This window comes from Streptococcus sp. AM43-2AT (genome assembly GCF_003603405.1).
Lineage (GTDB): Bacteria > Bacillota > Bacilli > Lactobacillales > Streptococcaceae > Streptococcus > Streptococcus ilei.
This window is the reverse complement of record NZ_QTND01000002.1, coordinates 173,014-230,684: the sequence shown is the minus strand read 5'-3', so window position 1 is coordinate 230,684 and position 57,671 is coordinate 173,014. Positions and strand designations below refer to the sequence as shown.

Sequence of the window (57,671 nt, the reverse complement as noted above, 5' to 3'; positions counted from 1 at the left end):
GAGGCTATTGGATTATGATGGAGCTAATAGATGTCAAGCGTTCTTTGTAGGGAATGCGGGAAGCGAGGAAAAAAGATGGCAGAGATTTATCTAGCAGGTGGCTGTTTTTGGGGCTTAGAGGAGTATTTCTCACGGATCCCTGGTGTAGAAAAGACAACAGTGGGTTATGCCAATGGTCAGGTGGAAACGACCAATTACCAATTGATCAAGGAAACGGATCACGCAGAGACCGTTCAGGTCGTCTATGATCCAGACAAGATCACCCTCCGAGCGATTCTGCTCTACTATTTCCGTGTAATTGATCCCTTCTCCATTAACAAACAGGGAAATGATCGAGGGCGCCAGTACCGGACGGGTGTCTATTACCTAGACGAGGTAGATCGTGAGGTGATCGCCCAAGTGTTTGCGGAGCAAGAAGAACAACTGGGAACTAAGATCGTAGTTGAGTTGGAACCTTTACGCCACTATATCTTGGCTGAGGACTACCATCAAGACTACCTCAAGAAGAATCCTGGAGGCTATTGCCATATTGATGTGACAGATGCTGACCAACCCTTGATTGATCCGGCAGCCTATCCAAAGCCTAGTCAGGAGGAATTAAAGGCAGGATTGACAGAGGAGCAGTACCAAGTCACCCAAGAAAGTGCGACGGAGCGTCCTTTCCACAATGCCTATGACCAGACCTTTGAAGAGGGCATTTATGTGGATATTACGACCGGGGAACCTCTCTTCTTTGCCAAGGATAAGTTTGCGTCTGGCTGTGGATGGCCGAGCTTCTCTCGTCCTATTGCGAAAGATGTCGTTCACTATTACCAGGATCATAGTCACGGAATGGAGCGAATTGAAGTTCGTTCCCGCTCAGGCAATGCCCACCTCGGCCATGTCTTTACTGATGGGCCAAGAGACCAAGGAGGTCTTCGCTATTGTATCAATTCGGCCTCTCTACGCTTTATTCCTAAAGAGGAAATGGAGGCAGAGGGATACGGGGACCTACTCAGGCAAATGCACTAAAAGAATGATTGAGAAAGGGGGCCCTGAGCCCTCTTTTTTTAATTTCTTTAGTCCCTCCGTTTATCTATTCATGGAAGTTTAGGTCAGTCTGTTTTCTTTTGTCAAAATTGTGTTACAATGAAAAAAAGGCCTGCCAGATGACGGAGTGGCCTTTGATGAGAGCAAGAGAAATGGATAGGAAGAGAAGAAGATGAAAAATTGGAAGGATCTCCTAAAGAGATGGAGTGAGGTCGGGAAAGATATCCTCACGATGCTTAATGACTGGCTTGATATTGGATTGGAAAAGGTGACAGCTTTCCGCTTGACCAACGAACAGTTTGTCTATGGATTGCTGATTACAGTATTTGCGGCTGCAAATCTGGTCTTATGGGTTCAAAAATGGAATGGCTTTCCCATTACAGCACTAGAGATGCCGGAAGTTGTTGAAAAACAAGAAGAAATCCATCCGGATCAGTTACCGCATACCGCTCGGATCATGGCAAATGGGGATCAACTCTACCATGACTTGATTTATATGAGTGCAGCCAAGGAAGATGGAAGCTATGATTTTTCTGAGAATTATCACTATGCTCAGGAATGGTTGAAGCAAGGGGATCTGGTCTTGGGGGATTTTGAAGGTACTATCAATTCGGATTATGGCCTTTCGGGTTATCCAATTTTCAATGCCCCTGGGGAGGTGGTTGCTTCAATCAAGAATGCGGGCTATCAGGTGATGGACCTGGGACATAACCATATCCTCGATTCTGGTTTGGAAGGGCTGTTTTCGACTGCGAAAGCCTTTGAAGATGCGGGGATCCAAACGGTTGGTGTCTATCCGCATGAGACACGCGATCAAGCCCCTATCCTGATCAAGGAAGTAAATGGAATCAAGATTGCGATTTTGGCATATTCCTACGGCTTTAATGGGATGGAGTATAATCTGGAACAAGAGGATTATGACAACCGTCTATCGGATCTCAATGAGGAGCGGATGCGCCAAGAAATCCAAAAAGCTGAGATGGAAGCGGACATTACCCTTGTCATGCCTCAGATGGGAATTGAATATGAATTAGAGCCAACAGAGGAACAAAAGGAGCTATACCATAAGATGATTTCTTGGGGAGCTGATATTGTCTTGGGTGGCCATCCTCATGTCGTCCAACCAGCCGAGATTGTGGATAAGGATGGGCAACAGAAATTGATCATTTATTCGATGGGGAATTTCCTTTCGAATCAGCGAATGGAAACCATGGAAGGGATAGAAAATGCTCAATGGACCGAACGGGGTGTTCTGATGGATATCACAATTGAGAAAGTAGGGCGTAAGACCCGTATCAAAACAGCAACAGCTCATCCTACTTGGGTCAGCCGGACGCCGAAGGACAGTTATTCTCCTGAAGGCTATGAACTCTATCATTTCCAGACCTATATCTTGGAGGACTGGATTGAGGGAGGCAAGTATCGGGATCAATTGGATGACGAAACAAAGGCGCGTGTCGATACAGCCTACCAGGAAGTGAAAGAACGTGTGAATTTGAATTGGCAATAGGAAGGGGCGAATGAAGGAATGGACAAACTTGGATGGTTACCAATTGGATTTGTTGGACTGATCATCGTTATGACTCTAACAAATCAGCTATCAACGATTCTTCTGAGAAAAAAATTAGCCAAGGCTTGGGAGGGTAAACCTTTTTTCATAAAAAAAGATAGTGAAGAAAGTTTAGCGGAAACAATGCTCTTGGCTTCTGCGCTCCAACCGACAGATAGCCAAGTAGACGGTCAGACTTGGCATGATTTGGACCTCTATAGAGTCTTTGATCAGTTGAACTATACACAGTCTAGTATAGGGGCTGAGGCCTTGTATCAGAAGATGCGTTTGATTAAATTTCAACCAGAAGCATCCTTGCAGGAGTTAGAGGATTTTTTTGACCATCACCCTGATCTTCGTCTCAAGGTTCAAGTTGTCATGAACCAATTAGGAAAAAAGAACCACAATATGGCTAGAAGTATTGTGGCTAATCCAGGGAAACAGGATTCGAAGATCTATCTTTCTCTCTATATTTTCTTAGCCTGTTTGCCGGTCTTCTCGCTTTTCTTCCTTCCATTTTTTAAAATTCAAGCGATGATGGTCTTGGTGGCGAGTGCGACCTTCAATATCATTTTTTCGAGCATTCGGAATTGGTCGAATAAAATGCGCTTGGATCGAGTTAGTTACTTGGTTCGTATCTTTGCCTCAACGGAAAAGCTTAGCCATTTAGCGATTCCAAAACAAGAAGCCCTCAAACAGGCTGTCCAACCATTTAAGAAGACGAAAGTTATTTCCGGAATCTTACAAAGTCCAACAGGAAGCTCAGATATGGAAATTATTCTGATTTACCTTAATTTTCTTTTCTTAATTCCGCAGATTGCTCAAGTTTATATCTATCAGCAAGTGAGGATTCATCAGAAAGAAGCTCAGGAAGTGATCAATCTTTTGGGAGAATTAGAAGTAGCCATCAGCCTTCTACGCCATAAGCGTGATGTTGATTTGGTCTGTCATCCCAGCTTTAAACAAGAAGTCGGGATTAAAGGTAAGGGAGTCTACCATCCTTTACTAACGGATCCGGTTGCTAACGACGTTCGTTTTGAAAAAAATATGGTGATTAGTGGGGATAATGCCTCAGGGAAATCTACTTATCTGAAAATGGTAGCTATTAACTGTATTCTAGCTCAGGGCTTGGGCTTCGCCTATGGTGAAAGTTTGGAGCTTTCTTATGGACATGTCATGACCTCTATGGATGTCAGTGATGATATCGAGGTTGGAGATAGTTATTTTATTACAGAGAGCAAAACGATTCTCCGAATGATTGAGAGTCTGGAAAAGTCTGGTTTTCATTATTTCTTTATTGATGAACTCTTTAAGGGAACCAATACCATTGAGCGAATTGGATCTGGCTTGGGGATTGTCCGCTGGCTATCTAGACACGATTGCTTGTATATGATTTCGAGTCATGATATTGAGTTAGTCGCGGCGTCTGGTGCAGTCAATGATAATTATCATTTTGATAGTCGTTATGTTGACGGGGAAATTGTCTTTGATTATCAGATAAAGCAGGGGGCGGCAGTAACGAAGAATGCGGTCAATACATTAAAAAGCCTCCATTTTCCTTCAGAAATCACCCAAACTTCTCAAGAATTAATAAGGCAATATGAAGAAACAGGAAAATGGTCTTTAAATACAATGATTGAGAGCTAAAGATGTAAGTTGCTTCGTTTTATCTGATATTTCTACTGTTAAAAAACTAAAAGCCCCTGGAACATAAGTTTCAATTGTGTTCAGGGGGCTTTTATTATTTGATCCATTGATTAAAGACAAGCTTTTCGGTATTGACTTGGAGTGATCTGATAGTATTTCTTGAATTGGCGATTAAAGTTTGAGAGGTTGTTGAAGCCAGATTGGCTAGCGATATCAATAATTGCCAGATCAGAATGCTGGAGGAAATGGGCGGCTTTTTTTAGCCGATATTGGATGATGTACTCCATACAAGAGATCCCTAATTGTTTCTTAAAGAAATTCATAAAGTGGGTCGGGCTAAAATGACACAATTCTGCTAATTGCTCAATCATGAGCTCCTCTTGGTAATGGTTCGAAATATGGTCGAGGACCAAACGAATTTTTTCTTCTCTTCGATAAGCATCCGTTGAAAACTTCTTCTCGACAATATAGTTGTGAGAAAAGAGGAGATAGAGGAGTTCATTGAGCTGGGATTTGAGTCGAAGTTCATAGAAAGGACCTTGTTCTCTTCCGTTTGCCATACAGTTTAAAAGGCTCTGTTTGATTTCTTCGTAACCGGGTGATTGGGCTTGAATGCGTCGAACAAATTCAAAATCACCATTGTAGAGGGGTTGTAAATATTTTAGAGTGGCAATGTTTTTATGCGTGATTCCGATCAGGTCCAGATTAAAATGGAGGACATCCATGGTATGGGAAGAACTCTGGATGGGATGAATGGAGTGAAGGGCATTCGGGCGGATCAAAATAATATCGCCTGGTTGACTATGAAAATATTCATAGTCGATATGGAATTGAGCAGTCCCTTCGTTGACATAAATAATCTCAATATCAGTGTGCCAATGAAATAAAATATCCGGTTGGCCATTTTGGGTGCGAATCTGTTTGATTGAAAAAGGGAAATCGCTATTGGTAAAGGATGTTTGGCGGTATAAGGTCTTTGTGTTCATGCCTACCTCTTAGATCTTTTTCGGGAGTAGCAGACGCTTTGGCTAGGTGTGAGAGAGGATCTGCTAGTTACTTCATACAGGGAAAATCTATTATCTATATTATAATAAAATTGGACCGAAAATTAAAGAGGATTCGGTGGAATTTCTAAAATTTTAAGGATGGGGAGAAGGGAGCGTTTGTGGCAAAGAAGGCCCAAAATGACTAGGAAATGGTGTATAATAGGGACAAGATAGAAAGAGGTGGCTGGTATGATACAAATGATTGCGACAGACATGGACGGTACTCTGATGGATGCGCAAGGAGAGGTTGACCGTGAGCGTCTGAGCCGCATCTTGGATCAGCTAGACCAAAGAGGGATTCCCTTTGTTATTGCGACGGGGAATGGCTATAGCCGTATGGCTCATGTCTTGGGAGAGCTGAAAGATCGCGTCACCTTGGTTCTAGCCAATGGTGCACGGATATTAGAGAAGGGAAAGCTCATCCGAGAGTGTAGCTGGCCTGAAGAGCTGGTGCAGGAGGTCTTGCGTTATCTAGAAGGTCGAGAAGAAGAACTTCATCTGGTCGTCAGTAGCCTATCTGGAGCCTATGCCAAGAAAGGAACAGAGTTTCCTCTTTTAGAGCAATTGATGACGCCTGAGTTAGCTGCAGCTTTTTACAGACGGATGCGCTTTGTGGATGATCTGGTCCAAGAGCATGGTGAGCAGGTTCTGAAGATAAGTGTCGTCACTGACACTGAAAAAGTCGAAGCCTTTGTGCAAGAGTTGCGCGAAGAGTTTGGGGAGCGCCTGCTTCCAGCAGCTAGTGGTTATGGAACCATCGATATTCTGCAACCGGAGGTCAATAAGGCTACAGCCATTCAATTCTTGGAAGAACACTGGGGCGTTGATGGTGGGCATTTAATAGCATTTGGCGATAGCCAAAACGATGTGGAAATGCTGGAGTTAGCGACCTATTCCTATGCGATGGAAAATGCGGACGTCCATGCTCGACAAGCTGCCCGCTACACAGCGCCATCTCACCAAGAAGGTGGGGTTTATGAAATGATTGAAGCCTATTTGGATGGAAGACTAAGTTTCGACTAGGCGAATATTCTACCACACATAGTTTCTACCATACGAATCGAAAGGAGTCTTTATGGCTGTACAATTATTGGAGACCTGGCTCTTGAAAGAACAGGCAAAAATACAACAGAACTACCGAGAGCTGAATCAAAAACCTTTGAAGGAACCCGATATCCTTTTTATAGGAGACTCTATCATCGAATACTATCCTCTTCAGGAGTTACTTTTGACGAATCAGTATATGGTGAATCGGGGAATCAGAGGCTACAAGACAGACCTCTTAAGAGAGAATCTAGATGCCCATATTTTTGGTCAAGCAGTGGATAAGATTTTCCTACTAATCGGAACCAATGACATTGGCAAGGAAATGCCCCTGTCAGAAACCATCGATAACATGTCCATCATCCTACAGGAGATGGTACGACTCTTGCCCTTGGCGCAAATCAAACTTGTTTCGGTTCTCCCTGTGAATGAGGGAGAAACCTACAAGGGGACAGTCTATATCCGGACCAATCAAAAGATTCAGACCCTGAATCAGGCTTATCATGAGCTGGCTCAAGGAATGATGAATGTCGAATTTATCAATGTTTTTGAGAGCTTGCTCGGTGAAGATGGTCAGCTCAAACCAGCTTATACAACAGATGGTCTTCATTTAACAATTGAAGGATACAGGGTCTTAAGTAAGGCTCTTCAAAAGGAAATTTAACCAATCCTAGCAGGGAAAAACTATTTTCCGCTAGGATTTTTTGATACCTTCTGTGAAACAGTTTGGGAACATGCTCTATTTTGTACTAATTTTATACGATCTAAAAACCTTGCTGTCATGCGGTTTATCCCTTCTGTTATAAAATAGTTAGCGGAAACAGAACAGTTTTCTCTATTGTGTTATGTAATAGTTCCAGGTGTTCAGTGAGCATATTCTTATACAAGGACAATAAAACGTGATAAATTGATATAGTAAAGTTGTTTGAAACGTTTTCACTCTTTGTCGAATTCAGTTCAAAGACTGACAATTATTTTTATTGAAGGAGAGTTATCATTATGACTCAAGGGAAAATTACTGCATCTGCAGCAATGCTCAACGTATTGAAAACATGGGGCGTAGACACTATCTACGGTATCCCATCAGGAACACTTAGCTCACTTATGGACGCTTTGGCTGAAGACAAAGATATCCGTTTCTTGCAAGTTCGCCACGAAGAAACAGGTGCTCTTGCAGCGGTTATGCAAGCTAAATTTGGCGGATCTATCGGTGTTGCAGTTGGTTCAGGTGGACCTGGTGCCACTCACTTGATCAACGGTGTTTACGATGCAGCGATGGATAACACTCCATTCCTTGCGATCCTTGGATCACGTCCAAACAACGAGCTCAACATGGATGCCTTCCAAGAATTGAACCAAAACCCAATGTACAACGGTATCGCTGTTTACAACAAACGTGTCGCTTACGCAGAGCAATTGCCAAAAGTCATTGACGAAGCTTGCCGTGCTGCCGTTTCTAAAAAAGGTCCAGCTGTCGTTGAAATTCCAGTAAACTTTGGTTTCCAAGAAATCGACGAAAACTCATACTACGGTTCAGGTTCTTACGAGCGTTCATTCATCGCTCCTGCTTTGAACGAAGTTGAAATCGACAAAGCTGTTGAAATCTTGAACAACGCTGAACGTCCAGTTATCTATGCTGGTTACGGTGGTGTTAAAGCTGGTGAAGTGATTACTGAATTGTCACGTAAAATCAAAGCACCAATCATCACAACTGGTAAAAACTTTGAAGCTTTCGAATGGAACTATGAAGGTTTGACAGGTTCTGCTTACCGTGTTGGTTGGAAACCAGCCAACGAAGTGGTCTTTGAAGCAGACACAGTTCTTTTCCTTGGTTCAAACTTCCCATTTGCTGAAGTTTACGAAGCATTCAAGAACACTGAAAAATTCATCCAAGTTGATATTGACCCTTACAAACTTGGTAAACGTCACGCCCTTGACGCTTCAATCCTTGGTGATGCAGGTCAAGCAGCTAAAGCGATCCTTGATAAAGTAAACCCAGTTGAGTCTACTCCATGGTGGCGTGCAAACGTGAAGAACAACCAAAACTGGCGCGATTACATGAACAAACTCGAAGGTAAAACTGAGGGTGCGCTTCAATTGTACCAAGTCTACAATGCCATCAACAAATACGCTGATGAAGATGCAATCTACTCAATCGACGTCGGTAACTCAACTCAAACATCTACTCGTCACCTTCACATGACACCTAAGAATATGTGGCGTACATCTCCACTCTTTGCAACAATGGGTATCGCTATCCCTGGTGGTATCGCTGCTAAGAAAGACAATCCAGACCGCCAAGTATGGAATATCATGGGTGACGGAGCCTTCAACATGGTTTACCCAGACGTGATCACGAACGTTCAATACAACCTTCCAGTTATCAACGTTGTCTTCACAAACGATGAGTATGCCTTCATCAAGAACAAATACGAAGATACAAACAAACACTTGTTTGGTGTAGACTTTACAAATGCTGACTACGCGAAAATTGCTGAAGCACAAGGTGCAGTTGGATTTACCGTTAACCGTATTGAAGATATCGATGCTGTGGTTGCTGAAGCTGTTAAACTCAACAAAGAAGGTAAAACTGTTGTCATTGATGCCCGCATCACACAACACCGTCCACTTCCAGTAGAGGTACTTGAGTTGGATCCAAAACTTCACTCAGAAGAAGCGATCAAAGCCTTCAAGGAAAAATACGAAGCAGAAGAACTCGTACCATTCCGCCTCTTCTTGGAAGAAGAAGGGTTGCAATCACGCGCAATCAAATAATTCCTCTCGTCGAATTTATTCTTTGATTTTCACAGAGTGGAACTTAAAAAGATCGGAGTCATCCGGTCTTTTTATGGAGAATAGTAAATGAATTTAAATCAATTAGATATTATCGTTTCAAATGTTCCCAAAGTCTGTGTTGACTTGGAGCGTATTTTGGATAAAAAGGCTGATTATGTTGACGACGGTTTTGTTCAGTTTACAATTGGCAGTCATTGTCTCATGTTATCACAAAATCACCTGATTCCTTTGGAAGATTTTCAGTCAGGAATCATTCTACACATTGAAGTTGAAGATTTGGAACAGAATCAAAAGCGTTTGAAAGAATTAGGGATTGAGATTTTACATGGTCCAGTTGTGACCGGTTGGGGAACAGAATCCCTGTTAGTTGAAGGCCCTGCTGGTCTAGTTATTGATTTTTATCGTATGAAATAGGATGCTTAGTCATTTGAAGTTAACCATAATTATTCTTAAAACAGAATATGAGAATATGAACTATTGAAAGATCGGAGTCATCCGGTCTTTTTATGTTGCGCTTGAATAGAAACAATCTTAGAATAGTATCAGTTTTTCCTAGGATGCTGTAAGACTTTCGGATTAGACAGGGATATAATAGATTTAAGGATGAAAGCGAGGTAGGAATATGACTGACAAACTACAATTTCCAGATGGTTTCCTTTGGGGTGGGGCGACGGCTGCCAACCAATGTGAAGGAGCTTATAATGAAGATGGCCGCGGCTTGGCCAATGTGGATGTGGTACCGATTGGGCCTGATCGTCACGCGATTATTACGGGTCAGAAAAAGATGTTCGACTTTGAAGAGGGCTATTTTTACCCGGCTAAAGATGGTATTGATATGTACCATCGCTACAAGGAAGACATTGCCCTCTTTGGGGAAATGGGCTTTAAAACTTATCGACTTTCTATTGCTTGGTCACGGATCTTCCCACAAGGGGATGAACTGGAGCCAAACGAAGCGGGACTACAGTTCTATGAAGACCTCTTTAAGGAATGTCACAAGTATGGCATTGAGCCCTTGGTGACCATTACCCACTTTGACTGTCCCATGCATTTGATTACCGAGTACGGTGGTTGGCGCAACCGCAAGATGTTGGGCTTTTATGAACGTCTCTGTCGGACCCTCTTTACTCGTTACAAGGGCTTGGTCAACTACTGGCTGACCTTTAATGAAATCAATATGATCCTCCATGCGCCATTTATGGGAGCGGGTCTCTGCTTCGAGGAAGGGGAGAATGAGGAGCAGGTCAAATACCAGGCAGCCCACCATGAGTTGGTCGCTTCAGCCATTGCCACTAAGCTTGCCCATGAGATTGATCCGAACAACAAGGTCGGCTGTATGCTGGCAGCAGGGCAAAATTACCCGCATACTTGTGCTCCGCGTGATGTTTGGGCGGGTCTAGAAGAAGACCGCAAGAACTACTTCTTCATCAATGTGCAGGCGCGTGGGGAATACCCTAACTATGCTAAGAAAGAGTGGGAACGTCAGGGAATCACGGTTGAGATGACCGAGCAGGACCTTCAATTATTAAAAGACTATACAGTGGACTTTATTTCCTTCTCCTACTATGCCAGTCGGGTCGCTTCAGGCGATCCAGCTGAAAGGGAGAAAACAGCGGGCAATATCTTTGCCTCTCTGAAGAACCCCTACCTAGAAAGTTCAGAATGGGGTTGGCAGATTGACCCTCTGGGTCTCCGCATTACCCTCAATACCATCTGGGATCGTTATCAAAAGCCTATGTTTATCGTGGAAAATGGATTAGGGGCAGTTGATACACCTAATGAAGCGGGGGAAATCGAGGATGATTATCGGATTGCCTACCTGGCTGCCCACATCAAGGCTATGCGAGATGCCATCCATGAAGACGGCGTCGTCCTCTGGGGCTATACGACTTGGGGTTGTATTGACCTGGTCTCTGCTGGGACAGGAGAAATGAAGAAGCGCTACGGCTTTATCTATGTTGACCGGGACAACGAAGGCAAGGGAACCTTAGCCCGTTCGCGTAAGAAATCCTTCTATTGGTACAAAGAGGTCATTGCGACCAATGGGGCTTCTGTTGAGTAAAAGTCTCCTCTAGAGCTAAACCATCTTCTGGATGACTCTCTGACAGCAAACTAAAAAGCTTAGAATCCCAACCAAAGCTGGGGTCCTAAGCTTTTTGTATGTCGTTAAGGCAAGTCCTTATTGATTTACTGGTCGTAGTCTAAGACATTGTTTTCGATGACAAACTTAGATTCAGCGGAAATGCTGGCTTCTCCTAGTTGCAACTGAGAACTTCCGTCTGGTTTCATGATGTGCCACTGACCGTCCTTGTGGGCAAAGATAGCCTGAAATGTGACGTTATCACTCTTGTCTCGAATCGGCAGAACAAATGCTTGATCTGTATTCTCTAAGAGAATCTCTTCTTTTTTTTCAAAGTTATAGATATAAAATTGCCCAGTTCTTTGCCCTAAACCATGAAGTTCATCGACTTTTTGCCAATTTTCAAAATTTTTCTGAACTAGGGATTCATTAAAAATCTTGTTGAAGGTTTCGTTCCGTTTCTTGGTTTCTTCCTCGTCTAGTGTTTTCTGAAACTCTGCAACCTTTTTAGTCGTTTGGACGGTTTGTCTGTTTTGCTCCCTGATTTGCTGGCGGTGGATGACTCGCATCATTCTTGCACCAACGCCCAGGATGACGAGAATGGATACAAGGCTGATTTGAGTTTTGGCATTTTTTTTCATAGATGATTCTCCCTATTGTGTCATTGGTCCTATTATACCCTTTGAAAGAAAGGATAGTCAAGTTCATCTTGTGATGACCTACCATGCAGCTCTACCTGGGGACTATAGGATTTTATCAGATTTTCATTGACGAAGGTCCCTTTATTTGATAGGCTAGGGGAATAGAAATGATTTCGTAAGCATAGAAAAGAGGAGTGAGGCAAGTGGCACGCATCTTATTAATTGAAGATAATAATGATATCCAAGAAATTTTGTATAGTCTCTTAAGCGAAGACCATGAGGTGCTTCAGGCTTTTTCAGGTACAGAAGGGCTACGACTCTTCCAGCAAGAAAGCATTGATTTGGTCCTTCTCGATATCATGCTCCCTGGGAAAAATGGGGATCAGGTCCTTGAGGAAATCCGTTTGCAGAGTCAGGTACCGGTCATCATGATGACAGCTCTTGGTGATAAACACCTCATTAGCCAGTATCTCCTTGCAGGTGCCAATGATTATATCGTCAAGCCCTTTAATCTGGATGAGGTGGCGGCTCGGGTGACGGTGCAACTGAGAAATAACCTCACTCCGGCACAGGAAGCTCCATCATCGAAAAAGCTGACTGTTAAAAATCTGGTTCTGAACCCAGAAACCTTTGAACTGGAGTCTGGAGAAAAAACGCTTCGCTTAGGTAAAAAGGAATTTCAAATTTTTGAAACTTTATTGGCGCATCCAAAGAAGATTTTCACCAAAGAAGAATTGTATGAGGCAGTCTGGGAAGAAGTCTATCTGCCTGGAGACAATACGCTCAATGCCCAATTGAGCAATCTCCGAAAGAAAATTGCCCAACTCGATCCTAATGAGGATTACATTGAAACCGTCTGGGGCTTGGGGGTTCGCTTGAAAGGAGACAAGTAATGTGGGGAGTCGTTCTAGTTCTAGTCTTCCTTGTCCTTCTCTTGGGACTGGGCTACGTTCGCCTGCTTTCTGCCTTAAGAGATTTGCAGGAGCAGATTCAAAAGAAGCTCCAAAATGGGAGTGGGGTACGGTTGACGTCACGTGTTTCAAATAAAGAATTGGTCGCCTTGACCAAACAGGTCAGTGAGCTCTTTGACCAGATCGAGCGGACCAATCGGATTGCCTTTCAAGAGAAGAAAACCTTGGATATGGCCATCAGTAATATTGCTCACGATATTCGGACGCCTTTGACCATTGCGTCTGGTTATACCCAACAAATCATCAAGGGTGGGACGCAAGAAGAGGAAAAACTGAAAAAAATTGCTTCCAATCTTCAAGTCGTCTCAAAACGCTTGGAATCACTCTTGGAATACAGACGCTTGATGGAGGGTGCCATTCAGCCTCGGCTTTCAGACGTTAATCTCAGCCAAGTCCTAACCCAGCAGTTGTTCCAGTATTATGATAGTTTGTCTGAGGCGGGGATTGCACTAGAGGTAGAGCTAGAAGAGCATCTCCATTATGCTACCGATCCGGAGCTGTGGGAGCGCCTCTTGCAAAATATGCTCAGCAATGTGCTTAAGCATGGAAAGGAGCAGGCCTGTTTGACCCTGACTTCTGATGAGGAGACGATTCGGGTCGAGCTGCGCAATATCGTGCAACAACCGATTCAGCACTTAGACCAACTGGCTAGTCGATTCTATTCGGAAAATCTATCGGATACAGAGGAGTCTTCTGGTTTGGGCCTCTACATCATTCAAAATTTTGTAGAGATCTTAGGGGGAGACTTGCAACTGGCAACGGAGGCAGACTGGTTTATCTTAACCATTACATTAAAAAAATGAGAGTGGGACAGAAATCGGTCATTCGTTAGAATTCGATTTCGTCGTCCCACCTCCTCACAGCTTCAACAGTCTGGGAGACTGTTGAAGGTTGCAGATAAAGGAAACATAGTTTCCGTCAACATAGGGCATCTTTGAAGCTTAAAAAGCGAACAAAGACTTAGGATACTTGCTTCGCAAGTTCTATCCGCCACCTCAAAGCAGTGCTTTGAGCACTCAACCACTGCGTCTTGCTCGACAATCCAAAGACAATTGAGAGGCTAGGACTTTTGTCCCAGCCTCTTTGTTTTTATAAATCTTTGTGTTTAAAGGTAGCGAGTCCCAGGAAGCCGAAAACAAGGATGAATCCAAGGGCGATAGAGAGGGTATTGTTGGTTGCGATCGTACTTTTGACCATGGAATATTGGAATTCCAAGTTTAGATAGTGCAAAATGTCGATGTCTTTAAAGAAGAGCGCAGGAAGGCTTAAGAAGATATTTCCAACGAAGTAGCCAACGAAAGCCAAGGTGATGGATTGGCTAGCGTAAAGGAGGAAGGAAATGATGCTGACCCAAGCCAAGGTGGAGAGGAACTGAATCAGAAGGGTCAAGCCAAAATGAGCGAAGAAGTGCTCAGGCATGGTGCCAAGTCCATTGTAGAGGGTCGCGATCAAGAAGACGAGACCATAAGAAACAAGAAATTGGAAAAGAGCAATAGTCAAAACAACGGCACTTTTGGCAAAGTAGTAGCTGGTGCGAGAGACGCCATAGGCCAAACTATTCTTGTATAAGTTTTGTGTTAAATCTGTTCCAAGGACCAAGGTGATGACAATAATGGTAAAGAGAATGGTCACACTGATGCTGGAGGAGTAGTTGGTCAAGGCTTTAAATCCTGTCCAAACTTCTGTCGCTTGGGGGAGTTTGGATTCCGTATTGACACCGACGTGGCCGGTAGCTCCGAAGATGACTCCAGACAGGATATTGAGAACGAGAATGGCTTCTGTAATCCAAAAACCTTTGGAGCGAAAAAGTCTATAAAAATCTGCTTGAATAGTATGCAACATGATAAATCTCCTAAATGAAATGTGTAGAATATGTAATACAGGAAGTCAGTGTTTTGACTAGTCTACCAAGTCCGTAAAGAATTTTTCTAGATCTTGGCGGGCATAGTAGATTTCGTCCACGTCAATATCCGCTTGAACAAGGGCTTTGACAATGACTTTAATGTCGTGAGTCTGTCCGAAGATATGGATTTCACCATCCTTATCGATGACCTTGATGCGATGATGGAGTTGATCTTGAATCAGTTGACTCGCAAGGGCTAGCTGGCTGGTCTTGAGAATGATGTAATCTTCTCCCTGCTCTTCGAATTCAGCCTTGCTAATTTCTTTGATCAGGCGGCCTTGGTCGACAATGCCAAAGCGATTGGCAACCAGATAGAGTTCAGAGAGGATGTGACTGGAAATAAGGATGGTCATGCCGAGTTCATCATTGAGGCGCTTGATCATCTGACGGAATTCCTTGATCCCGACAGGATCGAGACCATTGATGGGTTCGTCCAGGATGAGGAAGTCGGGCTTGGCAATGAGCGCGATCGCAATTCCCAACCGTTGTTTCATCCCTAGTGAAAAATCACGGAATTTTTTCTTGCCAGTATTGTTTAGGCCGACATAGTTCAGGGTTTCTTTGATAACCTGGTCAGGATTTGGGATATGGCGTGCCTTGCAGTAGTAGACTAAGTTTTGGTAGGCAGTCATATGCTTGTGAGCCACGGGACTCTCAATGACGGATCCGACACGTTTCAGGGCTTGGGTCCACTGGGAGCGATTGGTAGAAGCAAAGAGAGAGACGCTTCCGTTAGTTTCCTGAATCAGCTGGGTGATGACCTTGATGAGGGTGGTTTTCCCAGCTCCATTCTTACCGATCAGGCCGTAGACGTCGCCTTTGCGAATGCTCAGATTCACATCATTTAAGGCGTATTGTTGACCAAATTTTTTACTCAAATGGGAAATTTCTAATACTTTTTCCATAGTTTTCTCCTTCGTCCAAATGACTAGTTGTTTTCTTTACACTCTTAGTATACAGCTAGCTTTTCAAATAACTATCAAGCAATTCTAAAATATTTCTAAAAAAAACGACTAACCTTTTAAAAGTTAGCCGTGACTTTAAGAATAAGTTTTCTTAGAGGCTTTCCTTAGGTGAGTACGGACGTCAGCGAACTTCGAAGAAGTTCCATGACTTAGTTTTGGACCTAAGGTTCCAAAACTCCCGAGTGCCTGAAACAATTGTGTTTCTGGCACTTTTCTCACGGCGGGAAGCCTCAAGGTATTCATGAGTAACTTTAAAAAATAAACATTTCTTTAAATTTCTTGATTTTTTAAGTTATGTAACATGAAAAAATACTTTATCTACATTAAGAGGAACTATTTTTTAAGCTAGCCTCTTCATTTTTAAATTCACCAACAAACTGCTTGATGGCTTGTGCCAGTTCATTGGGTTTCTGACTATTAAGTAGATGGCCTCCATCTGCGATTTCTTGATAGTGACCTTTGGGCAGGAGATTTGCCAGCTTTTTCGAAGAAGCCTGATTGGCCCTATCTTTGCTGCCACAGATCACTAAGCTGGGGAGCTGACAAGTTTTAGCAGTATCGGTTAGATTAAGACTTTTTAACTCGGTAAGGATTTGCAACATGTGCTGTTTGTTGGCCCCCTGTTTTTCAAAGACAGGTTTGGGAATCAGACGAAAAAGGAGAATTTGGAGCCGATAGAGGAGATTGGTGTTGAGTTTGTATTGTGTCCCTGAGAGCACCAAGCCCTTGAGTTGTGGTAAGTCTTGGCTGGAGAGCTCAAGAGCGAGAACGCCACCCAGTGAGAGTCCAACCAGAATATAGGGCTCGTTTTCTTGTTGGAGATACTCCGTCAGTCTGTCTTTGGCCTCCTGGTAGCTTTCGCTTGGAGAAGAGAAAATAGCAAAAGATTCAGAATGCATGGGGGAAAGTGCATCTTGGACCCCTTGCCAAGAGTGAGCATCCTGGCCTAGGCCGTGTAAAAAAATAAGTTTCATTATGCCCCCTTTCTTGTGAATTCGAGTGGATAGAGGCCACGAAGGGCATTGCAGGCATAGACTCTGTCAGCAACTTCTAAATCCTTCAGTGTTAACAGTTTTTCCTCTACTTGTCCAGTTTCCAATAGATGGCGTCGGTAGATGCCATCTAATAAAGGGAGATGAGCTGGCGGAGTGTAGAGTTGCCCCTTGATCTCTAGGATGAGATTGCCAATGGTCGTCTCAAGCAAGGTCCCGTCTGGCAGATGGAAGATCTGTTCCTGATGTTTAGCAGTTAGATGTGCTCGCTGGCTAGTCTTAAAATAGGTAAATGGACTTGCTAAATCAAGCTTTTGCTCGGTCAGTTGAGCCTGCAGATAGCTAGCTGGTAAGTCTGTTAGCTCCGTGATCATCAGTTGGAAGCTTCCGTCTTTCTGCAAGGCTATGCGACAGCGATAGTCAAGGCTAGGATCCAAATGAGTGAGCTCTTCTTGAAGTTCCTTCAGGAGCTTTTGCTCATTATAAGGATAGGTAAAGTAGCGACTGGCCTCTCTCAGACGGATCAGGTGTTGCTCTTTGAAAGTCAGCTCTCCTTGATGGATGCGCCCTGTTGTCAAGAGGTCAAAATGAGGCGCTTGTCGGTAGAGAACAGCAGACTTTTGCTTAGTTTCCTGGTATTCGGATTTCCATTTGCTGTCCCAAGTGATGCCCCCTCCTACGCCATAGATGGCTTTGGTGCCTTGCATTTGAAGGGTTCGGATAGCCACATTGAAGATCCGTTTCCCTTTTGGAAGAAGGATACCGATCGTTCCACAGTAGACTCCGCGAGGAGCAGCCTCTGTCTTTTGAATAATTTCCATAGTAGAGATTTTCGGTGCCCCTGTAATCGAACCACAAGGAAAGAGGGCTTGGAAGGTTTGAACCAGGTCGATCTCTGGGCGCAAGCGACTTTTAATGGTCGACGTCATCTGCCAAACGGTAGAGTATTGCTCAACTTGGCAGAGACGGGTCACCTGCTCACTTCCAATTTCCGAAATCCGGTTCATATCATTGCGGAGGAGATCTACAATCATCATATTTTCCGCTCGATTTTTGGGGTCTGCTTCTAACCAAGCTGCCTCTTCAAGATCAGCTTGGTTGGTGAGGCCACGACGAGTAGTCCCCTTCATGGGGCGCGTGGTCAATAGCCGATCTTCTTGTTCAAAAAAGAGTTCAGGGCTGATAGAGAGGATGGACACATCATCGTGCTGGATAAAGGCATTGTAATGGGCCTTTTGCTCTACCACTAAGCGATTATAGATGGCCAAAGGATCAGCCTCTAGCTCTTGAGAAAGCTGGACAGTATAGTTGACCTGGTAGGTATCTCCTTGACGGATGTGGTGCTGGATGGTCTCAATGGCTTCTTGATAGGCAGGCGCCTCGACCTCTTCCTTCCAGTTGGCAGGTAGGTCCACAGCCTCATAGTCCTCTGGGAAAGGAAGGGTTTCTACTTTCTCGTGAATGGTGAAGTAGAGGAGATACTCTCCCATGAGAGGTGCAGGATGGACAGCTAATTTTTTCTCAAAAGCAGGAGCAGCCTCATAGCTGACATAGCCTACGGCATAAAAACCAGCTTCTTGGTAAGTTTCCACTTCTTTAAGAAGGTCCTCGACTTGATCTATGTCTCTGGTTTTTAATTCCCTTATGGGCTTGGTGAAAAGCTGTCGCAATCCAAGCTCTTTAAAATCAATAATGGTTTGTTTGTGCATGCTTTGAGTATATCAAAAATAGAGGGAAAAAGGTAGATAAGGATCCAAAGATTCCTTGCTTGGCCTTGCCTTTCATGCTAAAATAACCATAGAATCTGCATTTAGCAAGGAGTCGGACATGAAAAAGAATCCCCTCTATAACACCTCTAGTATCAGCTTTTTTCAATACTTATTTGCGATTGCAGTGATTATGGTGCATAGTGGTCGCTTAACTTCCTATGAGCCGGTGCATTTTGCTCTTAAGAGTATCCTGGGCAGGATGGCAGTACCATTTTTTATTGTCTGTGCTAGCTTTTTCCTCAAGCAATCACTAAGGGATTCGAGGAAAATAAAGGCCTATCTGGTCAAAATCGTTAAAACTTATTTATTTTGGAGTTGTGTCTATCTTCCATATGCCTGGTTCTTTTTTTCTAGTCTCAACCTCCCAGTATCTCTCTTTCCAGCTGGCGTCCTCATCGCTCTGGTCTATCTGGGAATGTGTTACCAACTCTGGTATATCCCTGCCTTTTTGCTGGGCCTGTTTTTGGTCAATCAATTGGTCAAACGCTTAGGTATGGTTTGGACGGGGGTGATCACCTTTCTTCTTTACTGCTGGGGCTTGATCGAGACCTATTCAGCTTATCTGGACACCACGAGTCTTCTCAAGGGTTACAGCTCTACAGCAATTTATTTTTTACAGCTCGAAATGGTCTCTTTTACACGCCCATTTTTATCTTTATGGGTTACTATCTCTATGATCATTTTCATGCACAAACCTTTAGGGTTCACCGTTGGGAAAAGCTATCTCTCGCCTTTGGCTTGTTCTGTATGGAAGGCATCATCATTTTTCAACATGAAGGAATCGATAAGAACTTTTACTTGCTCCTTCCCTTTGTGACGGTCTATTTGGTCAATGCCTGCCTGCGATCGTCCTTTTTGAAAAGCTATGATTTGCAGTACTTAAAGCAGATGAGCATGGCGCTTTACTTTTCGCATCCAATCTTTATCGAATGGGCTCGCTATGGCTTTAGCAATCTCCCACTTTCTTATCCAGACAGGGGCAAGCTGATTTTTGTGGCCGCCTTGTTGGGAAGTCATCTCTTTGGATTGGTCATGCTCTCTTATCACAATTGGCAAAAAGTAAGGAAGAATCGAAGTCTTGAACAGAGGCTGGGACAAAAGCCCTAGCCTCTCAATTGTCTTTGGATTGTCGAGCAAGACGCAGTGGTTGAGTGGGCTCCACTACGCTGATTTCATCAGCTTTTACAGCCCTACTCAACTGTGAGGAGGTGGGACGACGAAATCGAATTCTAACGAATGACCGATTTCTGTCCCACTCTCTTTTTTATCTTAAGGAAGACTGATAAAACAGCTGAGAGTTGAAATTCCTTTCGAGTTTGGTTATGATGAAAGGGATTACAAGTGAAATCAAAAAGGAGAAGGGCATGAAGAAAAAATGGTGGCATGATGCTGTGATTTATCAAATTTATCCCAAGAGTTTTTTAGATAGCAATGGGGATGGGATCGGTGACCTCAAGGGGATTACGAGTAAATTGGATTATTTGGAGAAGTTAGGCATTACGGCTATTTGGCTGTCTCCTGTTTACCAAAGCCCTATGGATGATAATGGCTATGATATTTCAGACTATGAGAATATTGCTGCCATCTTTGGGACCATGGAGGATATGGAGAAGCTGATTGCAGAAGGGCAAAAGCGCGATATTAAGATCATTATGGATTTGGTGGTCAACCATACATCTGATGAACATGCCTGGTTTATCGAAGCGAAAGAAAATCCAAACAGTCCAGAGCGGGACTACTATATTTGGAGGGATCAACCCAATGATCTTCTCTCGAACTTCAGTGGTTCAGCTTGGGAATTGGATCCAGCTTCCCAGCAGTACTATTTGCACTTCTTTAGTAAGAAACAACCAGACCTGAATTGGGAAAATGAGACCCTTCGGCAGAAGATTTACGATATGATGAATTTTTGGATCGACAAGGGGATCGGTGGTTTTCGGATGGATGTCATCGACATGATTGGAAAAATTCCGGATCAGAAAATCGTGGCCAATGGTCCCATGCTCCACCCCTATCTGAAAGAAATGAATCGAGCGACCTTCGGAGATAAGGATTTGTTGACGGTTGGGGAGACTTGGGGAGCTACACCTGAGATTGCCAAGCGATACTCTGGTCCTGACAATGAGGAATTGTCAATGGTCTTTCAATTTGAACACATCGGGCTTCTATTCCAAGAAGGTCAGCCTAAATGGCACTATGCGAAGAAGCTCAATGTTCCTAAGCTGAAAGAAATCTTCAACAAGTGGCAGACGGAACTGGGCATGGACGAAGGCTGGAACTCCCTCTTTTGGAACAACCATGACCTTCCTCGTGTTGTTTCTGCCTGGGGAGATGACCAAGCCTACCGGGTGAAGTCTGCTAAGGCTCTAGCCATTCTTCTTCATTTGATGAGAGGGACGCCTTATATCTACCAGGGAGAAGAGATTGGTATGACCAACTATCCTTTTAAGAGACTAGACGAAATCGAGGATATTGAGTCTATTAACTATGCCAAGGAAAGTCTAGAAAAGGGAGTAGACCTCGACACCATTATGGACCAGATCCGGCATATTGGCCGTGACAATGCTCGGACTCCTATGCAGTGGTCCAACCAGCCACAGGCTGGTTTTACGACCGGTTACCCTTGGCTAGTCGTCAATCCAAACTATCAGGAAATCAATGTAGAAGCGGCTTTGGCCGACCCCTCATCCATTTTTTATACCTATCAGCAATTGATTGCTCTCCGTAAAGACCAATATTGGTTGATTTCTGCGGATTTTGAGCTAGTGGATACAGCAGATCAAGTCTTTGCCTACCAACGGGTCGATGGGGACCAACGCTATTTGATTGTGGTCAATCTGTCTAATCAAACCCAGAGTTTTGAACTGGAGAAAGACTACCAGTCTGTCCTCATTAGCAATACAGAAGTAGAGCAGGTCAAAGAGAAGAAGGTATTGGAGCCTTGGGATGCTTTTTGTGTGCAACTAACTAGAGCATAAATTACTACAAAGAGGCTGGGACAAAAGTCCTAGCCTCTCAATTGTTTTTGGATTGTCGAGCAAGACGCAGTGGTTGAGTGGGCTCTACTAGGCTGATTTCATCAGCTTTTACAGCCCTACTCAACTGTGCGGAGGTGGGACGACGAAATCGAATTCTAACGAATGACAGATTTCTGTCCCACTCTCTTGTTTTAGAGGAGACTAGGGCTGGTCAATGGGAGGATCCTCGGCCTGCCTGGTAGAAAGCTTATAGTTATTTTTTATAAGGACTATTAGTTCTGGTGAATGGCAAGAGGTGAAAACCCTTGATCTATAAGGTTATAGTTTCTGGCTATATCGTAAACCATTGAAAAGCAATTATACAGAAGGTGCTTCTTCTGATAAGATAGACTCAACTTGAATTTTTGGAGGACAAAACATGTCAACAACAATTATCGGATTCCCTCGTTTGGGTGAATTCCGCGAACTAAAATTTACAACTGAAAAATATTTTAGAAACGAAATTACTGCTGAAGATTTGTTAGATGCAGCAAAAGAGTTGCGTGCTAAACACTGGAATATTGTCAAAGAAAAAGGGATTACTGAAATTCCATCAAATGATTTTTCACATTATGACAATTTCCTAGATGCTGCTTTCCTTTTCAACGTGGTTCCTGCATCGGTTCAAAACTTGGACTTGTCTGACCTTGAACGCTACTTCGCTTTGGCGCGTGGTTACCAAGGTGAAAAAGGGGATGTGCGTGCTCTTCCAATGAAGAAATGGTTCAACACCAACTACCACTACATCGTTCCAAAATTTGAAAAAACAACAGAAGTCAAATTGGCTGGTCACAAGATTTTTGATGAGTACCAAGAAGCCAAAGAATTGGGTCTTGACACTCGTCCAGTTGTGGTTGGACCATTCACTTTCCTTCAATTGTCAGACTTTGAAGAAGGCGTAAAAGCAGAAGACTTCGTAGATAGCTTAGTGGCTGCTTACCAAGATGTTTTTGCTAAATTGGCAGAGCTTGGTGCGACTCGTATCCAACTGGATGAAGCAGCTCTTGTCAAAGACTTGACAGCTGAAGAAAAAGCTCTCTTCTTGAACCTCTACAACAAACTCTTGGCTGACAAAAAAGGTCTTGAAGTCTTGATCCAAACTTACTTTGGTGACGTGCGTGACATCTATGCTGACCTTGTAAAATTGCCAGTAGATGCTATCGGTCTTGACTTCGTTGAAGGGAAGAAAACTCTTGAACTCGTTAAAGGTGGCTTCCCAGCAGATAAGACTCTCTATGCAGGGATTGTCAATGGTAAGAATATCTGGCGTAACAACTACGAAGCAAGCTTGGAAATTTTGAAACAAGTTCCAGCTGAAAATGTTGTCTTGACAACTTCTTGCTCACTGCTTCATGTGCCATTTACGACTGCCAACGAAGACTTTGAACCATCTATCTTGAATCACTTTGCTTTTGCAGTTGAAAAATTGGAAGAACTTCGTGACTTGGATGCTATCCGCAACGGTCAAGGTGAACAGGCTCTTGCAGCTAACAAAGAACTCTTTGCGACAGAACGTGTCGGAGCAAATGCGGAACTTCGCGCTCGTATCGCTGGATTGACAGACGCAGACTATACTCGTTTGCCAGCCTTTGCTGAACGTGAAGCTATCCAAGAAGAAGCCTTTAAACTTCCAGCTCTTCCAACAACAACTATCGGTTCATTCCCTCAAACCAAGGAAGTTCGTGCTAAACGTTTGGCCTTCCGTAAGGGTGAATTGACGCAAGAAGAATACGATGCCTTCCTTGCTGAAACCATCGACGAATGGATCAAATGGCAAGAAGAAGTTGGATTTGATGTGCTTGTACACGGTGAATTCGAGCGGAACGACATGGTGGAGTACTTCGGTCAAAACTTGTCAGGTTACCTCTTCTCTAAGAATGGTTGGGTACAATCATACGGTATGCGTGGGGTGAAACCACCAATCATCTGGGGTGATGTCACTCGTCTCAACCCTATTACTGTTAAATGGTCTAGCTATGCACAAAGCCGTACGGACAAACCTGTCAAAGGGATGTTAACTGGACCTGTTACTATCCTTAACTGGTCATTCCCACGTGAAGACATCTCTATCAAGGATTCTACTCTTCAAATCGCTCTTGCTATCAAGGATGAAGTTCTTGACCTTGAAGCTGCAGGCGTGAAGATTATCCAAATCGACGAGGCTGCTCTTCGTGAGAAATTGCCACTTCGTCGTAGTGACTGGTACGAAGACTACCTTGACTGGGCTATTCCAGCCTTCCGTTTGGTACACTCAACAGTAGCGCCTGATACTCAAATCCACACTCACATGTGTTACTCAGAATTTACAGATATTATCCCAGCCATCGACAACATGGATGCAGACGTCATCTCATTTGAGGCAAGCCGTTCAAACCTTGAAATCTTGGACGAACTCAAAGCGAAAAACTTCCAAACAGAAGTTGGACCTGGGGTTTACGATATCCACTCACCTCGTGTGCCTAACGAAGGCGAAATCGATCACACTATCGAAGCTATCCTTGCCAAAGTACCAAGCAGAAAAGTTTGGATCAACCCTGACTGTGGTTTGAAAACACGTGGAATTAAAGAAACAAAAGAAAGCTTGATCCGTCTTGTAGAAGCGGCAAAAGCTGCTCGTAAAGCGCTATAAAGCAAGTAGAAATTCCTAAGCTTGCTCGATAGCAAAAAAAGAATTGCTCAATCAAGAAAGGAATACATTTGATGACTAAGCAAACACCGTCGCTCTCCTTTGAGGTTTTCCCTCCAAATCCTGAAGTAGGCAATGCCAAGCTCTTACGTGCCTTGGAAAATATGCAGGAATTAGCTCCACACTTTATCAGTGTGACAGCTAGCAATAATAAATACAATATCAAAGAGACGACGGTTGCTTTAGCCAATCATATTCAGAATGAATTGTCTATTCCGACCATTGCCCACTTACCTGCCATCTATCTAAGCAAGGAAAAAGTAGCAGATACCCTTCATGAATTAGATCAAGTAGGGGTTCATCGGATTTTGGCCCTTCGTGGTGATATTATTCCTGGTATTGAGCCTTTAAAAGACTTTCGTTATGCAACGGACTTGATTGAATTTATTAAAACAGAAGCTCCTCACTTTGATGTGATCGGTGCTTGTTACCCAGAAGGTCACCCAGATTCGCCAAACCAAATTTCAGATATTCAAAATCTGAAAAAGAAAGTGGATGCTGGATGTTCGAGCCTAGTGACTCAGCTTTTCTTTGACAATGAGCGTTTCTACGATTTTCAAGATAAGTGTACCTTGGCGGGAATTGATGTTCCCATTCATGCAGGGGTGATGCCAATTCTTAACAGAAACCAGGCCCTTCGCTTGTTGAAGACTTGTGAAAATGTTCATATCCCACGGAAGTTCAAAGCCATTCTGGATAAGTATGAACATGATCCAAAATCTCTTCGTGCGGCTGGTTTAGCCTATGCGGTGGATCAAATCGTTGATTTGGTCACACAAGATGTTGCCGGTGTCCATCTCTACACCATGAACAATGAAGATGTAGCCTATCATGTCCACCATGCAACAAAAGCCTTATTTGAACACCAACCAAATTTGGAAGTGATTTAATCAACAGTCTAAGCAGGAATTGTAGAGATTGAGAAAAATTTTTCTCAGTCTCTTTTTTACTTGGGCCAATCGCTTGCTAAAAGACAACTTTTTTTTTATAGTATTAATATGAAGATTTTGGAGGCGCTTGCAATGAAGAGAGAACTCACGTTGAAGTTATTTGGACCCCCTAAGGTTGTTTTCCAACAGAAAGACATCCGTTTTTCCTTCTCGAAGATGGAGGCTTTATTTTATTACTTAGCTGTATCGGGTGAGGTCAACCGTGATGAAATTGCGGGCATTCTCTGGGGGGACAAGGAAAACCAAGTCGCTCGGAAAAATCTACGGAATACTGTTTACCAAGCTAATAAAATCTTTGAAGGAGATGTCATTGTTTCTCCAAGTAGGAGTAGCTTGGCCCTTAATTCTGAGCTGAATCTTTCTTTGGATGTCCAGCTTTTTGAAAGGGATCCGATAAGCAATTTACATCTTTATCAGGGAGATTTTCTGGAAGGCTTCTACGTCAAGGATGATGAGGACTTTGACCAGTGGGCTTCCCGTAAACGGAGCGCTTATAAGCAACTCTATATTGAAAGCTGTTATCAAAAGATTGACAAAGAGGGGCTGGGAGACCCTGGTATAGAGTCCTTACTCCACCATTTAGTAGAGCTGGATGAATTTGAAGAAAAGAACTACCAGCTCTTGATGGAGTATTATAGAGTTCATCACCAGCTGGGGAAATTTTTTGAGACCTATTACAAGCTGGTGGATTTATTGGATCGTGAGCTGAATGTTCGTCCTAGTCGAGTGATAGAAGAACTGTATCATTCTGTTTTGGAAGCTAAGCGAACCCATAAACAGAGCAATCGTGTGAATGTCCGAGAACTCCCTTTCTTTGGTCGCAAACAAGAACTGTCCCAACTGGAAGAATACCTATCCTTAGTAGAGAAGGGGGAAGCGGTTGGCCCTCTCTTGGTCATGGGGCAATCTGGAACAGGCAAAAAACGTTTATTGCGTCAATTGGTCTTGCTGTCCAATCGTAGTTTTAGCTTTGTCAAGCTGGAAGGCAAAGTCGGCAGTCGCCAAGAAGAAGGAGGGATCTGGGACGACCTCAAAGCTTCCCTAGAGAAAGTGAGTGGGGGCTTGGAAGCTCCTCCTCTAGGAAAAGCGGACAATCTCCCTGCTGTCCGGAAGCACCTTCAAAGACTCAGCCAAGAAAAACCTCTCCTGATTCTGCTTGAAAATGCTCAGTGGATGGATGCGGCCTCATTCAATAAAGTAAAGCAATTGGAGGAGAAAAGTAGCGGGGAAAGATGGCAACTGATTGTTACAGCTGAGGGGCCTTTGCCGGAATTCTTGGTCACCTTCTTTGGGAGTTTAAAAGTCGAGAGACGGTTGTCCCAGCTAGAGTTGACCAATTTTGATCCGAGTGAAAGTCGATCACTCTTACAAGGGCAACTGGGGCAGATAGAACCAGCCCTGATCGAGCAAATGATGGAGTGGAGTGAAGGTAGTCCCTTCTTGTTGTCCAGCTATATAGAAGAGTGGAAAGAGAAGGAAAGTTTAGAGCCCTTACCTGATATTATTCAAGCCTATCTGTCTCAAGAGCTGGGTGACTTGAGCAGTGAAGAGGAGTCCCTTCTTCATTATTTGTCTTGTTTTCATAAGCCGATATCCATGTCTATCTTGGCCGATTTGACAGCTACAGATCTTTCTGTTTTAACTGCATTATTAGATCCTTTAGCTCAAAGAGGAATCATCTCAATAGTGGAGGAGGGGGAGGATCTCTTAGTCCAATTTTGCAAGCAATTGGTAGCCATGTATTTCTACCAACTCCTGTCACCAGCCAGACGGCGTCTCTTCCATCAACAAATCGCGCAAAAACTGGAAGAAACCTTAGAAGATTCGACAGACCTGCTCTTCTATAAGGAAATAGCTTACCAATACAAGCAGTCCCAAAATCTCTTGTGTTCCCTATCCTTTGAGCTAACCTACTTGGAAGAAATCCTCCAGCTAGAACATGAACTATTCCCAATATACTCCAAGGGAGAAGAAGGGGGAGTATCAGATGGTGAAAATAGCCATTTGGATATTTTTGGGGAACTCTCTCGTCTTCGTCGAGAACTGGATCAGCTTTTTTCACGACACCAAAAAGATAGAGACTACAAGTATTTGCAACTGCGCTACTTGTATTTAGAGGGGCGCTACTTCATTCGAAGTGGTGAGTACCAAAAGGGGATTCATGATATTCAAAAGGTCATCTCCTATGCGCGGGAACTCAAACGGCTCGACTTTCTTTTAGAAGGGTACCGGCAAATCATTTATTATTGCATTCAAACAGAAAATATTTCTGAAATGGCCTATTACACAGATTTGGCTTTAGAAGATGCGATTCAGGCCAACAACCATGAAGCGATTGCGATTCAGTTACGTTTGAAGGGTTTGTACCATTTGATGGTAGGGGATGAGGAGCAGGCAACCCGCCACCTCTATCGCTCCATTGATTGCTTTAGTCTGACCAATAGCATGCAGGCCAAGTATGCCATTCAAATTGCAGCATCTTTAGCCTACCTGGCTGAAATAGAGCAAGTGAGAGGGCATTTTCAAGTAGCTGTCACCCATTTGGAAGAGGTCCTACGCTTGGTGGGAGATCAATCTGTTGATTCAGTCCGAGTGGTGTTTGAAATTGATCTTGGGATTGCCTACTATTGGAAGGGAGATTTGGTCCAAGCCCGCTTCTATTTTGACAGGGCTCAAAAGGTTTTGTCCGGCGTTCGCTTCCCTTGGAAGGAAGAATTGCTCGAATTTTATCAATCCTTAATCGCCTGTCATTTTGGCGAGCAAGAGAAGGTGGCAACTTATCTGGCTCGTAAAGAAGGAACCATGAAGCAAACGACGAATGCGCGAGACAAGGGGATGGTTTGTTATCTCTTAGCCTTCTTGGCGGCCCAGAAGGAACAAGGAGAGCAACTGGTTCCTGCTTTGAGCTCTTTCTTGAAAGAAGATAAGGGCTACTACAAGAAACTGGCAGAGCAACATCTGACTCCGTATAGAGACCGTCCCTTCCTCAAGAGATTAAAAGTCCTCTAGTATAGCTCATCAAGTGTCACGAAGGAAGAATAAAAAAAGGCTTATCAACACCCAAGGGATGGATGTTGATAAGCCTTTTGTATGTTAGAGAGGTTTTGCATCTTATTTTTGTTGGGACAAGATTTGGGTCAAGTAAAAGATAAAGGTTGCAGCCAGGTTGGAGGTGTGGTTGTCAATATCATGAGGAGGGGAAACTTCCACAATATCAAATCCAATCAGTTTGCCGCTAGCAGCAATGTGTTGGAGCAACATTAGGGCTAGTTTTGGATCCACCCCAAGTGACTGGATGGCACTGACGCCAGGGGCAGAACCAACGGCAAAGCAGTCCATATCGATAGAGAGGTAGGCCGCTGTCTGTTTTTCTAAGAATTGATCAATCCGATCAAGAATGGCCTGGTGGCTCATCCGGAAGAGATCTTGTCCTGTTAAGAAATCAATGCTTGGTGTTTTTGCCACATAGTTGAATAGGAACAGGTTGTTGCTGTGTTCCTGGATGCCCAAAATCAAGTAAGGGAAATCTTTGCTCTCTTCTTTTGCGTGGTCTGCCATTTGGCGAAATCCTGTTCCAGAGTTGGGACCAGTTTGGTCGTAAGGACGCAGGTCAAAGTGAGCATCTAGATTGATGACAGCCAATTGTTCATCTGGTTGCAAGGAGGATTTGAGGCCCAGATAGTGGCCGTAAGCTGTTTCGTGACCTCCCCCAAGGACGATTGGTTGAATATTTAACTCCAACATTCGTTTGACGGTTTGAGAGAGACTCTCTTGCAAATCTTCAAGAGAGCGATTGGGGCCATCGATATTCCCGACATCAAAAACTGTGACATTGGTCCCCCAGTGCCAAGGAAGTTTGGCAAGTTGGGTTCGAATAGCGTTTGGGCTTTCGACAGCACCGACGCGACCGTTATTGATATAGACTCCTTTATCGCTTTTAAAGCCAAGGATTCCAAAGGTGACTTCTTCAAAAGGAGTCAAGCTTTCATCATTCAAATCCAAAAACTTCGTCAGCATTCCCCATTTGGCTGTATAGGGATTGTCTTCAATACTGCCTTGGTAATAACTGTAAGTCATTGGGTAATAATCTCTAAGCACGTTACATGCCTCCGTTTGTTTGTATTTGGCTAGAAAGGCAAAGGCTGAGAAAATTTCTCAGCCTTTTTTTGCTGTATCCTTACTGTATCAGTATTGAATGCTTAAGTCAACTGCTTTTTCGATGGTTGCTAAGAATTCTTCACTTTCAACGACAGCAGATGCCTTATTGAGTTCTTCAAAGATTTCGATGTCCTTGTCAAATTCAATGAAGGCCACCTTGCTGCGAATCATGTCATAGGCTGGTTTTGTACCTTTACCAAGTTCATGATTTTCTGGTTTGAGATCCAAGGCTTGGCAAGCTGCCATGATTTCAGTAGCAACGATGCGGCGTGAATTCTTAAGAATCTCAGCCGCTTTACGAGCTGCTGTAGTTCCCATGCTGACGAAGTCCTCTTGGTTTTCACAAGATGGGATAGAGTCTACGCTAGCTGGGTGAGACAAGATTTTGTTTTCAGATGCAAGAGATGCACAAGCATACTGCGTAATCATGAAGCCTGAGTTAAGGCCAGGGTGTTTGACCAAGAAGGATGGCAATTTGCTGAGTTGGCTGTTGACCAATCGTTCTACCCGACGTTCAGATACGTTACCAATCTCAGAAAGGGCAATACCCAAAAAGTCAAATGGTTGAGCCATTGGTTCACCGTGGAAGTTACCTCCTGAAATGACGTGACCTTCCTTGGTGATGATTGGGTTATCCGTCACAGAGTTGATTTCGATTTCAACTTTTGTTTTCACATAAGCAATAGAGTCCTTGCTGGCTCCGTGGATTTGAGGGATACAACGGAGTGTATAAGGATCTTGTACCCGTTGTTGAGTCGCAACAGTGGTATTTTTGCTTCCTTCAAGGAGATTACGGATGTTACGAGCAGTCGCCAATTGTCCACTTTGAGGACGGATGGTATGAAGGTCTTCTTCAAATGGACTGGTAATACCATTGTGAACTTCCATTGAGAGAGCACCTGCAATATCAGAGAGTTTGAGCAATTGAATACCGTCGTAAGTTGCAAGAGCTCCAATACCGGTTAGGACCGTTGTACCATTAATCAAGGCAAGTCCTTCTTTGGCAGCCAATTGGATCTTTTCGATACCAGCTTGGTCGAGAGCTTCTTGACCGCTCAAAAGTTGACCTTTGTAGTAGGCATGTCCAAGTCCCAACATTGGGAGAACCATGTGAGAAAGAGGGGCGAGGTCACCAGATGCTCCAAGAGAACCTTTTTCTGGAATATAAGGAGTCACTCCTTTGTTGAGCAATTCTAACAGTTTTTCAACGGTTGATAGACGAATGCCAGAATAACCTTTTAAGAGTGAGTTAATACGGATTAACATAATAGCACGAACGGCATCTTCAGGAAGTGGATCGCCAAAACCAGATGCGTGAGTACGAATCAAGTTTTCTTGAAGTTGGACAGTATCTTCAGGAGAAATGCTGACATTACAGAGGGAACCAAATCCAGTGGTCACACCATAGACAACACGTTTTTCACGGACGATATCATCGACAATTTTACGAGATGCGATGACAGCTTCTTTTGCTCCTTCGTCTAACTCACATTGGGCACCGTGCCGAGCGACGGCGATGACCTCTTCCAGTGTTAAGCTGTTACCATCTAAATGAATCAATTGAGTCATATAAAACCTCCGATTATGAATTGTTCTGTAGAAGTAGATTTGTTTACTTCGGTTTGAATACCAAACGTGAGCCCATTGTCTATGATTCTTAGAAGGATTGAAAGAAGTCTTAGAGAAAAGAGCTCAGGTTTGATATTCGTGGCTTCTTAGATGGGCTAGGGAGCAAAGGAATGCTTTGCTCCTGCCTAAGTTCCCATCTAATGTGTAAATAGAATTGGTGAGGACTGTTTTATTTTTTAGCTAGTTTGTCACCGTGGAAAACAAAGTAAAGTCCACTAGCGATTACTAGACCGATAGCTCCCCATACAAAGTTCATTAGATTGTCCCCTGCAATCATCAAGATACTGATGACAACAGCCAAAATTGGGATAACTGGACCGAATGGCACTCGGAAGGTAACCTTTTTCTCTGGGTACATTTTTCTGAGTTTGAGCGCTGCCAAAGCAGTCGGAATATATTGGAAGAAACGGAAAACAACACTGAAAGTTGCTAAGGATTCGAAAGATCCAGATAACAAGAGTAAGAATGCAAAGAAACCGGAAATGATAATGGCAATGACAGGAGCATTCTTAGAGTTTGTTTTTCCAAGTTCTGCTGGCAAGAGTTTTTCGTCTGCTAGGGCAGCACCGAAACGAGGAACCATAATGGATTCACCGATGTTGAGACCGGCGATTGAAATGAGAGCACCATAGGAGACAAGAGGGGCACCGATAGGGCCAATCATTTTAACAAATGCGTCTTGTACTGGTGCCTCGGTTCCCATAATGCCTCCACCAAGCATAGCGATTGTTCCAGCGATGATCAACATGTAGAGAACTGAGACGATACTGATGGATCCCAAGATAGCACGAGGAACGTTCTTTTCAGGGTTACGCATTTCCCCTGCAACGATGGACATGGTTTCGAATCCGATAAATCCATAGAAGATGTAAACAGCGGTACTAGAAATAGCACTAAAGAGATTTGATCCACTTTCCAATTGAAGGAAAGGTGTGAAGTTGCCCTTGCTCACACCACCAGGAATAAAGAAGATGGCGAAGAGAGAGAAGAGGACAATTGGGATTAATTTTGCAACAGTAGCTGTCAGAGTGAACATCTTAGATGTTTTCAGACCGGCGATGTTCATAAGACTCAAGAGAACCAACATAACGATACTAATCGCTAGGTTGTGACCTTCGAATGCTGGGAAGGTAATGATGAAGATCTTAGCAAAACCAGCTAGCATAGCAGCCCAAGCGATAACGGTAACGGCCCAACCGAGAATTCCGACATTAAAGCCGACAAAGTCACCGAAAGCTGCTTTGGAGTATTGCATGGCTCCACCGTTTTTATCAAAGTAGCCAGCCGTTTCAGCCAGACAGGCTGATAGTAGCATGACAAGAATAGCTACCCCAAACATGACAGCTAGGGAAGCTGGTCCTAAACCGGCATAAATTTTTTGAGGTAAAAGGAAGATACCAGATCCGATGACGGCATTGATACCGTATAGAGTGGCACCGCTAAAGCTGAATTTCGCTTTTTCTTGTTCCTCAATCGACTGTTTATGTGCTCCGTTCATAATGTCTCTCCTTTAAAACATTATCTTAGCGCAGTCCAGATAGCAATCGGTTGCTTCCCAGACTGAAGGGGTGAAAACGTAATTGTCATCTCTTGAAGAGGAGATGCTTGTTCGATCAACAGGAGCTCGTGAGTTTGGAGGGAGTAAAGTTGTCCCTTTTTCCATTCAAGTGTTAGTGGACAGAGAGCATAGATCAATTGATAGCGACTCTGGCTCGTAACACTTTCTTGTGGGGATATAGCACTCATATGCCCCTGATAGGAAGGTTTATAGATGAGATTAAAGTCTTGACAGGTCCCTTGACTAGATACGGGATCTCCCCCGTCAAAGAAGTAGCTTTGAAAGGGCTTTAAAACCACTTCTTTACCTTGATGGGTGAGTGTAATCGATGAAGTCAGAGGCATCAAGATTCGGTGGTAACCAGTGAGATCGGTAAAGTCACTTTTTTCAACCTCCACCGTTGCAGTAGAGAGGCGAAAATCAAAGGTCCGATCTGGATAACTTCCCTCTTTCGGAGAGAGGAAGAGTTGGGTGGTTTGGCCACCAGACCAAGTAGAAATCTGATAATCTGCGGGCGTGAGATGAAGGATAGTCACCATAGGACGTCCTCTTTCTTAAAAGAGACCAGTAATATTGCCTTGGGCATCGATATCAATCTTTTCACTGGCAGGAACTTTAGGTAGACCAGGCATGGTCATGATCGTACCAGTGAGAGCTACGATAAAGCCAGCCCCTGCAGCTACCTTAAGGTTACTGATTTTGACAGTGAAGTCTTTTGGTGCACCCATCTTCTTCGCATCATCTGAGAAGGAGTATTGTGTCTTGGCCATACAGATTGGAAGATTTGAGAAACCAAGTGCTTCTAATTCTTTGAGTTCGCGTTTGGCCGCTGGTGTTAGGCTAATGCCTTTTCCACCATAGACTTTTGTGACAATCTTGGTCAATTTTGTTTCAATGTTGTCTTCTTCGTCATAGACATAAGAGAAGTGGTTTTCTTCTTGAGCCAGTTGAATGACTTTTTCAGCTAAGTCACGGCCACCAGCTCCACCATTTGCCCAGACATCCGAAATGACAACATCTACATTGCGTTTCTTACAAGATTCATAGACAGCTTCAAGTTCCGCTTCTGTATCCAGCGGGAATTTGTTAATGGCAACGACTACAGGTAGGCCATAGACTTCTTGGATGTTGGCCAAGTGTCTGTCAAGGTTTGGAAGACCATCGATAACGGCTTGGACATTTTCTGTAGCTAAGTCCGCTTTGGCAACTCCACCATGCATCTTGAGGGCACGAATGGTTGCAACGAGGACAACGGCAGAAGGTTTGAGTCCTGCCATGCGGCACTTGATGTCGATGAATTTTTCAGCACCTAGGTCTGCTCCGAAGCCAGCTTCTGTAACAACATAGTCTGCATATTTGAGAGCCAACTTGGTAGCGAGCACGCTGTTACAACCATGGGCGATATTGGCAAATGGACCACCGTGGATGATAGCAGGAGTATGTTCTAACGTTTGTACCAAGTTCGGATGAATGGCATCTTTGAGAACAGCTGCCATGGCACCACCAGCTTTGAGGTCTTTGGCTGTCACCGGCTGTCCTTGGTAGTTGTAACCGATAATGATGCGATCGAGGCGTTCTTTTAAGTCAAGGATATTTTCTGAGAGACAGAGAATAGCCATGATTTCAGACGCCACCGTGATGTCGAAACCATCTTCACGAGGCACTCCGTTTGTTTTTCCTTGAAGGCCATCTACAATATGGCGGAGTTGACGGTCGTTCATGTCGACCACTCGTTTCCAGGTGATGCGACGAGAATCGATGCCCAACTCATTACCGTGGTGAATATGATTGTCAATCAAGGCTGCAAGCAGGTTGTTGGCAATCCCAATGGCATGGAAGTCACCTGTAAAGTGAAGGTTGATGTCTTCCATAGGAACCACTTGGGCATAACCACCACCGGCAGCACCACCTTTGATTCCAAAGACAGGGCCAAGAGAAGGTTCACGGAGAGCAATGACGGCATTCTCACCGATAGCAGAGAGGGCATCTACTAGACCAACAGAGGTGGTTGTCTTTCCTTCTCCGGCAGGAGTAGGAGAGATAGCTGTCACGAGGATCAGCTTGCCATCTTCCTTATCCTTTAGTTGTTCCAGTTGATTGCTATCGATTTTTGCCTTGTACTTTCCGTAGAGTGAGATATCTTCTTCGGTTAATCCAAGTTCAGCAGCGATTTCCGTGATGGGCTTCATTTGAACAGAATTGGCAATTTCAATATCCGATAAAACCATAGAATCCCTTCTTTCTTTGTAGGTATTGAAGTTATAAAGTTGATTGATCGGTTTAGGATAGGCTTTCTAAAATGCTTTGGTAAATGCCATCTGCAAGCTCAGAACCTGTTTGGAGGAGCTTGAGTCCCTTGCCATGGTATTCTTGAACGAAGTCTTGGTCCTTGATTCCTGAAATGTTGATCAGGACATTGAGCCAAGCACCTTGAAGGCCAGCCTTGAGATTGAGAGCAGCCACTCCTAAGTCGCTCGCTGCATTGGTGTTGGACTTACCAACAGCTTCTTTTGTTGTTTCAAGAGCCTCAACGATGAGCTCCATCATAGAGAATGGAGATACGGTCGCATGTTTCAAGGCTTTTTGCATGGCTTCGCGACGAGCGGCTTTCTCTTCTTCGGTTTCTTTTGGAAGATCAAAGACTGCTGATACGACGTTGAAAGCTTCTGTATCCTTGTCAATAGCTTCTAGTAATTGGTCTTGGAGTTGGGCACTTTTTTCGTGAACCCCTTTGATATGGTCTTCAAATTCAGCGTATTTCTTCTTACCAATGGTCAGTTCGCAGACCATTTTGGTAAGGGAAATCCCATTCGCAGCAGATAGGGCAGCAGCAGAACCACCACCGGGAGCTGGAGCGTCTGAACCAAGAACTTTGGCAAACTCCGTAATACTTAAGTCAACTAGTTTCATAGAACTCCCTTTCTAACCCAACAAGTGATTTTCTAAGACTTGTTTGCTGTAGTCAAAGTCTTCTAATTGCAAGTAGTACTCAGCAGAGTCAATCAAAGCCTTAGCAGGAGCCAGTCCGATGAGTTCTGTTCCGACGATTCGAACTCCGTAGCGTTGTGCTTCGAAACGAACGGTTTCAACGACACGATACAATGGGAATTTTTCCAAGTTGACCATGTTGATAGAAACTTGGGCGATGTTGCGATCTTCTAGCATGACACCGATCGCTTTACAGTATTTGTATCCACCGCTGGATCCACGAATAATTTTCGAAATGTTGTTGGCAATTTCTAGATCATCTGTGTCAAGGTTGACATTGAAGGCAACGAGCGGCATACGGACACCAACAGCCGTAACCCCTGCAGTTGGGTGAATCTTGCGTTCACCATAGTCTGGCTTCCAGTCTTCTTCCAACAATTTTTCTGGCATGCCTTCGAATTGACCTTTACGAACTTTAGCAAGGTTGGTGCGTTCTGGACGAGTTGCGGCATCTTCATAGAGGAAGATTGGAATCCCTAATTCACGATTGATGCGTTCCGCTACTTTATTAGCGATTTCAACACATTCATCCGTTGTGATATCTTTGACCGGAACGAATGGACAAACGTCTGTTGCTCCCATACGAGGGTGTTCGCCTTCGTGTTTGGTCATATCGATGTTTTCAGATGCATATTTCACCAATTGGAAAGCCACTTCTTGAATGCTTTCTTCATCCCCAACGAGTGTAAAGACGCTACGGTTGTGGCTGGCATCAGACGAGTAGTCTAATAATGTCACACCTGGAATGCTTTTTGCAGTAGCGACTAATCCGTCGATCACAGCTTGATTGCGTCCTTCAGAAAAGTTTGGAATACACTCAACAATTTTTGCCATATGATTACCTCTTTTTATAGGAGAAGTTGGGGGAGGAGGAGTCTTTGAATTTTCCTCCCTTTCTCCATTTTTATTTTTTATAATTAAAACAATTTTTGAACCGCATCTTTGACCAAATCTTCATCTGCAAGATAAGGAATGGTGATGTGGTCTGTACCTGCATGGAGACGGTTGTATTCGATCGCTGTTTCAATAGCATGATCGTTCCGTGCCCAGTTCCGACGAGCAACCCCTCCCATGGTATCCCATGAAATAGCAGACTTGATAATTTCATCGATCCGGTGGCTACCGTCTAGAACGAGACCAAATCCTCCGTTGATGGCTTTACCGATACCAGTACCACCACCATTGTGGAGAGCAACAAGGCTCATACCGCGAGCAGCGTTACCAGCGTAACATTGAACTGCCATATCGCAAGTAACGTTTGATCCATCTTTGATGTTGGATGTTTCACGGAATGGAGCATCTGTACCAGATACGTCGTGGTGGTCACGTCCAATCATGACAGGTCCGATCTTGCCTTGGCGAATGAGTTCGTTAAATTTCAAAGCAATGTTGACACGGCCCATACAATCTTGATAGAGGATACGAGCTTGAGTACCAACTACTAATTGGTTCTTTTCAGCATCGCGAATCCAGTTGTAGTTATCACGGTCTTGGTAGCGACGAGTTGGATCAATCGCTTCCATCGCTGCATGGTCAGTTGCAATCAAGTCTTCATGTTTACCGCTGAGGCAGACCCAACGGAATGGACCGTAACCATAGTCAAAGAGCATAGGTCCCATGATATCTTCTACATAAGATGGCCAAATGAAGCCGTCTTTGTCATCCAAACCATTCTTAGAAATTTCCTTGATGCCTGAGTCGTAAACAGATTTCATGAAGGCATTACCGTAGTCGAAGAAGTAAGTACCTTTAGCCGTTAAGTCTTTGATGACTGCGAAGTGACGAGCCAAGGTTTCATCGACGAGGCGGTGGAAGGTTTCTTTGTCTTCTGCCAACAAACGTGTCCGTTCTTCAAAGCTGATACCAACTGGACAATACCCACCATCGTAAACGTTGTGGCAAGAGGTTTGGTCAGACAAGAGATGAACATGAACTTGGTGTTCATTGACATATTCGAGCAAGTCTACGATATTACCATGGTAGGCAATCGAAGTTGATTCACCAGCTTCCAGCGCTGCTTGGGCCAATTTCACAGCTTCTTCTGCACTGTCTGTCACTTGGCTAATCCAGCCTTGAGAGTGACGGGTTTCGATACGAGAGAGGTCAACTTCTGCAACAATCGCAACAGCTTTTGCAATTTCAGCTGCTTTCCCTTGAGCGCCACTCATACCACCGAGACCAGATGAGATGAAGAGTTTACCAGTTAAGTCACCATCATCAGCAACGCCGAGTTTAAGACGTCCAGCGTTGAGAAGGGTGTTAAAGGTACCATGGACGATTCCTTGAGGACCGATATACATCCATCCACCTGCAGTCATCTGACCGTAGTTGGTAACGCCCATCTCTTCAGCGATTTCCCAATCGTGCATGTTGTCATACTCACCAATCAAAAGACCGTTGGTAATGATAACGCGAGGAGCTTCTGGTTTAGACTTGAAGAGGCCAAGAGGGTGACCAGATTCAACAACTAAGGTTTGGTCTTCTGTCATCACTTCCAAGTATTTCTTGATCAAGTTGTACTGCATCCAGTTAGCACAGACAGAACCTGTTTCTCCGTAAGTGACCAATTCATATGGATAAAGGGCAATTTCAAAGCTCAAGTTGTTATCGATCATGACCTGCATGGCCTTAGCAGCAGTGCATTTTCCTTTGTACTCATCAATTGGTTTTCCATAGATCCGATCTTTTGGACGGAAGCGGTAGCCATAAATCCGCCCGCGAGTTTTTAGTTCTTCTAAAAATTCTGGGATCAACTCTTGGTGGAATTTTTTAGGGATATAACGCAGAGCGTTTTTAAGGGCAATCTCAGTTTGAGCTTGCGTTAAGCGGAAGCCTCTATCAGGTGCACGACGGATGCCCTCTTGAAAAGTTGCCTTTTCAGGTAGGACATCAAAGTCAAGTTTGACAGACATAGCAGCTGCAATTTCTTTATCGTCTATAAATGACATAGTAGGAACCTCCTTATGTATAAACTATGAATTTATATTTTCTTTATTGTATCCAAGAAACGTCAATAAAGAGTCAAAAATAAATTTAATTTTTAATAAAGCAAAAAAAAATGAGGGGAAAACTTTTTGACTTTTTTTTGACGCTTTTTCTTTAGAATTGTAAAATGAATAATAATGGAAATAGAAAGGAATGTTTTCATATGTCTGCTGATGTACTATTAACCCACTTTAACCAGTTGTTTTGTCCAAATGATCTAGGCCATCCTCTTTATGGCAAGGAGATGGCAGATGCCCAAATTCTTTCGGATGCATATATTGCCATTAAAGATGGAAAGATTCTTGCAGTTGGAACAGGTCAACCAGATCCAGAATTGATTGACGACCATACGGAAGTGAAGTCTTGTGAAGGAAAAGTTGCGACCCCCGGTCTGATCGATTGCCACACCCACTTGGTCTATGGAGGTAGTCGTGAGCATGAGTTTGCTAAAAAGTTAGCGGGAGTTTCCTATTTAGATATTCTCGCTCAAGGCGGTGGAATTCTGAGCACTGTTCGAGCGACACGAGAAGCTTCATTTGAGAATCTTTATGACAAGTCTAAACGTCTTTTGGATTATATGTTGCGCCATGGGGTGACAACTGTTGAAGCTAAAAGTGGTTATGGGTTGGATTGGGAAACTGAAAAACGGCAATTAGATGTGGTAGCAGCCTTGAATCACGACCATGAAATCGATCTCGTTTCGACCTTTATGGCAGCTCACGCCATCCCGACAGAGTACAAGGGCCGTTCAAAGGAATATTTAGATCTCATCATTGATCAAATGCTTCCGAAGGTGAAAGAAGGCAATCTGGCTGAATTCTGTGACATCTTCTGTGAAAAAGGTGTTTTTACAGCAGATGAATCTCGCTACCTTCTGTCGAAAGCCAAGGAAATGGGCTTCAAATTAAGGATTCATGCGGATGAGATTGAGTCCATCGGTGGCGTGGATGTAGCGGCTGAATTGGAATCCACTAGTGCAGAACACTTGATGGTGATTACCGATGAAGGCATTCAGAAACTAGCAGCCGCTAAAGTCATCGGAAATCTTTTGCCGGCAACAACCTTCAGTCTAATGGAAGATACTTATGCACCGGCTCGTAAGATGTTGGATGCTGGTATGGCTATTACGCTAACGACTGACAGCAACCCAGGCTCTTGTCCGACAGCCAATCTTCAGTTTGCTATGCATCTAGGTTGCTTTATGATGCGTTTGACACCAGTTGAAATTCTCAATGCAGTGACTATTAATGCGGCTTATTCAGTAGATCGTGCCAAAACGATTGGCTCTTTCGATGTTGGAAAACAGGCTGATATCACGATTTACGACGCACCAAATCTAGATTATCTCTTCTATTTCTTTGCGACGAATTTGGTGACAGATGTCTATAAGAATGGTAAGAAAGTAATTTGATTCTCTTTATTTTAAATGAGACCTAAGAAGAAAAATCCCCTCATCAGAATGAATTGATGAGGGGATTTTAGTGCTTAGAAAAGAGTTTCTAAAGGGGGATTGGGACGTTTTAAATCCCAACCTTGACATCTGGAAATCGCTCAGATACCTGTGCAAAGAGAGTGTAGAGTTGCTCTTCTGCGTTCTTCTTATTCCGAATTGCTAAACGGTACTGTTTCTTTGGTTTATCCTTGCGGGTGTAGCACAATTGGAAGATAGAGCGGGCTATGCCGGATTGACGAACGCGAGTTACATGTAAGTATAGTTGTTGCACATCTCGCAAATCGATCGTTTGTGTTCCTCTGAAATAGGTGATCAAATGATTTTTGTATAAGATAACTTTTAAATCTTGATTGTAGTAACTGGCCTCGTCAGCCAAACGGCTAAGATCTCCTTGGAGTTCGGGATAGTTTTGGTGGAGTTCCTGATAGGAAGCAATGGTCCGTTTCCGAACGGAGAAGCTAGCTACAACCATTGTAATGGCAAGTCCAGCTAAAGCAACTGAACCTAGCAAGAGGAATAAGGAGTCTTTGTTATATTCCGTAAGGCTCAAGTAATAGCTAGTCGTCATATTGAGTGATACGATAGAAGTAGGGTCAAGGAGGGAATGAATGTACTCACTGTAGCCAACAATGCGACCGTTACGAGATGTATTTTTGCTATCCTTTGCCAAAGGAGCTAATTGTGTTCCTTTTAGTTGATAAGGATCAGACTGCAGTTCTCCTTTTTGAGCTTTATCGACAATCGCTTTGATAGTAGCATCGTCTTTTTTTGCTTCGATCCCTGCATATTTACCATCATTTTGGTTATCGTATTGGACAATATAGAGTACATGTCTTTTGCCCACAGTTCCGACAGGTTCTGGGGTAATATCATAGATCAGCATCGTTACAGGGTCCCCAGACTTTTCTGCCTTCGCAAAGCTAGTGGCAGGATTTTGGTGACGCATCCATAATGAAAATACTAAACCTGCGAATACTAGGAAGAAAAGGGCAAGTACTAGACCTGAAACAAATCCTTTATTGCGTTTTTCCTTCAACATAACGATCTCCTTTAGTTTGATATCTAAAGTATATCATGAAAAATTTTAGGTGACAAGGAGATTTATAACTAGCTGATTCCCTAAGGAATTTTAGGCAGTTTACCCCTAAAGTTATCTGTAAGTAGATGGGAAAATGGTTTGATTTTAGAAGAAATTTGCAACTTTTTATAAAAAACTATATTTTTTTTATTTTTTTCTATATACAAATAGATAAATTATTGATAGAATAGAAAAGAATTGAATTAAATTTGGTTCGCGCTCGTTCTGTTTTTATTTAGTGAGACAGAATGTTTATAACCTAAATACTTGCACTGGATTCTAATTCATCAGAATCATAGCTAGAATTTGAGAGGAGACAATATGACTGTTGATTTTAACAGCAAAGCTTACTTGGATAAAGTGGATGCTTGGTGGCGTGCAGCGAACTACATTTCAGCTGCTCAAATGTACTTGAAAGACAACCCACTTTTGAAACGTGAAGTAGTAGAGAATGACTTGAAAGCTCACCCAATCGGACACTGGGGAACTGTTCCAGGACAAAACTTTATCTACGCACACTTGAACCGTGCAATCAACAAGTATGACTTGGATATGTTCTACATTGAAGGACCAGGTCATGGTGGACAAGTTATGGTGTCCAACTCTTACTTAGATGGTTCTTACACCGAATTGAATCCAAATATCCCACAAAATGAAGAAGGTTTCAAACACCTATGTAAAATCTTCTCATTCCCAGGAGGGATTGCATCTCACGCGGCGCCTGAAACTCCAGGATCTATCCACGAAGGTGGAGAACTTGGTTATGCATTGTCACACGCAGCTGGAGCTGTTTTGGATAATCCAGATGTGATTGCTGCAACTGTTATCGGTGATGGTGAAGGGGAAACTGGTCCATTGATGGCTGGATGGTTAGCCAATACCTTCTTGAACCCAGTCAACGATGGTGCTGTTCTTCCAATCTTCTACCTCAACGGTGGGAAGATCCACAACCCAACAATCTTCGAACGTAAAACAGACGAAGAATTGGCCCTCTTCTTTGAAGGTCTTGGTTGGAAACCAATCTTTGCAGACGTGACAGCTATTTCTGACGACCACGAAGCAGCTCATGCTCTGTTTGCAGAAAAATTGGATGAAGCAATTGAAGAAATCAAGAAAGTCCAAGCAGAAGCTCGCAAAGGATCTGCAGCAGAAGCAACTCAACCGGTATACCCTGTTTTGATTGCTCGTATTCCGAAAGGTTGGACTGGACCAAAAGCTTGGGAAGGAACACCAATCGAAGGTGGATTCCGTGCCCACCAAGTTCCAATTCCAGTAGATGCTCACCATATGGAGCATGTAGATGCCCTTCTTTCATGGTTGGAATCTTACCGTCCAGAAGAATTGTTTGATGAAAACGGTAAATTACTTCCTGAGATTGCTGAAATCGCACCAAAAGGTGACCGTCGTATGGCCATGAACCCAATCACAAACGCTGGTGTAATCAAGCCAATGAACACTGCTGATTGGAAGAAACACGCCTTCAAGATTGAAACACCAGGCGCGATCATGGCACAAGATATGATCGAATTTGGTAAGTATGCAGCAGACCTTGTGGATGCAAACCCAGACAACTTCCGTATCTTTGGACCAGATGAAACCAAATCAAACCGTCTTCAAGAAGTCTTCACACGTACAAGCCGTCAATGGTTAGGACGTATGAAACCTGACTATGATGAAGCTTTGAGCCCTGTTGGACGTGTAATTGACTCTCAATTGTCAGAGCACCAAGCAGAAGGAATGCTTGAAGGATATGTCTTGACAGGTCGTCATGGATTCTTCGCTTCTTACGAATCATTCCTTCGTGTTGTAGATTCTATGATCACTCAACACTTCAAATGGTTGCGTAAATCTAAGACACACACGACATGGCGTAAAAACTACCCAGCCTTGAACTTGATTGCAACTTCAACTGTCTTCCAACAAGACCACAATGGATACACTCACCAAGATCCAGGTATCTTGACTCACTTGGCTGAGAAAACTCCAGAATACATCCGTGAATACTTGCCAGCGGATACCAATAGCTTGCTTGCAGTGATGGACCAAGCCTTCAAGGCAGAAGATGTGATCAATTTGGTCGTTACTTCTAAACACCCACGTCCTCAATTCTACTCAGCAGATGAAGCTGAAGAATTGGTACGCGAAGGCTACAAAGTGATTGATTGGGCTTCAACTGTTTCAGCAGATGAAGAACCAGATCTTGTCATTGCAGCTGCAGGTACAGAGCCGAACTTAGAAGCTCTTGCAGCCATCACAATCTTGCACAAGGCATTCCCAGAATTGAAGATCCGTTTTGTCAATGTTGTAGATATCTTGAAATTTCGTCACCCTTCAGTAGATGCGCGTGGACTTTCAGATGAAGAGTTCGACAAAGTCTTCACAACTGATAAACCAGTCATCTTCGCCTTCCACGGTTACGAAGGCATGATCCGTGACATCTTCTTCAACCGTCACAACCACAACTTGCGTGTGCATGGATACCGTGAAAACGGAGACATCACAACACCATTCGACATGCGTGTCATGTCTGAATTGGATCGCTTCCACTTGGCACAAGATGCAGCCAATGCAGCTCTTGGAGAAGCAGCAAGTGAATTTGCAGCTCAAATGGATGAGACAATTGCCTTCCATAATGCCTACATTCGTGAACACGGTGATGATATCCCAGAAGTACACAACTGGAAATGGGAAAATGTAAATAAATAAGTTTATTTCAAAAGAAATCAGAAATTATTCTGATTTCTTTTTTTTATAATTTTAAAACAGGTATCTTTGTACAAGGAATACTACTGGGCAAAAACAGATTCTCGAATACTGGATAGAGAAATCTGTCAAAATTCAATAAAATAGTATATTTTTTTAGATTGCATTGACTTTGCATAAGATTAGGACTAAAATATAGGTGCGGAAACCGCTTACAAATTTAAAAGGAGGTCTGGTTATGGTGAGCGACAGACAACAACGTTTTTCTTTACGAAAATATGCAGTCGGCTTAGTATCAGTGCTTGTCGGATGCTTTTTTTGTGGGGCGACTGTTTTAGCCCAGGAGCAGGAAGGACAGGTAGATGTACCTGCTATTGTAGCAAAAGAAGAAAGCCAAGAGGTGAATCTGTCAGCAGGACAGGATAAAGGCTCAAACGAAGATTTATCGACGGATAAAGGGAGGGAGGAATCTTCTCCACAAGAGCAACCGAAGGCTGAGAAAACTGTTGAAATAGCCCCTTCCCCTACTCAAACCAATCCAGCTTCGAACCCTATTCTTGAAAAAGATGGTATTGAAAAGAAGGAGCAAGAAGATCGCACTATTTCAGCACCTCAGGTAGTAGCCAATAAAGAAGCTACCTCAGCAACCGTAGTAGATGAAAGCCGTGTTCAGGCCTTGGTGCGTTTGGAGACCAAGAAACAAGATGCAACGGCTCCTCTCAGTATTGCAGAGCAGATCAAGGATAATGCACCAATCAAGGAAGCAGTATTAAATGAACTAAAGGAAAAAGGCATTGAATATACGAAATTAGCCGATTTTGATCTGGTCTTTAATGGTTTCGTTCTAGAAACCAAGTACAAGGATGCCTTGAAGATTCGTCAGTTAGCGCGTGTGGAAAAGGTAGAAATTACTCCCTTAACGGCTCAGGCGGATGCACAGCCTAGCGCAATGAAGCAGAATACCCTACTTCCTACAAAAGTTAGTGATGAAAATGAGTTGATCAATTTACAGCCTCTCTGGGACAAAGGAATCAAGGGCCAAGGTCGGGTGGTAGCCGTTTTAGATACGGGCCTTGATGTCCACCATAATTTCTTTAGTTTAACGGATAAAAGCAAAGCCAAATACCAGAATAAAGAGCAGATGGAAGCTGCTATGAAAAAGGCAGGTATCACTTATGGAAAGTGGTACAACGATAAGGTGGTTTATGCCTATAATTATTCAGATATGAACGATGAGATTCGAGAAGACGATCCACGTTCGCATGGGACCCACGTGGCAGGGTCGGCTGTTGGGAATGCGACAAAACCTGTGCCAACTGGTGAATATCTAAAGGGTGTCGCACCAGAGGCTCAGCTTATCTTTATGCGTGTTTTCTCTGATAAGAAGGGTATGACAGAACAAGGATTTATCGTAGCCAAGGCCGTTGAAGATGCAGTCAAGCTAGGTGCAGATACCATCAATATGAGTTTTGGTGGGGTCAATGGGTCTGAAGCAGATACCAATCCCTTAACCCGTCAAGCCTTCGAATTCGCTCGTAAAGCCGGTGTTGTCATCAATGCTGCAGCAGGGAATTACGCCGTGAGTGGATACTGGCAGGCTAAGCCAAAAGCAGATGCACCGGATACTGGAACGATTGATGAACCCGCCATTGAAGATGGGGTTCTAGCTATTGGTGCCTTCAATAATCAGATTAATCACAAAACGACCATGCGTCTGGAAATTCCGGCTCTAAAGGATAAGAAAGAATTCCAAAATGGCCTCGTAGATCTCCCTGTCTATCGACTGATTTTCCCAGCAGAAGGTCCTCAGTCCTATGTTTCAGTTCAAAAAGGTGGAGTAGATACTTACCGAAATGCTGCGGTGAAAGGAAAAATTGCTCTGGTTGAGAGTGGCGGGGATGTGACGGATGAAGAGAAGGTCAATGCCCTCAGACAAGCAGGTGCAAAAGGTGTTTTGGTTTATCAGAATGAAGAGCAAGGAGATAGCCTCCAAAAACTTCCGATGGGCTATTGGGGTTCCTTCTATCCGGTCAGCGTCTTGAACCATGCTATCGGAAAAGAGCTAGCTGCTCATGCTGGAGAATACGAGCTCATCTTCCACCAAGAAGTCAAGAAAGTACCTTATAGTGAAGCAAACAAGATGCTCTTCTTTACGGGTTGGGGGCTTTCTGCAGAAGGAAAACTAAAGCCAGACGTTACTTTACCTGGTGGAATGGTCTATTCAGCGATTCCAGATGGTTTGTATGATATGGATGAAGGGACTAGTATGGCGACGCCCCATGCAGCAGGGGCAACAGCCTTGATCAAGCAAGCTCTAGAACAGCGGTTCCCAACTTACAGTCCAGAGCAAATCCATACGCTTTTGCGCCAATTAGTCATGAGTACAGCCAGACCTCATTTTGATCAGGAAAGTAAGAGCTACTCATCTGTCCGTCAACAAGGATCTGGTCTCATGGATGCTGCAGCTGCAGCTTTTGGGGATGTCTTTGTAACAGGTGGAAAAGGAACAAACAGCAGTTTGACGCTTGGCAATGTCAAGGATACCTTTACGTTCGAGGTTACGGTGCACAACCTAAGCTCAGAAGCAAAAGACCTCGCTTATCATACGGTCGTCAATACTGATCAGGTGGAAAATGGTCGCATTAGCTTGAAGATGCGTCAGCTATTGGATCAAGTGGGAGAAAAAACCATTCATGTTCCAGCTATGGGAAGTGTGACAGTTCCAATTTCTGTAGATACCAGTGCCTTTACAAGTGAACTCACCAATCAAATGAAGAATGGTTACTTTTTAGAAGGATTTGTCTTCTTTAAAGATACCAAAACCAAGAAAGACCTCGTCAGTCTTCCATATATCGGCTTCAAAGGGCAGTATCAGGACTTACCAGGTATCGAAAAGCCTATCTATGCCTTCACTGGGGATGAAAAACCATTCTATTATTATGCAAATGAAAAAGCAGATAAACCTGAAAAAGACTCAGGAGATCACTTTACAGCCTTGGTCAGCACTATTTGGCGTGGGGGTAAAGAAGTACAGGTTGTTCTAGGAGAAAAAGACGGGCATTATGATGGAAACCAACTAGTCTTCTCGCCAAATGATGATGGTTCCTATGATAGTGTCAAGCTCAATGCAGTAGTTTTGAGAAATGTAGACAATATTCATTTGTCGGTCTATCGTGCAGATGACCTCAAACGCGAGCACCCTATTTTTGAACAAGGCAATGAAAGTCAGAAGAAATCCGACTATGGTTGGCGAATTAATGACCGTAGTAAGATTCTTTATGCAACTCAGTGGGCAGGCAAGGACAATAACAATCAGCTAGTGCCAGATGGGGACTATCAATATGTAGTCACTTATCGTCCAAGCACACCAGGTGCCAAACCTCAAGAGATTGTTCTAAAGGTCCGAGTCGATAAGCAAGTGCCACAACTGGCTAATACCAAGGATCTTTTTGATCCAGCAACTCGTATCTTTAAGCCGGGTGAGATTATTGAAACGGGTAGTGGGCTAGCTGGAAAATACCTCTCTTACCAAAAAGATGGTCAGGAAGTGGAAATTAGTCCAAATGAAGATGGAACTTACTCTATTCCAGAAGGAGTAGATCTAAAAACTGTGCGCTTCTATATTTGGGACCAGGTCAACAATACCAACACCTTAACCTTGGATGGTAAGACTGTTTCAGAAGAAAAAACGACAGAAAAATCAGGGACGGAGGAAGCAAGCCCGATCGCTGCGACTAGCCAAGCAACGGTCGGTCGCCTAGAGGTACAAATTGTAGATGAAAAAGGCGAAGCAACTAATCAATACCCAGAAATGATGCGTTACCAAGTCTTTGATAGCAAGGGAAATCGGGTTGACCAGGAATTTAACAGCTATTACGAAGACCCACTACCAAGTCTTCCATTTGGAACCTACACTGTAAAAGTTGTCAGCCAAGATCAAAATTACTCTTGGGTATCTCCAACCACTGTGACAGTCGAACTGAGCAAGGAGCACCCTGAAGGAGTGGTCAAATTTGTCTACCACTATATCGATAAAAATCGCTTTGACCTCGTCTTTGATAAAGAACTTCCAGATGGAACCCGCGTCTTTGCTATTGATCGGAAGACTGGGCAAAAAGTGGAGTTGGATCAAACCCTATATGAACCAAAGACATTTGAAAGCATCCTAATCAATGGAGAGTATCAGATCCATATTGAACTGCCAAAAGGTTATCAGGCAGTGGAAAATGATTTCGTCTATACCGTAGCTAATGGCATCAATCGCTACTTGACCAGTTTTGTAGAAGTCTCAGAAGAACAGGTGGAAAAACCAACTGTCCCATCCACTCCCCAACTGTCATCTATGACACAAAAAGGTAAAACAGAAATAGATCAGGGGGCTCAACAAGTCACTCCTCAACCGTCATCTATGACACAAAAAGGTGAAACCGAAATGGATCAGGAGGCTCAGCAAGTCACTCATCGACCAGTAACTTCTCTACCAAAAACAGGACAGGAAAATGAGCAGCTAGGGATTGTAGGCTTTATGGTTCTTCTTCTCACTTTCGGTGTGATCCGAATGAAGAAAAATCATCCAGATCAAGTATAACTATCTCTTAGTAGAGAGAATCGAGTTGGGTTAAGGTGGTGTAAGAGCTGACTTAACCAAGTATATAAAAAGGAGTTTTTATGGAATTTCATCGACAACAACGTTTTTCCATCCGTAAATATGCGGTTGGAGTTGCTTCAGTCTTGATTGGTATGGTCTTTATGGGATCGGTGGCTTCAGCCGATACTGTAACACCGACTCCAACAGCAGTAGATTCTTCGGTACTAGTATCCGATAGCACAACGACAGATGAAAAGGCAACAGAGCCGCCAATCGTTGCTGCTAAGGAAGATATCCCTGCTGTACCAGTAGAAGAATCGGCTTCCGTTGTCCCTGCTCCAGCAGAGACAGAGGGGAAGGACCAGGCAAAGCAACCCCAGAACACTTCTTCAGTTGCTAGCATTCCTTCAAATGAGCACTTAAAAGAAGAAAAGTCCTTGTCCCCTTCTGTTATTGCAAGGCCAAAAGACAATCCTGAAGTTGTTGCGACGGACACTCCCAAGGAAGTAGCTAAAGAAACTCTAGAAGATGCAAGTCCAGTCGAGGTCCTAGTTCGCCTGAAAGAAAAGGTTTCGGATGGAAGTGGTGCAGGATCTCCGACTTCAAAAGAAGCTCGTATCCAGCAAACCAACCAAGATCATGAACAATTTTTGAAAGAACTTGAAAGACAATCCATTCAGTTCAAAAAATTGTATGACGTTAATTTGCTCTTTAATGGACTGGCTCTAGAGACGACCTATGGAGATGCTAAAAAGATCCGGGGACTAGCACGTGTAGATGCCGTAGATTATGCTCCACTCGGTCGGACCAGAGTAGCGGAGGACCAGCCTGCTCCTGCATCACCAGCTTCGACTACGACCAAGGTCAGTGAAGAAAATAGCCTCATCAATTTACAGCCACTCTGGGATAAAGGCATCAAGGGTCAGGGACAGGTTGTAGCAGTTATCGATTCAGGGGTAGATCCGGCACACGATATTTTCCGCCTGACGGATATCAGTAAGGCCAAGTACAAGAGTGAAGCAGAAATTGAAGAAGCCAAGAAAAAAGCAGGCATCACTTACGGAAAATGGTACAACAATAAAGTCGTCTACGTTCACAACTATAGTGATATGAATGATAATGTTAAAGAAGACGATCCAATCTCTCACGGAGCCCACGTGGCAGGAACGGCTGTGGGGAATGCCTCTCAACCATCCCCAAATGGTGAAATTATCCGAGGTGTCGCTCCAGAAGCCCAGCTCATGTTTTTACGTGTTTTCTCAGACACCAAGGGCGGGCAGGTTCAAAATTTCATCTATACCAAGGCGGTAGAAGATGCCATCAAATTAGGGGCTGATTCCATCAATATGAGTTTGGGAACCGCATCAGGCTCTATTTATGATGTAGGAGAAATCACGCGCCAGGCCTTTGATGCAGCAAGAAAGGCGGGAGTAACCATTACAGTTGCTTCTACCAATATGGCCACCAATGGCTTCTGGCACAGCAAGCCACTTGCAAGCACACCAGATTATGGAATGACAGGGACCCCATCCGTCAATCCCAATGTCCTTTCGGTCGCTTCGATTAATAGTCTGACCAAGCATGAGTCGACAGAAGCAAGTCTGACAGTAGAAGCATTAAAAGGTTCAAAAGACTTTCCAGATGGCAAAATTCCAATGCACTCCTTTGTAGAACGCGATGCCTTTCGTACGACGATCCCTCAAAGCTATCTCCATGTGGAAAAGGGAGGGATCGACCACTACCAAGCTGATAGTATCAATGGGCACTTAGTCCTTACTGAACGAGGTGGCGAAGTTTCTGATGTGGATAAGATCAAAGAACTTAAAAGAGCTGGAGCAACAGGTGTGATCTTTTACCAGACCGAGGAGCAGGGCAATAATCCCGTAGGATTTGACTTAGAAGGTCTCGGAGAACGATTCCCAGTTGGGGTCATTGGGCATGATGCCGGAAGTGTCCTAGCTCAACATGCCAATGACTACCAGCTCCATATTGCCAACAAATTCAAACGTGTACCTTACGATGCGGCTAATCAACTATCCGACTTCTCATCTTGGGGCCTATCAGCTGATGGCGACCTCAAACCAGATGTCACCCTCCCAGGAGGTATGATTTATTCATCTGTTAATAATGGAGAGTACTATATGGATAGGGGGACCAGTATGGCTTCTCCCCATGCAGCAGGAGCCACTGTGCTGGTGAAACAAGCCTTGAAGGAGCGCTTCCCTCATCTCAGTCCAGAACAGTTGCAAGTTCTTGTCAAACAAATGACCATGAGTACGGCCGTTCCACATGTGGATGAGGAGACCCAGGCCTATTCTTCTGTTCGTCAGCAAGGGGCAGGGGTTATGGATGTTACAGCTGCAGCTCTAGGGAATCTCTATGTAACAGCCAAAGATGCCAAAAGCAGTCTAACACTTGGCAATGTCACCGATACCTTTGAATTTGATGTAACCATCCACAATCTTTCCAATCAAGATCAGTCTATCCACTATGAAACCACCCTTCAGACAGACCAAGTCCAGGATGGCAAATTCACCCTTCATCCTCGTCTCTTAGAAACCCTAGATGGCAAGGAAACCATCACGATTCCAGCCAATGGTCAGCGGACGATCCACGTGTCAGTTGACGCGAGCAAGTACAAGGAAGAGCTCAGCAAGCAAATGCCAAATGGTTATTTCTTAGAAGGTTTTGTACTTGTCAAAGATGCCAGCACCAACAAACATCTGGTCAGTCTCCCTTATGTTGGCTTCCATGGAGATTACCAAAATCTTCGCGGGATCGAAAAGCCTATCTACGAATATACAGGTAGTGACAAGCCATTTTACTACTACAAGGACAAGACAGACTATCCAGATGAAAAAGTCCCAGAAACGCCAGAGCGTCATCCAGACAACCATTTTACTTCTTTGATTAGTTATGTCTATGAAAATGGAGAGTCTGTAGCCAAAACTCTAGGTCAAGATGGGGATAACTTTGATGGGGACCAACTCTACTTCTCTCCAAATAATGATTCCAGCTTTGATAGCATCAAGGTAAAGGCCGTCATGCTTCGCAATGTCGAAAATGTCCATCTTTCTGTCTACAAGAAGGATGACACAGCTCGTACCAACCCGATTTACGAAGTTGGAAATGAAGTGCATCGAAAGACCGACTGGAGTTACCGGATTGGGAATCGCAGTGAAGAGTTTTATGAAATCTCTTGGGAAGGATTGGACAAAGATGGCAAACAATTGCCAGATGGAGAATACCAATTTGTGATTACCTACCGTCCGACTGCTTCAGGAGCCAAACAACAAGAACTCAACTTCAAGGTTAAGATTGACAATACGGCTCCAAGCATAGAGACTGGAAGTGCTCAGTACGATCCAAAGACCCGGATTTTCCGTCCAGGTAAGGTGATTGAAACCGGCAGTGGACTAGCAGGAACTTATCTGTCCTACGTCAAGGACGGGGAAACAGTAGCCTTGGAACCTCAAGAGGACGGCAGTTATCTGCTTCCAGAAGGGGTGGACCTCTCTACTGTTCGTTATAGCATTTGGGATAAGGTCTACAATACCACTGAGATGGACATCAAAGGGAAGAAAATAGAGGCAACGCCCCCAACGAATGAAGCCAGCTCAGATGAACAACCAACCGAGACAGAGACTGAAAAACCAAAGGCTGAAAAGGGGACCTTAGAGGTCGTCTTTAAAGATAGCAGTGGAGAAGTGATTTCTTATTATCCATCTGTCGTTCGTTACCAGGTAGTGGATGACCAAGGGCGGGTTGTGGAAGGAGAGTTCAATGCTTCCTACAATGGCGGTACCTTCCCAGACTTGCCTTTCGGTACTTATATAGTCAAAATCACCTTATCGGATTACCATTATGATTGGGGAACAGAATTGGTGAAGAAGGTGACCATTTCACCTGAAAATCCACAGCCGAAAGTGACCTTTGCCTTCCACTATTTAGATGAAAATAAACTCACTATTGGATTTGATCAGCCAGTTCCGATAGGAACGGTCGTAAAAGTGGTAGGCAAAGACGGTATTAGTCGCCTTCTTCCACAAAGCATCTATGATTTGCAGCGCTTTGAGACCATGCTGATGAACGGATCTTATCGTGTCCATGTGGAACTCCCGGCAGGCTATCGTGCATCGGAAAATGATTTCCTTTATGAAGTGGCCAATCAGATCAATTTCCATCTTCTTTCTTTCGTCAAAGCTAGCCCAGAAGAGTACGGTGGAGCGATCGTAGCACCAGTGGATCCAGCAACTCCTGTAGCTCCAGTGCTGCCAACCAAACCAACAGTTCAACCAACTGAATCAGAAAGCAAAGAATCAGACAAGGTTAAACCAGTCGCTGTTACCTATCATACAGGTGCTCAAGAAGCTGTAGTTACATCTACACCAGTAACTGGTCTTCCAAAAACAGGTCAAGAAGACTTGGTTTCAACAGTCCTCAGCCTCCTTGGTATGACCTCACTGGCTGTAGCAGGGTTTGTAGCTCGCAAAAAACGTGAAGAAAACTAATAAAAAAAGGAAGATTCCTCTCTAGGAGGACTTCCTTTTTAATATTTTCTTTGTATTAAGCGATTAGATACATATTGTATTAGTAATCAATCACGTGTTCGTTTATTAGCATTCAAATATAACTTTTATTGTTGAAGCCTTAATTTAATAGAGATTATTGATCAAAAATTATAAATAATATAAGCTATTTAGCGTTCTGTCACTTCAATTGGATCTAGTATAAAAAGTTCACCTGTAGAAAATTCTCGAATAGTAGCTTTTATATGAATGTTTTGACCGATCCCAATACCATCTCCACTGAAATTCCTAAAGACGGAGGTTGGAGCAACATCATTGAATTGAAAGGCTGGACCTGGAGAAGCAAGATCAGGGCCAGGATAATCACCTGCATAGATTAAAATATCATAACGCGTTTTATAATTTCCATGAGGATTGAAATAAGCTATATAGCCATTAAATTCAACAACTTTCCCCTTGAATTTTTGAACAAAATTTGAAATTGCAGTTGGATCTTCAGTTTTTAATATAGAAGCAAATTCAGGATTGTTATCAGGATTAATAACCTGTGTTTCAGATGGAGTAGGAGTGTCAGATGTGTTTGAAGATGCTTGAGAGGAGCTTGATGAAGTCGTGGTTGAACTAGAAGAAGTTTTGGAGGAACTAGGAGAGGACTTAGTGTCAACTGAAGAGGAACTAGAGTTCTTTTTTGTGTTTTTATCTTTCTTCTGTGTTGAATCTTTAGTTTCTTTGTTTTCAGATTTATCTTCTTTAAAGGTATGATAGATTACTGTAATTTTAGCATTTTTAGGGAATTCTTGTCCCTCGGTAAAATCAGTATCTCCGTTAATAGTCACACTTTCAATTTCTCCATCTTTTTTTAACCAACCAGTGACAAGATCTTCTATTTTATCAGTTTTGACATCTGTAAAACCAGCATCTTTTAATTGGTTAACGACGACTTTATAATTTTTCTTATTTATGTTCTTAGATGATATAGGCAATTTTATATTGGTCGATTGGAAATTATCTTTATTTTCTGAGCACGAACTCAAAAAAAGTATGACGATAATAGATAAGATTGTACTTTTGATAATTTTCATAATTAATCTCCTTTTCGATTATATTGTTAATATATTCTTTTGTTTTTATTATATAAATCTATTGATAAAACGTCAAGGTAATAGAAAAGAAATTTAATAATTTCATTATTGTTACATATAAACGAGGTATATAATTACCACATTTGTTTTTTAGATAAACATATTTACCTTGAAAATTCTGTATCTTTCTTTATTTAGGGAAAAGACATATAAAAAAGTCGTAGCTTATATTGACTACGACATTTGATCAATAGTTGATTAAGTGTTCATTTCCACTTTCTTCACCCAGACACTGCGGACAAAGAAGAGGCTGACGAGGGCGAGAATTAGGAAGATCCCTGCGACATAATAGTAAGGTTGGTCAAGAGTTGTTGAGCGACCTGATAGGTTGACAATGCCTCGGTAGAGGGCTCCTGCAGTTGCCGTAGCAACTGCAGAGTTCCAAAGATTGAGCGTGATTCGAGAAAGGCCTTTTACCACTAATTGCAGAGCCACTAGCAGGGCACCACCGATCAAAGGAATCAAGAAGAGGTAGTGCATGAAGGCAGAGGTTTCCCCAAAACTAAAGTGTTCGTAGATGCGACTTCCGACAAAGAAGAATGCTGAGATTAGAGTGTACCAGAGGATGGTCTTTTTCACTCGTTGTTTAATAGGATTAGTAACCGACGTAGACAATGTCACTCACCGCCCTTTCTGAGATAGTACCATTTGTTGTTGGTTTGTTAATAACCTGGCCGTTGAAGTAAAGGGTAGAAGAACCACCACCGTCCAGGTTATAGGCTGTTTTAACGCCATAAGATTTCATCACTTCAGCTAATTGGTAGAGAGAAAGACCTTCACTCTCTGAAGTACGTCCATCTGAGACGACAATGATGTAGCGGTTTTCATCGATGATCCCGATGGCTGTTCGTGGGTTAGAAGACATGGATTGACCTACTTCCGAATTAGTATCAACGACAATTTCCCCATCTTCAACCAAGGAAGGTCCGAAGGCAAGGAGATTGACGACCCCATCTTTGACCAATTGCTCAGCTGAGATTTCATCTTCGTAAATAATCTTGAAGGAACCATCCTTATAAATGGCTAGGTCGCCATTGCTAGAGTCTTCACGAACCGTATCGCGATAAACCACTCCGTTTCGGATGACATAGCCGGTACTATTGGCTCCGTAGTAGTCACCATTGACGGCTAGAATAGCATTATTCTCAGCTGCCGTGACAGATGTCTTAGCTGTCACGTTTGTTCCATAGGTATTTTGGGCTAGAGCCGTCTTGAGATAGTCTGAGGAGCTAACCGTAATATCTGCAATGTAAACCTGGGTATTTTCAACTGTTTTTTCTGTCAAGTTTACCTGGATATTGTCATCGGAGTAACTGCTATCTGTAGTTGTCGCAGAAGCCACAGCTTGTTTAGCAGCTTTAGTATCAGTAGTCGTTGCTTTGACGGTTTGGATAGCATCCGATAAGACGAAGGTCTTGAGCATAGAATAGCTGAAGGAGCTTGTTAGCAGGATACCAAAACAAGCAGCGTAAGTATAAGATTTTTTAAAGAATTTCATGAGTAGGTGCAGTCCTTTCCTTGAAAATGATTTTTTTCTGAATCAGCCATGAGACGACGAAAAGCAAGAGTCCGACGATCACCTTGCTGAGGAGCAAATGGAGACCGAAGCTTGTATAGAAAAGTCGAATCAAGAGGGTATCGAGAATAAAGAGTCCAATAGCAAGTCCCAAGTAACCACTTCCGGTTCGGGCCACGCTGTCTTTGTTCTTAAAGACGAGACGTTTATTGGTCGAGTAGTTAAAGATAGAGCTCGTCACACGAGCAATCCCGTTTGCCAGGAGGATCCGGAGAGTAATCGGCACCGCCATCATCACGAAAAGGAAAAAGGCATAGACCAGATAGTCAACGATAAAGCTACTTAGAGAGGAGAGAGCGAACTTGAACATGTCCTTGTAAATCATGAGGCCATCTCGAACAGGGCGGAAGTGGGACCCTTCATTGTCATTGATATAGACTGTTTCAATTGGAACTTCTAAGATGGGAAATGTCTTGCTCGCTGCAAGGAGCACATTCATTTCGTACTCATACCGTTGTCCCTCAATTTCTAACATAAAAGGAATCATGTTAGTTGTAAAGGCTCTAAGGCCAGTCTGCGTATCCGTCACAGGGACCCCTGTTTGTTGCTTGAACAAGAAGCGGGTCAACTTATTTCCAAAAGCAGAACGCAAAGGAACCTTGCCTGAAAAGGCGCGTGCCCCTAAAATCAATTGGTTTAGATTTTCTTGCGATTGATTGGCCACACGGAAGATATCCCATACCTTATGTTGGCCATCGGCATCGGCAGTGATGACTGTCCCGTATTGCCCTTGCTCTTGAATGTAGGTGTAGGCTGTTTTGAGAGCTCCTCCTTTACCAAGGTTCACTTCGTGGTGAAGAACGGTAGCTAGCCCGTCTAATTTTTCAAAAATAGCTTGGCACTCCTCAGAACTACCATCGTCCACAACGATAATGGAGAAGTCACATTTTTCTCTCAATTTTTGAACCAGTTTGAGAAGTTTTTGATCGGGTTGATAAGCGGGGATGACTAAATAATTCATAAGCGTTCCTCGTTTCTTGTTTGTGATGAAGGTAGTATAACGGCTCTTTCTTAAAGGTAACTGATATCAGTTTTCTTTAAGGAAAGGAAGAGATTTCCTTACTGTCAAAAAACTTGAGAAATACATAGAAGAAAAATAAATTTCTTCGAAAAGAATCAAGAGAACGTATTTTCACTTGCCATCTATCGCAAAGTCTGGTATAATAGTTTCTTGTGAGCAAACCTCACTTACCCCTTGCGAAGACTTGGGGTCATTAGACCAAAAGGAGGAACATATCAATGGCTAAATACGAAATTCTTTATATTATTCGTCCAAACATTGAAGAAGAAGCTAAAAACGCTTTGGTAGCACGCTTTGACTCTATCTTGACTGACAACGGTGCAACTGTTGTTGAATCAAAAGATTGGGAAAAACGTCGTCTTGCATACGAAATCCAAGATTTCCGTGAAGGACTTTACCACATCGTAAACGTTGAAGCGAACGACGATGTAGCTCTTAACGAGTTCGACCGTCTTTCAAAAATCAACGGTGACATTCTTCGTCACATGATCGTAAAAGTTGACGCGTAAGCCCTAACGAATAAAGAAGGTGACTAATGATTAACAATGTTGTACTTGTAGGTCGTATGACTCGAGATGCTGAACTTCGTTATACCCCTCAAAATCAGGCTGTTGCGACATTCTCACTTGCTGTTAACCGTAATTTTAAAAACCAAAATGGTGAACGAGATGCGGACTTTATCAACTGTGTGATTTGGCGTCAACAAGCTGAAAATTTAGCAAATTGGGCTAAAAAGGGTGCCTTAGTTGGGATTACAGGTCGTATCCAGACTCGTAATTATGAGAATCAGCAAGGTCAACGTGTTTATGTCACTGAAGTCGTAGCGGACAGCTTCCAATTGTTGGAAAGCCGCGCGAATCGTGAAGGACAAGCTGGTGGAGGCTATGCTTCAGCTGGAGGATTTGCAGGAAATGCAGCTCCAAGCTTTGGAGGATCTGAACCATCGAACGCAACACCAAACTTTGGACGTGATGACAATCCATTCGGAGCTAATCCAATGGACATCTCGGATGACGATCTACCATTCTAAGAATGGGTTTAACGAATTAAAACTATAAAGGAGAAATAAACATGGCTCAACAACGTCGTGGCGGATTCAAACGCCGTAAAAAAGTTGATTACATCGCAGCAAACAAAATTGAATATGTTGATTACAAAGATACTGAGCTTCTTAGCCG

General features: G+C 43.4%; 42 protein-coding genes (1 of these 42 running past the window's edge). 23 read left to right on the top strand and 19 right to left on the bottom strand.

What is annotated here, in order from left to right:
• Positions 1 to 75 precede the first annotated feature (75 nt).
• The 3 genes from msrB to DW930_RS05700 all read left to right on the top strand — a co-directional run bounded on the left by msrB (position 76) and on the right by DW930_RS05700 (position 4,225).
• A complete protein-coding gene (gene msrB / locus DW930_RS05710) occupies positions 76 to 1,011 on the top strand; it encodes a peptide-methionine (R)-S-oxide reductase MsrB (protein WP_123159547.1) in 936 nt (311 codons plus the stop codon).
• Positions 1,012 to 1,261: 250 nt separating this feature from the next.
• Positions 1,262 to 2,539 (top strand): CapA family protein, encoded by a 1,278-nt coding sequence (locus tag DW930_RS05705; protein ID WP_243635764.1) that lies wholly within the window; start codon positions 1,262 to 1,264, stop codon positions 2,537 to 2,539.
• Positions 2,540 to 2,557: 18 nt separating this feature from the next.
• The gene (locus DW930_RS05700; RefSeq protein ID WP_123159545.1) at positions 2,558 to 4,225 is read left to right on the top strand and encodes a hypothetical protein; all 1,668 of its coding nucleotides are present in this window, start codon (positions 2,558 to 2,560) and stop codon (positions 4,223 to 4,225) included.
• Positions 4,226 to 4,335: 110 nt separating this feature from the next.
• Here the strand turns inward: DW930_RS05700 and DW930_RS05695 are convergent, their stop codons facing one another.
• Positions 4,336 to 5,211 carry a helix-turn-helix domain-containing protein gene (locus tag DW930_RS05695; RefSeq protein WP_123159544.1) on the bottom strand — a complete coding sequence of 292 codons (876 nt, stop codon included), beginning with the start codon at positions 5,209 to 5,211 and terminating at the stop codon, positions 4,336 to 4,338.
• A gap of 249 nt (positions 5,212 to 5,460) precedes the next feature.
• On the opposite strand from DW930_RS05695, the gene DW930_RS05690 reads away from it, so the two are divergent.
• The 5 genes from DW930_RS05690 to DW930_RS05670 all read left to right on the top strand — a co-directional run bounded on the left by DW930_RS05690 (position 5,461) and on the right by DW930_RS05670 (position 11,173).
• On the top strand, positions 5,461 to 6,294 hold the full coding sequence (locus DW930_RS05690) for an HAD family hydrolase (RefSeq protein WP_123159543.1): 834 nt from the start codon (positions 5,461 to 5,463) through the stop codon (positions 6,292 to 6,294).
• A gap of 52 nt (positions 6,295 to 6,346) precedes the next feature.
• Positions 6,347 to 6,979: an SGNH/GDSL hydrolase family protein gene (locus DW930_RS05685; RefSeq protein WP_123159542.1), complete on the top strand. Its 633-nt coding sequence runs from the start codon at positions 6,347 to 6,349 to the stop codon at positions 6,977 to 6,979.
• Positions 6,980 to 7,314: 335 nt separating this feature from the next.
• Positions 7,315 to 9,090 (top strand): pyruvate oxidase, encoded by a 1,776-nt coding sequence (gene spxB, locus DW930_RS05680; protein ID WP_123159541.1) that lies wholly within the window; start codon positions 7,315 to 7,317, stop codon positions 9,088 to 9,090.
• A gap of 87 nt (positions 9,091 to 9,177) precedes the next feature.
• Positions 9,178 to 9,525, top strand: coding sequence for a VOC family protein (locus DW930_RS05675; protein WP_120701644.1), 348 nt, complete (start codon positions 9,178 to 9,180; stop codon positions 9,523 to 9,525).
• Between the two features lie 208 nt (positions 9,526 to 9,733).
• Complete coding sequence (locus tag DW930_RS05670) at positions 9,734 to 11,173, top strand: 6-phospho-beta-glucosidase (protein ID WP_120701645.1); 1,440 nt, start codon at positions 9,734 to 9,736, stop codon at positions 11,171 to 11,173.
• Between the two features lie 125 nt (positions 11,174 to 11,298).
• Here the strand turns inward: DW930_RS05670 and DW930_RS05665 are convergent, their stop codons facing one another.
• Positions 11,299 to 11,832 carry a hypothetical protein gene (locus DW930_RS05665; protein WP_120701646.1) on the bottom strand — a complete coding sequence of 178 codons (534 nt, stop codon included), beginning with the start codon at positions 11,830 to 11,832 and terminating at the stop codon, positions 11,299 to 11,301.
• A gap of 203 nt (positions 11,833 to 12,035) precedes the next feature.
• Between DW930_RS05665 and DW930_RS05660 the strand changes: the two genes are divergently transcribed.
• Entirely contained in the window at positions 12,036 to 12,725 is a 690-nt protein-coding gene (locus DW930_RS05660; protein WP_120701647.1) for a response regulator transcription factor, read from the top strand.
• Complete coding sequence (locus DW930_RS05655) at positions 12,725 to 13,606, top strand: HAMP domain-containing sensor histidine kinase (protein WP_123159540.1); 882 nt, start codon at positions 12,725 to 12,727, stop codon at positions 13,604 to 13,606. The genes DW930_RS05660 and DW930_RS05655 overlap by 1 nt, the downstream gene beginning before the upstream one ends.
• A gap of 286 nt (positions 13,607 to 13,892) precedes the next feature.
• On the opposite strand, the gene DW930_RS05645 is transcribed toward DW930_RS05655, so the two are convergent.
• From DW930_RS05645 to pabB, 4 genes are all read right to left on the bottom strand, one after another.
• Positions 13,893 to 14,645 carry an ABC transporter permease gene (locus DW930_RS05645; protein ID WP_123159539.1) on the bottom strand — a complete coding sequence of 251 codons (753 nt, stop codon included), beginning with the start codon at positions 14,643 to 14,645 and terminating at the stop codon, positions 13,893 to 13,895.
• A gap of 57 nt (positions 14,646 to 14,702) precedes the next feature.
• On the bottom strand, positions 14,703 to 15,611 hold the full coding sequence (locus DW930_RS05640; protein WP_123159538.1) for an ATP-binding cassette domain-containing protein: 909 nt from the start codon (positions 15,609 to 15,611) through the stop codon (positions 14,703 to 14,705).
• A 383-nt stretch (positions 15,612 to 15,994) separates the two neighbouring features.
• On the bottom strand, positions 15,995 to 16,645 hold the full coding sequence (locus DW930_RS05635; RefSeq protein ID WP_123159537.1) for an alpha/beta hydrolase: 651 nt from the start codon (positions 16,643 to 16,645) through the stop codon (positions 15,995 to 15,997).
• Positions 16,645 to 18,372 (bottom strand): aminodeoxychorismate synthase component I, encoded by a 1,728-nt coding sequence (gene pabB / locus DW930_RS05630; RefSeq protein ID WP_123159536.1) that lies wholly within the window; start codon positions 18,370 to 18,372, stop codon positions 16,645 to 16,647. Before pabB ends, DW930_RS05635 begins: the two co-directional genes overlap by 1 nt.
• 118 nt (positions 18,373 to 18,490) lie before the next feature.
• Here pabB and DW930_RS05625 point away from each other — a divergent pair, with 118 nt between their 5' ends.
• The 6 genes from DW930_RS05625 to DW930_RS05595 all read left to right on the top strand — a co-directional run bounded on the left by DW930_RS05625 (position 18,491) and on the right by DW930_RS05595 (position 28,094).
• Positions 18,491 to 19,249 carry an acyltransferase family protein gene (locus DW930_RS05625; protein WP_227877766.1) on the top strand — a complete coding sequence of 253 codons (759 nt, stop codon included), beginning with the start codon at positions 18,491 to 18,493 and terminating at the stop codon, positions 19,247 to 19,249.
• A 77-nt stretch (positions 19,250 to 19,326) separates the two neighbouring features.
• Positions 19,327 to 19,539, top strand: a complete 213-nt coding sequence (locus tag DW930_RS10585) for a hypothetical protein (protein WP_227877767.1) — start codon at positions 19,327 to 19,329, stop codon at positions 19,537 to 19,539.
• 257 nt (positions 19,540 to 19,796) lie between these two features.
• Positions 19,797 to 21,410 (top strand): alpha-glucosidase, encoded by a 1,614-nt coding sequence (locus tag DW930_RS05615; protein ID WP_123159535.1) that lies wholly within the window; start codon positions 19,797 to 19,799, stop codon positions 21,408 to 21,410.
• 418 nt (positions 21,411 to 21,828) lie between these two features.
• Positions 21,829 to 24,078: a 5-methyltetrahydropteroyltriglutamate--homocysteine S-methyltransferase gene (metE, locus tag DW930_RS05605; protein WP_123159534.1), complete on the top strand. Its 2,250-nt coding sequence runs from the start codon at positions 21,829 to 21,831 to the stop codon at positions 24,076 to 24,078.
• Between the two features lie 71 nt (positions 24,079 to 24,149).
• Complete coding sequence (metF, locus tag DW930_RS05600) at positions 24,150 to 25,025, top strand: methylenetetrahydrofolate reductase [NAD(P)H] (RefSeq protein ID WP_048716370.1); 876 nt, start codon at positions 24,150 to 24,152, stop codon at positions 25,023 to 25,025.
• A 132-nt stretch (positions 25,026 to 25,157) separates the two neighbouring features.
• Complete coding sequence (locus DW930_RS05595; RefSeq protein WP_123159533.1) at positions 25,158 to 28,094, top strand: AAA family ATPase; 2,937 nt, start codon at positions 25,158 to 25,160, stop codon at positions 28,092 to 28,094.
• Positions 28,095 to 28,196: 102 nt separating this feature from the next.
• Here DW930_RS05595 and hutG read toward each other — a convergent pair whose 3' ends face one another.
• The 8 genes from hutG to DW930_RS05555 all read right to left on the bottom strand — a co-directional run bounded on the left by hutG (position 28,197) and on the right by DW930_RS05555 (position 38,366).
• Complete coding sequence (gene hutG / locus DW930_RS05590) at positions 28,197 to 29,183, bottom strand: formimidoylglutamase (RefSeq protein WP_120701655.1); 987 nt, start codon at positions 29,181 to 29,183, stop codon at positions 28,197 to 28,199.
• 87 nt (positions 29,184 to 29,270) lie between these two features.
• A complete protein-coding gene (hutH, locus tag DW930_RS05585; RefSeq protein ID WP_023027218.1) occupies positions 29,271 to 30,812 on the bottom strand; it encodes a histidine ammonia-lyase in 1,542 nt (513 codons plus the stop codon).
• Positions 30,813 to 31,041: 229 nt separating this feature from the next.
• Positions 31,042 to 32,370: an amino acid permease gene (locus tag DW930_RS05580; RefSeq protein WP_023024283.1), complete on the bottom strand. Its 1,329-nt coding sequence runs from the start codon at positions 32,368 to 32,370 to the stop codon at positions 31,042 to 31,044.
• 20 nt (positions 32,371 to 32,390) lie between these two features.
• Positions 32,391 to 32,969 (bottom strand): HutD family protein, encoded by a 579-nt coding sequence (locus DW930_RS05575; RefSeq protein WP_023024280.1) that lies wholly within the window; start codon positions 32,967 to 32,969, stop codon positions 32,391 to 32,393.
• 15 nt (positions 32,970 to 32,984) lie between these two features.
• Entirely contained in the window at positions 32,985 to 34,658 is a 1,674-nt protein-coding gene (locus tag DW930_RS05570) for a formate--tetrahydrofolate ligase (RefSeq protein ID WP_023024279.1), read from the bottom strand.
• Between the two features lie 52 nt (positions 34,659 to 34,710).
• On the bottom strand, positions 34,711 to 35,340 hold the full coding sequence (locus DW930_RS05565; RefSeq protein ID WP_023024278.1) for a cyclodeaminase/cyclohydrolase family protein: 630 nt from the start codon (positions 35,338 to 35,340) through the stop codon (positions 34,711 to 34,713).
• Positions 35,341 to 35,352: 12 nt separating this feature from the next.
• A complete protein-coding gene (gene ftcD / locus DW930_RS05560) occupies positions 35,353 to 36,252 on the bottom strand; it encodes a glutamate formimidoyltransferase (RefSeq protein WP_123159532.1) in 900 nt (299 codons plus the stop codon).
• A gap of 83 nt (positions 36,253 to 36,335) precedes the next feature.
• The gene (locus DW930_RS05555) at positions 36,336 to 38,366 is read right to left on the bottom strand and encodes a urocanate hydratase (protein WP_023024276.1); all 2,031 of its coding nucleotides are present in this window, start codon (positions 38,364 to 38,366) and stop codon (positions 36,336 to 36,338) included.
• A 200-nt stretch (positions 38,367 to 38,566) separates the two neighbouring features.
• Between DW930_RS05555 and hutI the strand changes: the two genes are divergently transcribed.
• A complete protein-coding gene (hutI, locus tag DW930_RS05550) occupies positions 38,567 to 39,814 on the top strand; it encodes an imidazolonepropionase (RefSeq protein ID WP_023024275.1) in 1,248 nt (415 codons plus the stop codon).
• 109 nt (positions 39,815 to 39,923) lie between these two features.
• On the opposite strand, the gene DW930_RS05545 is transcribed toward hutI, so the two are convergent.
• On the bottom strand, positions 39,924 to 40,895 hold the full coding sequence (locus tag DW930_RS05545) for a hypothetical protein (RefSeq protein ID WP_123159531.1): 972 nt from the start codon (positions 40,893 to 40,895) through the stop codon (positions 39,924 to 39,926).
• A 360-nt stretch (positions 40,896 to 41,255) separates the two neighbouring features.
• On the opposite strand from DW930_RS05545, the gene DW930_RS05540 reads away from it, so the two are divergent.
• The 3 genes from DW930_RS05540 to DW930_RS05530 all read left to right on the top strand — a co-directional run bounded on the left by DW930_RS05540 (position 41,256) and on the right by DW930_RS05530 (position 52,736).
• Positions 41,256 to 43,640 (top strand): phosphoketolase family protein, encoded by a 2,385-nt coding sequence (locus DW930_RS05540; RefSeq protein WP_123159530.1) that lies wholly within the window; start codon positions 41,256 to 41,258, stop codon positions 43,638 to 43,640.
• A 235-nt stretch (positions 43,641 to 43,875) separates the two neighbouring features.
• Complete coding sequence (locus DW930_RS05535) at positions 43,876 to 48,225, top strand: SGO_0316/SGO_0317 family LPXTG-anchored serine peptidase (protein ID WP_123159529.1); 4,350 nt, start codon at positions 43,876 to 43,878, stop codon at positions 48,223 to 48,225.
• Positions 48,226 to 48,305: 80 nt separating this feature from the next.
• On the top strand, positions 48,306 to 52,736 hold the full coding sequence (locus DW930_RS05530) for an SGO_0316/SGO_0317 family LPXTG-anchored serine peptidase (protein ID WP_123159528.1): 4,431 nt from the start codon (positions 48,306 to 48,308) through the stop codon (positions 52,734 to 52,736).
• Positions 52,737 to 52,924: 188 nt separating this feature from the next.
• On the opposite strand, the gene DW930_RS05525 is transcribed toward DW930_RS05530, so the two are convergent.
• The 4 genes from DW930_RS05525 to DW930_RS05510 all read right to left on the bottom strand — a co-directional run bounded on the left by DW930_RS05525 (position 52,925) and on the right by DW930_RS05510 (position 56,433).
• Positions 52,925 to 53,836, bottom strand: a complete 912-nt coding sequence (locus DW930_RS05525; RefSeq protein WP_120701658.1) for a DUF4839 domain-containing protein — start codon at positions 53,834 to 53,836, stop codon at positions 52,925 to 52,927.
• A 258-nt stretch (positions 53,837 to 54,094) separates the two neighbouring features.
• Positions 54,095 to 54,511 carry a hypothetical protein gene (locus DW930_RS05520; RefSeq protein ID WP_120702328.1) on the bottom strand — a complete coding sequence of 139 codons (417 nt, stop codon included), beginning with the start codon at positions 54,509 to 54,511 and terminating at the stop codon, positions 54,095 to 54,097.
• Positions 54,492 to 55,394 (bottom strand): phosphodiester glycosidase family protein, encoded by a 903-nt coding sequence (locus DW930_RS05515; protein WP_123159527.1) that lies wholly within the window; start codon positions 55,392 to 55,394, stop codon positions 54,492 to 54,494. Before DW930_RS05515 ends, DW930_RS05520 begins: the two co-directional genes overlap by 20 nt.
• On the bottom strand, positions 55,381 to 56,433 hold the full coding sequence (locus DW930_RS05510; protein WP_123159526.1) for a bifunctional glycosyltransferase family 2/GtrA family protein: 1,053 nt from the start codon (positions 56,431 to 56,433) through the stop codon (positions 55,381 to 55,383). The genes DW930_RS05515 and DW930_RS05510 overlap by 14 nt, the downstream gene beginning before the upstream one ends.
• A 278-nt stretch (positions 56,434 to 56,711) precedes the next feature.
• Here DW930_RS05510 and rpsF point away from each other — a divergent pair, with 278 nt between their 5' ends.
• The 3 genes in view from rpsF to rpsR are tightly spaced (at most 41 nt apart) and all read left to right on the top strand, a layout consistent with a single transcriptional unit that may run on beyond the window.
• The gene (gene rpsF, locus DW930_RS05505; protein ID WP_023024266.1) at positions 56,712 to 57,002 is read left to right on the top strand and encodes a 30S ribosomal protein S6; all 291 of its coding nucleotides are present in this window, start codon (positions 56,712 to 56,714) and stop codon (positions 57,000 to 57,002) included.
• 26 nt (positions 57,003 to 57,028) lie between these two features.
• On the top strand, positions 57,029 to 57,523 hold the full coding sequence (locus DW930_RS05500) for a single-stranded DNA-binding protein (RefSeq protein ID WP_006595680.1): 495 nt from the start codon (positions 57,029 to 57,031) through the stop codon (positions 57,521 to 57,523).
• 41 nt (positions 57,524 to 57,564) lie between these two features.
• Positions 57,565 to 57,671, top strand: partial view of a 30S ribosomal protein S18 gene (rpsR, locus tag DW930_RS05495; protein WP_000068664.1) — the 5' portion only. 133 nt of this gene lie beyond the right edge of the window; the window shows 107 of its 240 coding nt (coding positions 1-107); its start codon is at positions 57,565 to 57,567; its stop codon lies off the right edge, out of view.

Coding starts and splice junctions, on each gene's coding strand:
- DW930_RS05555 (WP_023024276.1), bottom strand. CDS start 38,366: ATGTCATTTATAGACGATAAAGAAATTGCAGCTGCTATGTCTGTCAAA.
- DW930_RS05655 (WP_123159540.1), top strand. CDS start 12,725: ATGTGGGGAGTCGTTCTAGTTCTAGTCTTCCTTGTCCTTCTCTTGGGA.
- DW930_RS05640 (WP_123159538.1), bottom strand. CDS start 15,611: ATGGAAAAAGTATTAGAAATTTCCCATTTGAGTAAAAAATTTGGTCAA.
- ftcD (WP_123159532.1), bottom strand. CDS start 36,252: ATGGCAAAAATTGTTGAGTGTATTCCAAACTTTTCTGAAGGACGCAAT.
- hutI (WP_023024275.1), top strand. CDS start 38,567: ATGTCTGCTGATGTACTATTAACCCACTTTAACCAGTTGTTTTGTCCA.
- DW930_RS05665 (WP_120701646.1), bottom strand. CDS start 11,832: ATGAAAAAAAATGCCAAAACTCAAATCAGCCTTGTATCCATTCTCGTC.
- DW930_RS05675 (WP_120701644.1), top strand. CDS start 9,178: ATGAATTTAAATCAATTAGATATTATCGTTTCAAATGTTCCCAAAGTC.
- DW930_RS10585 (WP_227877767.1), top strand. CDS start 19,327: ATGGCGCTTTACTTTTCGCATCCAATCTTTATCGAATGGGCTCGCTAT.
- DW930_RS05670 (WP_120701645.1), top strand. CDS start 9,734: ATGACTGACAAACTACAATTTCCAGATGGTTTCCTTTGGGGTGGGGCG.
- DW930_RS05530 (WP_123159528.1), top strand. CDS start 48,306: ATGGAATTTCATCGACAACAACGTTTTTCCATCCGTAAATATGCGGTT.
- DW930_RS05575 (WP_023024280.1), bottom strand. CDS start 32,969: ATGGTGACTATCCTTCATCTCACGCCCGCAGATTATCAGATTTCTACT.
- DW930_RS05595 (WP_123159533.1), top strand. CDS start 25,158: ATGAAGAGAGAACTCACGTTGAAGTTATTTGGACCCCCTAAGGTTGTT.
- DW930_RS05690 (WP_123159543.1), top strand. CDS start 5,461: ATGATACAAATGATTGCGACAGACATGGACGGTACTCTGATGGATGCG.
- DW930_RS05685 (WP_123159542.1), top strand. CDS start 6,347: ATGGCTGTACAATTATTGGAGACCTGGCTCTTGAAAGAACAGGCAAAA.
- DW930_RS05510 (WP_123159526.1), bottom strand. CDS start 56,433: ATGAATTATTTAGTCATCCCCGCTTATCAACCCGATCAAAAACTTCTC.
- DW930_RS05705 (WP_243635764.1), top strand. CDS start 1,262: ATGCTTAATGACTGGCTTGATATTGGATTGGAAAAGGTGACAGCTTTC.
- msrB (WP_123159547.1), top strand. CDS start 76: ATGGCAGAGATTTATCTAGCAGGTGGCTGTTTTTGGGGCTTAGAGGAG.
- DW930_RS05625 (WP_227877766.1), top strand. CDS start 18,491: ATGAAAAAGAATCCCCTCTATAACACCTCTAGTATCAGCTTTTTTCAA.
- DW930_RS05615 (WP_123159535.1), top strand. CDS start 19,797: ATGAAGAAAAAATGGTGGCATGATGCTGTGATTTATCAAATTTATCCC.
- DW930_RS05535 (WP_123159529.1), top strand. CDS start 43,876: ATGGTGAGCGACAGACAACAACGTTTTTCTTTACGAAAATATGCAGTC.
- DW930_RS05540 (WP_123159530.1), top strand. CDS start 41,256: ATGACTGTTGATTTTAACAGCAAAGCTTACTTGGATAAAGTGGATGCT.
- DW930_RS05700 (WP_123159545.1), top strand. CDS start 2,558: ATGGACAAACTTGGATGGTTACCAATTGGATTTGTTGGACTGATCATC.
- DW930_RS05570 (WP_023024279.1), bottom strand. CDS start 34,658: ATGGTTTTATCGGATATTGAAATTGCCAATTCTGTTCAAATGAAGCCC.
- DW930_RS05645 (WP_123159539.1), bottom strand. CDS start 14,645: ATGTTGCATACTATTCAAGCAGATTTTTATAGACTTTTTCGCTCCAAA.
- DW930_RS05565 (WP_023024278.1), bottom strand. CDS start 35,340: ATGAAACTAGTTGACTTAAGTATTACGGAGTTTGCCAAAGTTCTTGGT.
- metF (WP_048716370.1), top strand. CDS start 24,150: ATGACTAAGCAAACACCGTCGCTCTCCTTTGAGGTTTTCCCTCCAAAT.
- DW930_RS05500 (WP_006595680.1), top strand. CDS start 57,029: ATGATTAACAATGTTGTACTTGTAGGTCGTATGACTCGAGATGCTGAA.
- spxB (WP_123159541.1), top strand. CDS start 7,315: ATGACTCAAGGGAAAATTACTGCATCTGCAGCAATGCTCAACGTATTG.
- DW930_RS05525 (WP_120701658.1), bottom strand. CDS start 53,836: ATGAAAATTATCAAAAGTACAATCTTATCTATTATCGTCATACTTTTT.
- pabB (WP_123159536.1), bottom strand. CDS start 18,372: ATGCACAAACAAACCATTATTGATTTTAAAGAGCTTGGATTGCGACAG.
- DW930_RS05635 (WP_123159537.1), bottom strand. CDS start 16,645: ATGAAACTTATTTTTTTACACGGCCTAGGCCAGGATGCTCACTCTTGG.
- DW930_RS05545 (WP_123159531.1), bottom strand. CDS start 40,895: ATGTTGAAGGAAAAACGCAATAAAGGATTTGTTTCAGGTCTAGTACTT.
- DW930_RS05695 (WP_123159544.1), bottom strand. CDS start 5,211: ATGAACACAAAGACCTTATACCGCCAAACATCCTTTACCAATAGCGAT.
- rpsF (WP_023024266.1), top strand. CDS start 56,712: ATGGCTAAATACGAAATTCTTTATATTATTCGTCCAAACATTGAAGAA.
- DW930_RS05580 (WP_023024283.1), bottom strand. CDS start 32,370: ATGAACGGAGCACATAAACAGTCGATTGAGGAACAAGAAAAAGCGAAA.
- metE (WP_123159534.1), top strand. CDS start 21,829: ATGTCAACAACAATTATCGGATTCCCTCGTTTGGGTGAATTCCGCGAA.
- hutH (WP_023027218.1), bottom strand. CDS start 30,812: ATGACTCAATTGATTCATTTAGATGGTAACAGCTTAACACTGGAAGAG.
- DW930_RS05515 (WP_123159527.1), bottom strand. CDS start 55,394: ATGAAATTCTTTAAAAAATCTTATACTTACGCTGCTTGTTTTGGTATC.